The organism is Amycolatopsis sp. (assembly GCF_035546795.1).
In the GTDB taxonomy this organism is placed as follows: domain Bacteria; phylum Actinomycetota; class Actinomycetes; order Mycobacteriales; family Pseudonocardiaceae; genus Amycolatopsis_E.
On record NZ_DASZWC010000002.1, the window covers coordinates 223,358 to 278,575 of the forward strand.

A 55,218-nucleotide genomic window follows, 5' to 3' on the forward strand; every position below is an offset into this window, starting at 1 on the left:
GACCAGGTACATCGGAAGCGGCGCGCGTGCCTCGAAAGCCGCGCGGACGAACGAGTTGTAGTTCTGCGATTCGTTCGCGAACCGGCGCCCGTCGCGGCCGACGGTGATCGTCCCCGGTCCCTGCCGCTCCACCCGGATCAGGATGCCCTTGGCCACGCCGCCGGGCACGGCTTCGGGCGAAGTGACCATCGGCGCCCACCACGCCTCGCCGAGATCACCCAGCGCCGCGCCGAGCCCGGTGGCGAGCCGGTGCCCGTCGCCGGTGTTGGCCCCGGGCGGGCTGCACGTGGCCGCCAGCCGGTCGCCGAAATGTTCCGCGCGCAGCCCGGGATCCCATTCGAACCCGCCGCTGGCCAGGATCAGGCCGGACCGGGCGTGCAGAGTGAAATCGTTGCCGGACAAGGAAAATCCCTCGCCGGTGCGCGCGATGCCGGTCACGGCCGCGTCGGTGACGAGCGTGACGCCGAGATCCCGGCATCCACCGAGCAAGGGCGCGATCAGCGCGCCGCCGCGTGCGACGATCCCGCGTTCGCGCCGCTCCTCCAGCTCGGTCCACGGGAATCGCTCCCAGGAACCCCATTCCTTGAACTCGCGCATGGTGTAAGGCGGAAGGGCGTCCGGACGCAACGCGGCGCGCAGCTCGCCGAGCACCGATGCGTCGAACAGCCGTGGCTGCAGGGAACGCCCGCCCGCCGCGGCACCCGGCACGTCCTGGCGGTAGTCCGGGTAGTCGGGCACCGCGTCGAACACGAGACCACAACGCGCCGCGACGAACGCGAGCATGTCCCGGCCCCGCCCGACGAGGGTGTCCAACATCGGCTCCCCCGGCGGGCTGCCGGTCTGGCGGGCGAGATAGTCGCGCGCCACCACGGGATCGTCCCCGGCGAGCCCGTTGTCCGGGACCCACACCGTGCCGGCCGAGATGGACGAGGTTCCGCCGAGGAACCCGGTCTTCTCCAGCACCGCCACGCGCAGCCCGCGCGCCGCCGCGGCCGCGGCGGCGACCAGCCCGGCCGCGCCCGAGCCGACCACCACGACGTCGTACCCGGGCTCGCCCGGATCGCCGGTCCACCACTTCATCGCGCCTCCCCGGCCAGGGCCTGCCGCAGCACGGCCACTTCCTCGGCCAGCTCCCGCCGCGACACCGCCGCCGACCGGGCGACGACGGCGGAGCAGTGGAACGTGCCGGGGAACAGATGCAGTTCCGCGGGCACCCCCGCGGCTCGAAGCCTTCCCGCGTAAGCGATCGCCTCATCCCGCAACGGATCGAACTCCGCGGCCGCGAGGTAGGCGGGCGCCACTCCGGCGAGGTCGGGCACGTGCGCGGCCGAGACCGTCGCGAGCGGCGGGGCAGGCCGGCCATTGTCCGGGCCCAGGTAATGACGCCACGCGGTGCGGACGGTCTCCGCCGTGAGGAACGCCGTGTCGTGGAAATCCGTCATGCTCGCCCCGTCGGCGACCGGATCGAGCTGCGGGCAGTTCAGGTACTGGAAGGCAACGGGAATCCCGCGATCGCGCGCTTCGACAGCGGTCCGTGCGGCGAGTCCGCCACCGGCGCTGCGGCCGTGCACCGCGACCCGCGCCGGGTCGGCACCCAGCGCGCCCGCCTCGCGGTGCACCCAGGCCAGCGCGGTCATTCCGTCGTCGAACGCGTGCGGAAACGGATATTCCGGAGCCAGCCGGTACTCCACCGACACCACCACGGCGCCGACCTCCGCGCTCAACCACGCGCAGTGGGCGTGACTCCCCTCGACCGAGCCCGTGACGTAGCCCCCGGCGTGGAAATGCAGCACGACGGGCCAGGGCCCCGCGCCGGGCGGCTGATACACCCGCACCGGCACGCCGTCGGCGTGGGCGTCGCGCCAGCGGACGTCCGGTGACACCCCGGCCGGTGGACGCGACACGGCCCGTGCCCGGGCGGGATCGGTGAGATCCAGGGCCGGGACGGCCGCGGCGACCGCGGCCAGCTCGGGATCGTAGGCGTGGCGCGGCACGGTCACCACATCCGGAACCGGCTCGGGTCCGGTGCGCGCGTCTGCTCCCAGAACTCCAAAGTGGACAGTGGCCAGTTCTGGGTGACCCGGCCCGAGGAGGACTTGTACCAGCTCGACACGCCGGCCACCCCGAACGCCATCCGCTCGCTCGCGGCGTCCACGCGGGCGTAGAACTCGGCCAGCGCCTCCTCGGTCGGCTCCAGCGCGCGCAGCCCTTGCTCGAACAGGTGCCGCAGGCACGAAAGCACGAACTCCACCTCGGCTTCGGAGAAGAAGACGATGCTGCCGTTGACCACGAGGTTGGTGTTGGGGCCGTAGAGCAGGAACAGATTGGGGAAGTTGGGCACGGTGATCCCGCCGAGCGCCCGCGCGTCCTGGCCCCACTGCTCGTGCAGATCCGCGCCGCCCCGCCCGCGGACCCGGATGCCGTCGAGGAAGTCCGAGGCCGTGAACCCGGTGCCGAAGATGATCACGTCGGCCGGGTACTCGGTGCCGTCCGCCGTGCGCAGCCCGCCCGGATAGGCCTCGGTCACCTTCTCGGTGACGACTTCGACGTTGTCCTGTTTGAGCGCCGACGCCCAGGCGCCGTCGTCACGCAGCATCCGCTTGGCGTAGGGCGGATAGTCCGGGGTCATCTTCGCCAGCAGGTCGGGCCGGCCGGCGTAGGTCTCCGCCAGCCGTTCGAGCAACGCGTCCCGCAGCTCGCCGTTGTGCGGCGAGACCGAGCCTGGCCGCTGCCAGTCCGGGTCGACGAGCGCGAACCGGCGGCGCCCCTCCACGTTCGCCCAGAACTGGTTGAACCGGTACCACTGCTGGTAAAGCGGGAGCGCGCGGAACAGCCAGCGCAGCCCGGGTTTGAGCTTGCGGGTGTAGGTCGGGGTCGGCATCACCCACGGCGGGGTGCGCTGGAAGATGGTCAGCCGCTCCACCTCGGGCGCGATCTGCCCGATCACCTGGAAGGCGCTCGCCCCGGTGCCGATCACCGCGACGCGTTTGCCCGCCAGCGGCACGTCGTGGTTCCAGCGCGCGGTGTGCCAGGACTGGCCGGCGAACGAGGCAAGCCCGGCGAGATCCGGATAGCGGGGATTGTTCAGCTGTCCCACCGCGCTGATCACCACGTTGGCCCGCAGTGTGGTGCTTTCGCCGTCGCGGCCGGTCGTTTCGACGAGCCAGGACGAGTCGGTCTCGTCGAAGGTGAGCGAGTCCACCGTGGTGCCGAACCGGATGTCGTCGTACAGCCCGTGCTCGCGGGCCACGTCGCGCAGGTAGTGGTGCACGGCCAGGCCCGGCGAGTAGTAGTCGTCCCAGCCCTCGCCCTGGGCGTAGGAGTAGCTGTAACAGAAGTTGCTGGTGTCGAGCCGCACGCCGGGGTAGGTGTTCTCCAGCCAGACCCCGCCGACGTCGTCGTTGCGCTCGAACACGATGAACGGCACACCCGCCTGCCGCAGGTGGTGTGCGGCGATGAGGCCGGACATCCCGGCGCCGACGATCACGGCGAGGAACCCGTCCGGCACCTCCACCGGCACCGTGGGCTCGAACTCCTCACGGAGGCCGAGCTGGTGGTAGAGCAGCGGAAGCTGCTCGGCGCCCACCGGCCCGGCGACGAACCGCATGATCTCCAGCAGCTGTTCGGGCGTGGGCCGCGCCGGAGGCGGGCAGCCCGCGTCGGCCCAGCGGGTGATGACCACCTCGGCCAGCCGCCGCGCCCGGTCCTGCTCCTCCGGCCCGAGGCCGCCTTGGGGCGCCTGGCCGATGACCTGTGAGACGTCACCGGGCCGCAGCGACGGCTCGAGGATCGACAGGTTGCCGGTCAGGTGCGCGAGCGCCGGCAGCAGCGGCGCCAGTTCCGCGTCGGCGAGGGCGCGACGGAGCCCTTCCCCGCGCAGGGCATAGTCCTCAGCCATCGGCGGCCAGTTCTATTTTTGAGATTATATAGAGCTTTCGGGCCATGTCTCCGAGCCTAGATCGCCGAACGTTTCAGGTGGGTGTCGAAGCGGATCAGCCCGCGGAGGCCAGTCCGGTGGCGCTGGGGTAGAGCGTGCCCAGCAGGTATCCCGCCGCCTCCAGCAGCAGGCAGTGCGCGGGGGTGAAAGCGCTGTCCGCGCGGCGGCCGCAGCCGAACTGGCCCCACGCCCCGGCCTGGCCGACCAGCGGGACTCCGAGCACGACCGGCAGCCCGGCCAGGCGCATCAGCCGCGCGGTGTTGTCGTAGCGGTGTGCGCTCTTGCCGATGTCGACGCAGGCGCGGGTCTGCTGGGTCCGCAGCGTGTCGGTGGACAGGAACCCCGGCACCGGCGGAATTCCGCCCGCCACCGCCGCCTGCCACTCCCGCGACATCCCGGCCTGGGCGACCAGGTGCAGCCGGTCGTCCCGCGGCCAGCGGGACAACACCGCAGCGCCGTCGCAGAGCCCCTCCCCGACGACGAGGTCCACCAGTATCGCGCAGGCGCGGTCTCGGTCACCCGCCGCCAGCAGTTCCCGGCGCAGCCGGGAAAGGTGCCCGTCCAGCAGCACGTCCGTGCCCTCGTCGCCCCGGCCCGCGGACCGGTCGTCGGCGAACTCCGAGACCGGCTGGACGAAGGAGTAACCGGTGCCTCGCTGCGACCGGATGAACCGCGGCTCGTCCGCGGGATCGCCGAGCTTGCGCCGCAGCCGGTTGACCTGGATCCGCAACGCGTTGCGTTCGTCGGCGTACTTCCAGCTCCACACCGCCTTGATGATCGCGTAGTGCCGGACGACGAGCGGGGCCTGCGCCATGAGGTAGTGCAGCACGTCGAACTCCGTCGGCGAGAGCTCGACCGGTTTACCGTCGACGTGCACGCTGCGCGCCCACAGGTCCAGCCGCAGCCCGGCGGCCTCCAGGTAGCGCAACGTCGGGCCACGGGCCGGCGCGCGGCGGATGAGCGCCCGCACCGCGGCGCAGAGCAGCCCGTCTTCGGTCAGCGGGCTCAGCACCATGTCCGCGCCCAGGTCCAGCAGCCTGGACTGGGCGTCGGCGTGCCCGGAGAGCACGAGTACCGGGGACGGGGTCGCCGGCCGGATCACGCCGAGCGCCCTGGCGAGCCAGCCACGCGACTCCCCCGTCACCACGATCAGCCGGAAGTTCCGCACCGAGGCGAGCCATTTCGCGCGTTCGAGCGTCGGAGCGATCAGGCTCTCCCACCCGCCCGCGGCGAGCACGGCGGCGAGCGCCGGGGTGTCACCCGGCGACTCCCCGCAGACGAGAACCGTCCCACCTGCCTTCTCCGGCAGCATGGGTCCAGATCTACATACGGTGTCAGATTTCTCGGTGTGACTGACGCTCACTCGGTTACCTCCGACGTCTTTGACGGCAGGTACAGCTGTTTTCGAGCAGACTTGGAAGATAAGAAAAGGTGACACGATAGTCAAGATCGACACAGAGCAGTCGCTCGGACACGGATTCGTTGCCGACCAGTTGAGCTTATTTATCTAACTGAACTGGGCCGAAGCCGGCGCGGGTAGCCCTGCACCCGATGTGACATAATCGTCAACTACTTTGGACAGTGCTCTCCCAGGCCGTCATAATGTGCAGGTGAACAAGGAAAACGCACCTTGTCGAAACTGTCATCTCCGGCGGGGAGGCGGCCCGCTGAGTACACCTGGGAGCGGACGATCAACAAGCCAGCGGTGACCGCGCGACCCGAGCCCAGGGGTGACAGCGAACTCGGCGCGCGGGCGGCGCGGACGCGTGCCGCGATCCTGGAGGCCTCGAAACAGCTGTTCCTCGAGCGCGGTTACGACGGCACGCGGATCACCAACATCACCGACGCCTGCGGTATCTCCCGCGCGGGTTTCTACACCTACTTCAAGGACAAGCGCGAGATCTTCAACGCACTCGGCGAGACCACCTACCGCGAGGTCCTCGAGGTGACCGGCGAGTGGGACGACCTGCCCCGACCGTGCACGCGCGACGACGTCCTCGCCTGGGTGCGGCGCTACTTCGCCTTCCTCGACAGGCACGGCGCGTTCATCCTGTCCGCGCAGACGGCGCCGGCCGAGGAGGACGTGCGGGCGGCGAGCAGCCGGATGCAGATGCGGGTGTGCTGGCAGCTCGGCGTCAGCCTGCGCAGTCGCCAGGAGCACCCGGTGGACGCGCCCGAAGCGCTCGGGCTGGCGGTGCAGGCGATGCTCGACCGGGCGTGGTACCGCTGCAAGGTCGAGCGGCTGGGCCTGGATCACGAAGACGTGCTCACCACCGTCGCCACGATGATCGTCAGCACCCTGCGGGCGTGACGCGAGCGCGCTCGGGCACGGAGAGATTCTTGCCGGGCGAATGCCGGCTTGACATACTCGTCAGGCCACCGCGTCACGAGCCCGATGGAGTCGCCCGTGCCCTGTTTCAGGACTTGCCCGCCGGATTTCGCGGCACTGGCCTCGGTCCTCGAGCCCCGGGGCCATCAGCTCACCGGTGACGCCGCCCGCCGCGTCTCCCGTCTGTTCGACCGGGACGACGACTGGGAAGCGGAAGGCATCGAGGAAGTCGAGTCCTACGAAGCGAACGGGCTCGCCACGGGCGCGGTCCGGACTTCGGCCGGGCTGCTGGTGATCGTCCGGCATTTCACGCACACCGCCCGGCAGCTGCGCACCGCCGCCGGACTCCAGCCCGACGGCGGTCACGACGAGCTGCCGGTCGAAAACCTTGTCGGGGTCGGGGAAATCGCCCGCACCATCGCGGTGTACGACGGGTATCCCGACGAGGACTCCGCCGTGCAGGACGCCCGCCGGCTGCTGTTGCGCGCGGTCGTCGCGGCGGAGGCACAGCTCGCGTCATCCGGCCGGCACGGGATCGGCGCCGTGCTCGCCCGCGGGGCCGACTACTTCCTGATCTTCCGCACCCACCCGGACGGCACCGTCGACGTCGAGCTGGCCGAGCAGGCGCTCGACGCCTACGCCTGGTACACCGCGAGCCTGGAAACGCCCGGCCGCTCATGACAGGACGGCCGGTCAGCGGCCGTCCTCAGGCATCCGCGAGGATCATGCGCGCGGCCTTCGTGGCCATGGCCATCAGGGGTGCGTTGAGGTTGCCGGCGACCATGACCGGCAGCACCGACGCGTCCATGATGCGCAGCCCGTCGATCCCCCGCACGCGCAGCCGGGGATCGGTGACCGCGTCCTCGCCGGGTCCCATCTTGCAAGCGCCGGAGGCGTGGAAGCTGGTTCCGCCGTTGAGCAGCACGTGGTTGACGATCGATTCCTCGTCCTGGACGGCCCAGCCCGGTTCGGTCTCGGCCTTGATCAGGCCGGCGAACGGGTGCTGGGCGGCGATGTCCCGCATCCGCCGGAACAGGTCCACGAACTTCTTGCGGTCCGTGTCGTCGAAGGTGTAGTTGGTGGTGATCTTCGGATGCGCGGCCGGATCAGCGGACGCCACGTGCAGCCGGCCGAGGCTGGTCGGCCGCAGCGGGTAGCCGATGATCGACGCCCCGGGCCTGTTCTCCAGCGTCAGGTCCAGCGGCTTGATGCCCTGGGTGAACGGGGTCATCAGGATCTGCGCGTCGACCCGCGGCAGGGCCGGATCGGTCTTGAGGAAACCGACCAGGTCATAGGCGGCCGAAGCGACCGGGCCACGGCGGGTGAACAGGTACTTCAGGCCCGAGGCCGCCTGCCCCAGGTTGCTGCTCAACCGGGCGTTGTAGCCCAGCTTCGGATCGTTGAGCCGGAGCTGCAGCGTGACGTACCGGTGCTCGACCATCTCCTCGCCGACCATCGGGCGATCGAGGACGACGTCGATCCCGGCCGCCTTCAGCACCTCGCTACCCCCGATGCCGGACAGCTCGAGCAGCTTGGGCGTCTCCATGTTGCCGAGCGACAGGATGACTTCCTTGCCCGCCCGGATCTCCTCGGTCCCGATCGCGACGCCGACCGCCCGGTCGTTCTCGATGATCACGCGAGTGACCTGCGCACCGGTGCGCACGGTCAGGTTCGGGCGCTTTTCCGCGGGCTTCAGGAAAACCTTGCCCGCGCTCTGCCGCAGGCCGTCCTTGATGTTCGCCGCCGCGTAGCCGACCCGCTCCTCGTCGGAAGAGTTCAGATCATCCACCCGCTTGAGCCCGATGTTGCCCGCGGCATCGAGCATGGCCTCGTCGACGGGCTCGCCGCTCTGCTGGACGCTGATGTGCAACGGGCCACCGGCCCCGCGCAGGTCGGACGCACCGAGCTGGTGATCCTCGATCTCCTTGTACACGGGCAGGATATCGTCCCAGCCCCAGCCGGGATTTCCCCGCTCCACAAGGGAGTCCCAGTCGGCCTGCGCGCCCCGGTTGTAAACCATCCCGTTGATCGCGCTCGAACCGCCGAGAACGCGGCCCCGCGACCACTTCTCCGTCTGGCCCAGCGGCCCGAACGGCTCGGTCTCGTAGACGAAGGAGTGCTTGGGGTTCTCGATGGTGAACGCGAACCCCTTGGGGATGTGGAAGATCGGGCTGCGGTCGCGCTTGCCCGCCTCCAGCAGCAGCACCCGCGCGCCCGGATCCTTGCTCAGCTCGCCGGCGAGGACACAACCAGACGTACCGCCCCCCACGACGATGTAGTCGTATGACGCCATCGGTATCCCTTCTCGGCTGGCTTGACAAATTCGTCAAATCACGCTTGGCGCGAGCACCCTACTAAGGACCCGGGCAAAAGGGAAGCGAGAACCCCGACCACTTTGACGGAGTGGTCAACCGGCGGCCCGGCAGGCCGTTCCTAACGGACCTGCTCCGAAAGGCAGCCTCGGCCCGCGCGGCGGCCGGCGGCGACGACTTCGGCTTCGGTGAAACAGCGGTCGGTGACACCGGCCGTCGCGGAGAACAGGCCGGGAACCGGCCAGCCGCCGGCACTGAACACGGCGCCGGTCGCGGCATCCACGCGCAATGCCGGCACAGCCGTCGGATGCGTCCGGGCACCTGGCGACATCGGGATGGACGCTGATCCCGCGTGCCCTTCGGCCGCCAGCGCCGGGGTGAGCGAGGAGTCGGCGAACTCCCAGCCGGACGGCGGCGTCGCCACCACGACGGCGGCGCATTCGACTGTGCCGAGCACGAAGGACTCTTCCCACAACCGCTCCGCGGCCTCGGTGAAAACCTCCCGGACGATCGCGGAACTACCCCGCGCGTGCAAGCTCATCCGGTACAGGCGGCGATGCCACGCGGCTTCCGCGGTGTCCGGCCCGATCGCGCTGTATCCGGCGCCGACGACCCGGCGGCCCTCCACCAGAAGCTCATGCACTGTCGCTTGTGGACGGACCCGGACTCCGCGCTCGACAGCGAGGTCCCGCAGCAGGCCCCGCAGGCCGGCACCGGAACCCCGGCGGCGCCGGGCCGGGCGCCGCGACGACCACCACGCGATCTCTTCCGGCAAGGTGTCCGGCGCGGTTTCACCACGATCCGGGCGGGCCGCTTCGCGATGCCCCGGCCGCACGGCCCGGGGAGGTTCGAGGGGGAGCTTGTCCAGGACGAGCACGTCGGCTCCGGCTTCCGCGGCTCCGATCGCCGCGGCGGCTCCGGCCAGCCCGAAACCGACCACCAGCACATCCGCACGATCCGTCAGCGCCATGGTCCAGCCTCCTTGCTGAGCGCACCGAAAATGCTCTGACCTGCGCGGACCTATTTATAGCAGCCTGTGTCAAAATACGGAAGTCAGCCTGCCGAAGCCGCGTTCTCCAGCTCGCGCAGGGCTTCGTCGACCGCGTCGTGCGGCTCGACCGAGCCCTGCGTGCTCGACCACAGCAGCGCCCGCAGGATCGTGGCCTGCGTGCCCGACGCGATCACGAGCGGCGCGAGATCGTCGGGTTTGGCCCCGAGCCGGCCGGCGAGCCAGTCGCGGACGATCGTGTGCCACACCTGGAACGGCTCGGGCATACTGTGCTGGAGTTCCGGGGTGCGGCTGATGACCCGCAGCCGGAGCCGGTCGATCGGCTTGTCCTCGGCCGAGGCGAGCAGCTGCGTGACGGCGATCCGGATCCGGCTCAGCAGGCTTTCCTCCGGCGGCGAGGCTTCGAGGTAATCCCGCATCCGGTTGATGTCGGTGACGAACCCGCCCCAGACGATCTCGCTCTTCGAGGGGAAATACCGGAAGATGGTCCGGGACGTGACACCCGCGGCGGCCGCCACCTCGGCGAGTGGCACCGCGTCGTATCCCCTTTCGTCCCACAACGTCAGGGCGACGCGCTCCAGCTCTTCGCGCGTGACCTTCGGCGGCCGGCCCCGGCCCGGAGAATCCCCCGCTGGCCCCGGATCCATTTGTGTCATAGTGTGACTTTATCAAGCCGAAGGGCTTTCCCAACACGATGCACAGGAGCATTGCCGTGGATTCTCAACCTGACTACGACGTGGTAGTGGTGGGATACGGTGCGGCCGGCGCGGCCGCGGCCATCCAAGCCGCTGAAGATGGCGCCCGGGTACTCGTGCTCGACCGCGGTTACGGCGGCGGCGCCAGTGATCTGTCGGGCGGGGTGGTGTACGCCGGCGGCGGCACGCGGCATCAGCGGGCGGCCGGGCTCGACGACAGCCCGGACAACATGTTCGAGTATCTGCGCCTGGAGACCAAAGGCGTCGTCTCGGAGAAAACGCTGCGCCGTTTCTGCGAAACCAGCCCCGAGATGATCGAGTGGCTGGAGCGGCAGGGAGTCGAGTACCGCGGCACCCTGTGCCCGTACAAGACGTCCTATCCGACGGACGCGCACTATCTTTACTTTTCCGGCAACGAAAAGGCCTGGCCGTACGCGCTCAGTGCGAAACCGGCGGCGCGCGGCCACCGTCAGGTCGCCAAGGGCATGGGTTCCGGGCACGCCTTCTTCGAAGTACTGCGCCGCTCGGCGATGGCGAAGGGGGTGGCTTTCCGCCCGCTGAGCCGGGTACACGAGCTGATCATCGAGGACGGCGCCGTCGCCGGGGTGCGGTTCCGGGCGATGGACCACGAAAGCGAGGCGGGCCCGCGGCACCGCAAGCTGGCCCGGCTCGGTGTCAAACTGTCGAACTGGGTGCCCCCGGCAGGCGCGTACTTCACCGGACGTGCGGAAGCGTTGTGGCAGGCGAACATCACCGAAAACGAGGTGCGCGCGAAGGCCGTCATCCTGGCCGCGGGCGGGTTCGTCTTCAATCCGGAGATGAAGGCGCAGTACGCGGGCGGGTACGCGGATATTTCGCCGCTGGGCACGGTGGGTGACGACGGCACCGGTATCCGGCTCGGCGTTTCCGCCGGTGGCAGCACGGATCTGCTGGAGCGGATGACGGCGTGGCGGTTCCTGTCTCCGCCGAGCGCGTTCCTGGAAGGTGTGACGGTCGGGCCGCGAGGGACCCGGATCGCCAACGAGGACCTTTACGGCGCAACCCATTCCGACGTCATGATCCACGAGCACGAAGGCCGTGGTTTCCTGGTGCTCGACGCCCGCCAGTGGAAGAAGGCACGCCGGCAGGTGCGCACGCAGACCCAGCCGTTCCAGCTGGCGATGGCCGCTTATGTGTTCACCGCGGGGCATGTCAAGGCACCCAGCGTCGAGGCACTGGCGAAGAAGATCGGCGTCCCCGCCGCGGCGCTGGCCGAAACCGTGTCGGCCTACAACACCGGGATCACCTCGGGTGCGGGCGATCCGGCCCACAAGGCCCCGGACCTGTGCTCACCGGTGACCGAAGGCCCGTTCTACGCCGTCGACATCTCGATCAAGAACTCCCCGGCCTTCCCGGCGCCAGGACTGACCCTCGGCGGCCTCCGGGTCGACGAGGAGACCGGCGAGGTGCTCACCGCCCAGGACAGCGCCGTGTCCGGGCTCTACGCGGCAGGCCGCAACGCGGTCGGGATCTGCTCGAACAGCTACATCAGCGGGCTCTCCCTGGCGGACTGCATCTTCTCCGGGCGCCGGGCCGGCGCGCACGCGGCGAGCCGCGGCTCCACGGGGGCGGCCGCCTGAGTTCCCGCGGGGGCGGGCATCCGGCCCGCCCCCGCCGGTCCGCATCACATCGGAGCAGGCCACCAGGCTGTTATGCTTCGATTCACCTGATGAGGACCACACCGGAGCGGAGCCCATGAACGACGAGGAGGCGCAGTCCTTCCGCGCCCTCGGCGATCCGGTCCGGTGGGTCATTCTGCGGCATCTCGCCGCCACGCCGGGTGAGGTGGGCGCGAGCGAGTTCGCCGACGTGGTCTCGGTGGGACAGCCGACGCTCTCCTACCACCTCGCCGTGCTCCGCGAAGCCGGGCTGATCGAGCAGCGCAAGGAAGGCCGCCAGCACTTCCACCGCATCCGTCCGGAAGCGGTGGCCCACGTTGCGGAATTCCTCGAAGCGGGCCTGCTGAAGGGGTCCGGAGTGGACGAACAGACCACGGCCTGAAAGTCCGACCCGGGAAAACCGGCGTCAGCGGGCCGGCCGCAAACCCTTCAGCGGCGCCGGTCGTCCGCGACGATCCGCGGGCGCCAGTGCGTGCAGCTGCCCGACCAGTTCACGCACCAGCTCCTTGCGCAGCGCGTAAAAGTAGTTACGCCCCTGCTTGCGCACGGTCAGCAGACCGGCCTGGGTGAGGATGCGCGCGTGATAGGACACCGCGGACTTCGACAGCGGCAGCAGCTCCTCCAGGGTCTTGAAACCCAGCTCATCCCTCTTGGCCAGCTCCCGCACGATGCTCCAGCGGACCGGGTCGCTGAGCGCTTTGAACGCTTCGGTGACCTGAGGATCGAGATCGGTCATGGCCGCACTCCTCACCTGCCACCGGAAAAAGGTGCCCGTCGCCCGCGCCGGCGGCTCTCCCCCAGTTTGTATCACCCGGCGCGGGCGACGGACAGCTCAGCCGAGTTCGCCGACCACGGTGCCGACCCCGTAGGTCGCACCGGGTTCCGCCTTGATCCGCAGCACGCCGTCGACCGGGGCCTCGATCTCGGTCTCGGTCTTGTCCGTCGCCAGCAGGTAGACCGGGTCGCCGGCGCGGACACTGCCCCCGTCCGCGACCAGCCATTCGACGAGTTCGCCCTCGGTCATCGAAACACCCAGCTGCGGAATGCTCAGCTCGAACGCCATTCGCGCCCCTCTTCCGGAGTAATGGTGACAGGTCAGCCGAAGAGGCCGCGGACGGCCTTTTCGATCCCGGGCCGCGAGGGCAGGTACGCCGCTTCCAGCGAGGACGCGTACGGAACCGGCGTGTTCGCGGCCGCCACCCGGCGCACCGGGCCGTGCAGCTGACCGAACAGCTCCTCGCTGATGGTCGCGGCCAGCTCGGCGCCGAAACCGTTGCGGCGCACGGCTTCGTGCACGATGACAGCGCGCCCGGTGCGGGCGACGGAGCCCAGGATGGCGTCGAGGTCCAGCGGGACGAGCGAGCGGACGTCGAGGACCTCGGCGTCGATCCCGTCCGCGGCCAGGGTTTCCGCCACCGCGAGACAGTCGTGCACCTGCTTGCCCCAGCTGATGAGCGTGACGTCGGAACCGGGGCGGGCGACGCGGGCCTGGCCGAGTGGCACCCGGTGGTCGCCCTCGGGCACCGGTCCCTTGGCCGCGAAGTACAGGTGGTGCATCTCGATGAACACGACCGGGTCGTCGTCGAAGATCGACGACAGCAGCAGGCCCTTCGCGTCGGCGGGCGTCGACGGGACGACGACCTTCAGCCCTGGCGTGTGCACGAGCGGGCCTTCGAGCATGTCCGAATGCTGCGCGCCGAACCCGCCGCCAGCGCCGGTGACGGTGCGGACCGTCAGCGGCACGTTGGTCTGGCCACCGGACATGTACCGCAGCTTGGCGGCGTGGTTGAACAGCTGGTCCCCGCATACGGAGAGGAAGTTCATCAGCATGATCTCCGCGACCGGGCGCATGCCGGTGATCGCCGCGCCGACCGCGGCGCCCATGATGGCCTGCTCCGAGATCGGCGTCGGCCGCACCCGCTCCAGACCGTACTTCGTGGACAGTCCCTTGTGGAGGCCGAACCCGCCGCCCTTGGGATCGTGGATGTCCTCGCCCAGCTGGAACACCGTGTCGTCGAGGCCGAGCGCGATGTCCAGTGCCTCGTTGATCGCCTGGATCAGCATAATCTCGCGGGTGGCGGGGGTCCGCACGTCGTCGCGCACGTCGCTTTGCACTGTCATCGGGTCGCACCTTCGGCGTAGACGTCGGTCGTGAGTTCTTCGGGCTCGGCCATCGGCTGGGACATCGCGTACTCGAACGCGTCCTCGATCTCGGCGCGCAGGCCGTCCTCGACGCGGGTCAGCTCGGCCTCGGACCGATGTCCCGCCGCGATCAGGTTCTCCCGCATCCGCACCACCGGATCGGCCTCCATCGCCGCGCGCAGTTCCTCCTCCGGCATGTACTCCATGCCGTCGCCCATGACGTGCCCGAAGAACCGGTAGGTCATGGCCTCGACGAGAGTCGGCCCGTCGCCGGCGCGCGCCGCGTCGATCGCGGTACGGGCGGCGCCGTACATCGCCTCCGGGTCGTTGCCGTCGACGTGGATCGAGCGCATCGAGTAGGCGGCGCCGCGGTCGGAGATCCGCTCGACCGAGGTGCCGTCGGCCAGCGTGGTGTACTCGGCATAGTGGTTGTTCTGGCACACGAACACAACCGGCAGGTTCCACACCGACGCGAGGTTGAGCGCCTCGTGGAACGCGCCGATGTTGGAGGCACCGTCGCCGAAGTTCACCACGGTCACCTGACCGGTGCCGCGCAACTTGGCCGAGAGCGCGACGCCCGCCCCGATGGGCAGGCCGGAGCCGACGACGCCGGTGGTGACGATGAGCCCCGAGGACGGGTCGGTGATGTGCATCGGGCCGCCCTTGCCCTTGCAGCTTCCCGTGGCGCGCCCGAAGAACTCGGCGGTCAGCGTGCGCAACGGGACACCTTTGGCGATCTGGTCGTGCACGCCACGGTAGATGGTCAGGACGTAGTCCTCGGGCGCGAGCACCGCGCTGATGGCCGAGGGGATGATCTCCTGCCCGCGCGGGGAGTAGTACATCCCGCCGATCTTCCCGGCGCGCATGGTCGCCCGGTACCTCTCGTCGTACAGCTTGATCTTGACCGCGGTGGTGTAGATGCCGGCGAGCACGTCGCCGTCCACCCCGGCCACCGCGGTGGCCTCGGGGGCACTGGTCATTGTCCGCTCCGTTCTGCTGTCTGGTTTTCCGCGATCCGCACCCCGGGTTTGCGGACCTCGACGTCGCCGCTGATCCGGACCTGGCACGCCAGCCGGACGCGGCGGGGGTCGATCCGCCGCCGCCGGCGGGTGAGGTCGCCGAGCATCGCGTTCTCGGCCTCGGTCTTGTCCGACACGTTGTCCAGGCCGTCGAGGACCTCGCACTGGCAGGCCGTGCAGGTGCCCATGCCGAAGCAGAGCGTCGGCCACTCGTAGCCCTCGCGCCAGGCCGCCTGGATCAGCGACTCCCCCGGTCGCACCTCGATGAGGTGGCCGCCCGGTTCCACCCGGGCCGCGCCGCCCCGATCACGGCCGGCCGGGTGGCGGAAACCGTTACCGCGCAATGTATTTGTCGATCTCGTTGTGCATGGTGTAGATCATCGTCTCGTAGCGCGGGGACATCGTCGCCTCGCGGAACGCCCGGCTCCGGTAACCCTCCTGCTGGCGCTGGATGTTCTCGAAGTCCTGACGGAGCACGAACGGCCAGTCGTCCGGCGCGATCGGCCCTTCCGGCCGTGCGGGCGCCTGCTCCTCGCCGGCGATGGGGACCTGCATCGCGAACACCTCGAACAGGCACGAGTTCGGGTCGGTGCCGTTCGGGCGGACGCGGTAGTACAGGAGGTTCCCCGGCATCCCGAGCATCACGAAGTTCGGGAACAGGAACGCGTAGGACGACGCCTTCGGATCCGGTGGCGGCAAAGGGATCCCCGCGTCCTGGGCGTAGGCGTAGTACTCCTGGAAGAACGCCGGCAACAGTTCCTCGTCGGGCAGGTTCTTACCCCGCACGCGATCGGCGATCAGCTCGTCCCGCACGGTGTTCGTCGCGTCGGTGCCCTCGAACAGGATCTGGTTCTGCGCCAGGAACCACTCGCCGAAACCCATGCCCTCGACCGGCGACTCGGTGAGTACGAACGCCGAATCCGGCAGCGCCGGCGCGGTGGTGTCCACGTGGCCCATCCCGCGCGGGAAATACGGCACCGCGTCGGCGTTGTAGGCCTCCCCCGTCGCGCCGAGCGCGAGTTCGGGATGTGCCTGCATGACGTGGTAGGCCTCCATGAAGGCCTCGAGCGCGACCTTCCAGTTCGCCGGCAGCACCGTGTACTTCCACCAGCGGAACCGCATCCGCTCCATGGCCACCGGCGCGAGGTATTCGTCCATCTCGCCGAAGAACTCGTCCAGGGACGGGGCGTCGTCGTCGAACGTGATCCAGATGAAGCCGTAGCGGACCTCGTGGCGCACCTCCTTCAGCGCCATCTTGGCCGGGTCGACCGAGTCGGGGACGAACCCGCGGCGTCCGTAGAGCATCGACTGCGAGCCGTCGAGGTTCCAGCGCCAGCCGTGGAACGGGCAGACGATCTGACCGCCGCCGAACGAGCCACAGTCCTGCGCCAGCCGCGTGGCCCGGTGCGGGCAGACGTTCTGGTAGACCTTGACCGTGTCCTCGCCGACCCGGACCACCATGACGGACTCGCCGACGACGCTGTACTCGATGTAGTCGCCGACCCGCGGGATGTCCTCCAGCCGCGCGGCCCATTGCCAGGTGCGCAGCCACATTTTTTCGTTCTCCAGGTCGGCGAACCCCTGGTCGTAGTAGCGCTCGGCGGGAATGTGCACGCCGTCGGCCATCCGGAACGGCACGCCCGAGGTGTCGACCCCGGGATCGGGAAGACACCGCTGTACCTCGGGCTCCGTCAGAGTGTTCGCCTCGGCCGGGCGTTCGATCTGGGCGGTCATGGCCACTCCTTTGTCGCGGATCCGCACTCGTCGATTCATCGATCAATACAAACTCATCGATACGTTAGGCCGGATGGGCGGACCTCGTCAACGAAGCGGGAGCCCGGACGCCGAAAGCCCGGCGGACCATCACTCGATCAGGCTAATCATCTAGTTGTTTCAACGATATTCCGGCACGCCGGCCTTGGTGTCAAAGCAGAATCGTCACCGCATCGGCCGGGAAAGGACAGTCCGGCACGGCAGACGACCGGCGCCGTTCCCCGCCGGATCATCGGGCCCGTTCCCAGCGCCCCCGGGTCGATTAGACTGATCGCCATGCCTGCGCCGGCGCCACGGCGTTCCCCAGGGAACCTGCCAGTCGAGATCACCACCTTCGTCGGGCGCCGGGGAGAACGCACCGAGATCAAGCGGTTGCTCTCCGACAGCAGGCTGCTCACCCTGACCGGGTTCGGCGGGGTCGGGAAGACCCGGCTGGCCCTGCGCGCCGCCGACGATCTCCAGCGCGCGTTCTCCGACGGTGCCTGGCTCGTCGAGCTGGCCACCCTGACCGACCCGGCCCTGCTGGCGGACATCATGACCAAGAGCCTTGGCCTGCGCACGCGTGGCAAGGACTCCGCGACCGAGGCCCTGGTCGGCCATCTCGCCGGCCGGGAGCTCCTCCTGGTCCTGGACAACTGCGAGCACCTGCTCGACGCCTGTGCCCTGCTGGTCGGCACCCTGCTGCGCGCGTGCCCGCGCCTGCGGGTACTGGCCACCAGCCGCGAACCCCTTCGCTGCCAAGGAGAAACAGTCCTGCCGGTCGCACCGCTGACGGTGCCGGCCGAAGGGGCCGGCGGACCGGCGGGCTACGACGCGATCAGCCTCTTCACCGAGCGTGCCCGCGCGGCCGATCCCCGGTTCGAAGTCACCGAGGCCAACCGGGACGACGTGGCGGCGATCTGCCGCCGGCTCGACGGCATCCCGCTGGCACTGGAACTGGCCGCGGTGCGGCTGCGCGGACTTTCGCCCGGCGAGCTGCTCGAAAGGTTGTCGGACTATTTCGAACCGGCCGGCCCCAGCAGGCGCGGCGCTCCCGAGCGGCAGCAGACCTTGCGCGGGTGCGTCGAGTGGAGTTACGAGCTGTGCTCCCCGGCCGAGCGGCGGCTGTGGACGCAGGCGTCGGTGTTCGCGGGTGGCTTCGAGATCGATGCGGCCGAGGCGGTGTGCGAGACCGGGGCGGACGCGGAACCCGTGGTGCGGACTTTGTCGGCGCTGGTCGAAAAGTCCATCCTGACCCGCGAAGAACACGACGGGCGGACCCGGTTCCGGATGCTCGAGGTGATCCGCCGGTACGGCACGGGACGGCTGGACGCCGCGGACCGGACGAGTACGCGGCGCCGTCATCGCGATTTCTACAGCCGGCTCATCACCCGTGCCGAGCCGGAGTGGTTCGGCACCCAGCAGCGGCAGTGGATGTATCGCATCGCGGTGGAACATCCGAACCTCCGCGCCGCGATGGAGTTCTGCCTGACCGACCCCGCGGAAACGGAGGCCGGCCTGGAAATCGCGGGCCGGCTGCGCGACGCGTGGATCGCGCTCGGCGCGCTGAACGAGGGCACGCACTGGCTGGAACGCCTGCTCACCGCGGGCCCGGTGGCGCCGCTGTCGCAGGCACGGGCGCTGTGGACCGCGGCGTGGCTGGCCGTGATGAAGGGCGATCTGGCGACCGCGAAACCGCTGGTCATCGCGGGGACCCGGCTCGCGGGCAGTCTGGACGACGAGCACACCCGGGGACTGATGACCCAGGTGTCGGCGTTCTACGCGATGTTCGCCGGGGATCTGCCGCGGGCCATCGCCCGCGCCGAGCAGGCGCTGGCGGTGTTCCGCGCGACCGGTGACCGCTACCAGGAGATCAGCACGCTCATCATGGCGCAGATGGCCTATGGCTACGCCGGCGAACCCGGCCAGGCGCTGGCACGGTACGCCGCCTGCCTCGAACTGGCCGAGGAAGTGGGCGACACCTGGTTCCGCTCGTACGCGACCTGGAACGCGGGCGCGGTGCACTGGAAGTGCGGGGACGTGGCGGAAGCGCTGCGCCTGTTGCGGAACGCGATCCGGGTCAAGCGCGAGATCACCGACGAGCTCGGGCTGGCGCTCTGCCTGGAAACGCTGGCGTGCGCGACGGCGGATTCCGACCCGCGCCGGGCGGCGAAGATCTTCGGCGTGGCACAGGCGCGCTGGGCCAGGATGGGCGCCACGGTCACCACGATCCCCTGGACGGGCCAGGCGCATGCCGAAGTCGAAGCACGGTTGCGAGCCGAACTGGGCGACCGCCAGTTCGAACTCGCGCAGCGGCAGGGCTGCGCGCTCGATCCCGAGGAAGGCCTCGACCTCGCCGAGGCGAAGGACACGCCCACGGCGGCGTCCCGGGCGAAAAGCACTCCGTTGACGCCACGGGAGCAGGAAGTCGCGAGTCTGGTCCGGCGCGGGCTGACGAACAAGGAGATCGCCGGCAAGCTGGTCATCGCCCAGCGCACCGCCGAGACGCACGTCGAGCACATCCTGAACAAGCTGGGGTTCACCTCGCGCGCGCAGATCGCCAGCTGGATGCTCGACCAGCAGTCCTGAGCGGCCGGCGGGCCCGCCCGGTGGGCTCGTGCTCGTCCTTCGGCAAGGGCCCTGCGAACAGCCGTCTGATGGGAACCCACCGCGGGGGACGACTACTTACGTAGGTACGTAAGTGTCGATCCCGACGGCACCGCGGGCGGCACCGGGGCACGATCGACCGACGAACCCGGAATCCAGCGTCGGAGGCCGCCGTGAATCTCGATCTTCGCCCGCAGCCAGGCCCGCCCCTCGAACTCCCGGCCGGGGTCGAGCGTTTTCCCGTCACCGCGTGCGGCTCTTCGGGGCCGTGCCCGGTCTGCCACGACTGCGCCTCGGACTGCGCCGCCTGTGTCCTGTGCGAGCAGGACGCGTGCCCGCGCTGCCGGGTCCCGGATCTCACGCCGCGCACGGCCACGATGCTCGTGGTGGCCGGGCTGACCCTCGCCAGCGATCTGCGGACCTCCATGCTGGCCAGTCCGCGCCCGGTGTTCCGGCACCACCTGGCTCGCGCGTTCGATGGCCTGACCGAAGCGCTGGAGCGGGGCGACCGGCCGCGCCCGGGTTCACTCACCGAGCAGTTGTGCCTGCACCTGATGATCCGCTACGCGACCGACCTGGCCTGCGATGTCGGCGAAACGCTGTGCGCCAACCTGCCCTACAGCGACTACGACTACTACTTCTACCGGCTCTACGACACCCTGCTGGCCGACGACCGGCACGAGCCGTACGTCGAGGAGACCGTGCGTATCCGCGGCGGTGAGCGCGTCTTCGATTTCGACCACCTCGCGGAGGTCGTCGACCGCAGTGGCTCCTCGGGACTGCTGTTCGCGCCGTTCGAGGAGTCCACAGTGGACATACAATCAGTTTGACGATTTTGTCTTTTGTCAACTAGATTTCGCCGTCATGACCTCAGGGAGCACCGCGGTGGACACCGGTCTGCTGCTGATCCGCGTCGCCGCGGGCCTGACCATGGCCGCGCACGGGTACCAGAAGTTCTTTTCCGGCGGCCGCATCGCCGGAACCGGGGCCTGGTTCGACAGCATGGGCATGCGGCCCGGCAGGCTGCACGCGCTGGCCGCCGCCACGACCGAGGCCGGCGCCGGGCTCCTGCTCGCGCTCGGCCTGCTCACCTCGCTCGCCGGGGCGGGGTTCGTCGCGCTGATGCTGGTGGCCGGGTACACCGTGCACCGCGCCAACGGGTTCTTCAGCGTGAAATCCGGCTGGGAGTACAACTTCATCCTCGCCGTGATCGGCGCGGCCGTCGGGACGACCGGGGCGGGCCGGTTCTCGCTGGACCATCTGGCCGGCCTGGACAGCGTGTTCTCCGGCGTGCCGGGCGCCGTCATCGCCATCGCCGGCGGACTGCTCGCCGGGATCGGGCAGCTGCTGGCCTTCTACCGGCCACCAGCGCCCGAAACCCCCTGAGCGCTCAGATCTTCGGCTCGCGGGGCAGGCCGAGTACCTGCTCCGCGAGGATGGTCCGCTGCACCTCCGAGGTCCCCGCGTAGATCGTGCCGGCGCGGGCGTTCAGCGAGACCTGCCACCAGCTGTTCGATGACGCCGGATCCGCGCCCGGGTCGTCGGCGCGCATATGCCTCGACGGGGCCTTGCCGGTGAGCGCGAGGCCGTCGAGCCCCAGCAGGTCCAGCGCCAGCTGCGTGACGACCCGGTGGTACTCGCTCCAGTACAACTTGGACACCGACGCCGCGTGCCCGATCTCCTCGCCGGACAGCACGCCGGTGAGGATCCGGTACCCGAGGTACCGCATGACCTCGACCCGCGCGTAGCACCACGCGATCCGTTGCCGCATCACCGGATCGCCGGCCCGGCCGGTCAGCCGCGCGAGTTCGGTCAGCCGGTCCAGCTCGGCCCGGAACAGGATCGGGTTGGTCGCCGCCTCCTCCCCGCGTTCGAACGTCAGCAGCGTCTTCGCCACCTGCCAGCCCTGCCCGGGTTCGCCCACCACCAGGTCGCGACGGGTACGGGCGCCGGTGAAGAAGACCTCGCAGAACTCGCGGCCACCCGCCATGTGCCGGATGGGCCGCACCTCGACGCCGGGCTGGTCCATCGGCACCAGCAGGAACGACAGGCCCCGGTGCTTCGGCGCCGCCGGATCGGTGCGGGCGAGCACGAAGATGCCGGTGCAGGTGTCGGCACCGGAAGTCCAGATCTTCTGCCCGTCGACGACCCATTCGTCGCCCTCGAGACGCGCCCGGGTCGACACCGAGGCGAGGTCGGATCCGGCGCCGGGTTCGGAGAAGCCCTGGCACCAGCGCTGCTCACCGGAGAGCAGCCCGGGCAGGAACTCGGCCTGTTGCGCCTCGGTTCCCCAGCGCAGCAGGGTGTTGCCGAGCATCTTCAGCCCGGTGGAGTCCTGCGGCTGCTCACCGAACGGCAGCCCGGCCAGCGTCAGTTCCTCCACGAGCACGACCTGGTGCAGGGTCGAAAGGCCGCGGCCGCCGTACCGCTGCGGCCAGGCCACCCCGAGCAGCCCCCGCCGGTAGAGGGTGCGCCGCCAGCTCCGGACGAACTCCTTGGTGGCCCGCGCGTCCGGGATGGCACCGATCCCCCGCCACCCCGGCGGCAGCTCCTCGGCGAGCACCGCCCGCACCTCGGCGCGGAATTCCTCCGCCCCCGCAGGGTAGGTCGTGTCCACTGGCACCTCCGCACCGTTGATTCCTTAATAGCACAATAAGGTATACGATCTAGCTACAACAGCTTGCAGTGACGAACGTTCCGGAGGCCTGCGTGGAGTTCCGTTTCACCCCTGAACACCTCGAACTCCAGCGCACGGTCCGCCGTTTTCTCAGCGAGGTCTCCCCCGAAGCCCGGGTGCGCGCCGACGCGGAGACGGCCGCGGGCTGGGATCCCGGCATCTGGCGGCGGCTGTGCGCCGAGCTCGGACTGCCGGCGCTGGCGGTCCCGGAACAGTACGGCGGGCACGGTTTCGGGCTCACCGAACTCGGCATCGCCTTCACCGAGGCCGGGGCGGGCCTGGTGTGCGCTCCGCTGCTGTCGACCTCCCTGGCCATCCGCGCGATCCTCGAATCCGGTGACAAGGAGGCCGCGTCCACCCAGCTGCCGGCGCTGGCCGCGGGCACGGTCACCGGCACCCTCGCCGCGCACGAACCCGGCCGCGGCTGGGAAAATCCGGCCACGCGGGCGGTCCGGACCGACGACGGCTGGTCCCTGACCGGCCACAAGAACTGGGTGCTCGACGGGCACACCGCCGGTTTGCTGGTGGTCTCGGCCGTCACCGAGCAGGGCCCCGCGCTGTTCCTGGTCGGCGCCGCCGCTCCCGGGCTCCGGACAGTCCCCATCGACACCGTCGATCTCACCCGGACGGCCGCGGACCTGGAACTGACCGCCGTGCCGGCGACACTGCTGGGTGCGGACGGCGGGGCGCTCCGGCGCACCCTCGACGCCGGCCTCGTCCTGCTCGCCGCCGAGCAGACCGGGGTCGCGCAACACTGTCTCGACATGGCGGGCGAGTACGCCAGGCAGCGCGAACAGTTCGGCCGCCCGATCGGGATGTTCCAGGCGGTCAAACACAAACTGGCCAACGTTCTGCTCGAGGTCGAGGCCGCGACTTCGGCGATGATGTACGCCCTGTGGGCGGCCGACCACCGTCCGGCCGAACTGCCGGCCGCGGCGGCCATCGCGGCGGCCACGTGTGCCGAGGCGGCGCTGCTGGCCGCGGGCGAGAACATCCAGGTGCACGGCGGGATGGGCGCCACCTGGGAGCACCCGGCCCACCTCTACCTCAAGCGAGCCACCACCAGCAGGCTGCTGCTGGGCGACCCGCAGCAGCATCTGGAACGACTCGCCGTCCACATCGGACTCGGTGCCCCGCCCGCCGGGCAGGCACCGAACGGAACGTCTCCGCACCCTGAGCGTCAGGAGGACGCATGGCAGGACGGCTGGAAGGCAAAGTCGCCTTCGTGACCGGGATCGCGCGTGGCCAGGGCCGCTCGCACGCGCTGGCGCTGGCCGGCGAAGGCGCCGACGTGATCGGCATCGACCGCGCAGAACCCGTGGCGAGCATGGGTTATCCCCTGGGTACGGAGGAAGAGCTCGCCGAGACCGTCCGCCTGGTCGAGAAGACCGGCCGCCGGATCGTGGCCCGCAAGGGCGACGTCCGCGACCGGCAGGCCGTCGTCGACCTGCTGGCCGAAGGCGTCGCCGAACTGGGGCGGCTCGACATCGTCGTCGCCAGCGCGGGGATTTCCCCGCCGCCGCACCGGCTTTGGGAGATTCCGCCGGAGCAGTGGGACGACGTGATCGGCACCAACCTCACCGGCGTGTTCCACACCCTGGCCGCGTCCGTTCCGCACATCCTCGCCGGGCGGGAGGGCGGCTCGGTGATCGTGATCAGCTCCGGCGCGGCGCTGAACAACGTGCCGAACATCTCGGACTACGTCGCCACCAAGAACGCCGTCATCGGGCTCGCCAAGTCGCTGGCCAACGAGGTCGCGCACCGGCAGATCCGGGTGAACGTCATCGCCCCCGGCACCGTCGACACGCCGATGGTCACCGCCAACGAGCCGCAGTTCAAACTGTTCCGCCCGGACCTGCCCGCGCCCACGCTCGACGACTGCGCCGACGCGTTCCGGCGCATGATGCCGATGGGCAGGCCGTGGCTCGACCCGGCCGACATCTCCGCGGCGGTGGTGTACCTGGCTTCCGAGGAGGCCCGCTGGATCTCCGGTGTGGTGCTGCCGGTCGACCAGGGCAACGTCAACCGCCCGTTCTGACGCGGTTCCTGGCGAGGACAGCGCCGAGCGTTGAAACAGTCTTGAGGAGGGGTTCGTGAAGGACTGCGAATATGTCCGGGTCGACGTGAGCGACGGGGTCGCGACGGTGACGCTGGACCGGCCGCCGGTCAACGCGCTCAACGCGCCGATGATGCGGGAGATCGGCCAGGTGTTCACCGAACTGGGGACCGGGACCGAGGCGGTGGTCGCGGTACTCACCGCCGATGGGGACCGGATTTTCTGTGCCGGCGCGGACATCTCCGAGTCCGAGCGCCGCTACCGGCGGCGCGAGCTGATCGCCGGGGAGACGGTCGCCGACCTGGCCGACCCCGGCGCCGTGGTGCGCGGCTGCTTCGGCGGTATCCGCGACGGCGGCCTGCCGGTCATCGCCGCGGTCAACGGCGGGGCGGTCGGCGCGGGCGCCGCGCTGATCGCCAGCTGTGATCTGGTCGTGTTGTCCGAGAACGCGTGGCTGTCGCTGCCGGAGATCAACGTCGGTGTACTCGGCGGGGCCCGGCACGTGCAGCGGCTGGTGGGCGCGTTCAAGGCCCGCGAGATGGCCTACACCGGGCGGCGGGTTCCGGCGGCCGAGATCCACCGGCTCGGTGCCTCGGTCGATGTCGTGCCACCGGCCGAACTCGCTGCCAGGGCAAGGGAACTCGCACTGGAGCTGGCCACGAAGAGCCCGCTCGCGTTGCGGATGGCCAAGGAGTCGATGAACCGGGTCGAGGACCTTCCGCTGGAGGAGGGCTACCGGCTGGAGCAGGATTACACCGCACGGGTCAGCCGGCTCGACGACGCCCAGGAGGCACGCGTGTCCTACCGGGAAAAGCGCACACCGGAATGGAGCTGGCGGTGATGCCGGTGAGCCCGGTGCTCTGCGAGGTCGGGGACGACGGCGTCGCCGTGATCACCCTGAACCGGCCGGAACGGCGCAATGGCTGGAATCCGGAGCTGGAAGCGCGCTACTTCGAGATCCTCGAAGTAGCCGACGCCGATCCGCGGGTCCGCGCCGCGGTGCTCACCGGCGCCGGTAAGGCGTTCTGCCCCGGCGTCGACAGCGCACGGCTGGACAAGCTCGCCGGCCAGGGCCTGGACGTGTCCGGGCGGCGTTCGCCGGTGCGGCCGTGGGCCTTCCGGAAGCCGCTGATCGCCGCGATCAACGGCGCTTGCGCCGGCATGGGGCTGGTGCAGGCCCTGCTGTGCGACGTGCGGTTCGCCGCCCGTGGTGCCCGGTTCACCACCGCGTTCGCCCGCCGGGGACTGGCGGGCGAGTTCGGCATCACGTGGCTGCTCCCCCGGCTCGTCGGCCTGGAGCGCGCCTCCGACCTGCTGCTGTCCGCGCGGGTCTTCGACGCGGACGAGGCGCGCGAGCTGGGGATGGTCAGCCGGGTCACCGAGCCCGGCGACCTGCTACCCGCCGCCAGGGCCTATGCCGCCGACATCGCCGCGAACTGTTCGCCGGTCTCGCTCGCGCTCATCCGCCACCAGCTGCGCGCGGACCTGCGGAACGACTTCGCCGAGGCGCTCGGCGCGGCCTACCGGGCGATGGACGTGGCGGCGTCGGGACCGGACTTCCGCGAGGGCATGGACAGTTTCCTGGCGAAGCGGCCGCCGCGGTTTCCCGCGCTGGCACCGGATTTCGACCCCACGAAGGTCACCGGCGACACGCTGCCGGAGGTCGGTCTGCGCCCGGAGGAGCAGCTGGGCTGAGCCCGGGCGGTCAGGCGACGTGCCAGCCGGTGTCCGCCGCGATGCGGGTCGCGTTGATCAGCACCGCGGCGTCCGAACACAGCCACACGACCAGCTCGGCGATCTCCTCCGGGCGGCCGAGCCGCCCGATCGGCTGGGCGGTCTCCATGGCGTGCACGGCGTCGGGCGTCAGGTACTGCCGCGCCCGTTCGACGATGCCGGTCTCGATGTTGCCGGGCGCGATCGCGTTGACGCGGATCCCGCGCTTGACGTACCGGAGGCCGGCGGAGGTGGTCAGCCCGTAGACACCGTGCTTGCTGGCGGTGTAGGCCGCGTCACCGACGTTGCCCTTGTACGTCGTCTCCGAGGCGACGTTGACGATGGCACCGCCGCCACGTGCCAGCATGCACGGGATTTCGTATTTGAGGCAAAGGAAAACGCTGGTCAGGTTGGTCCGCAGCACCCGGTCCCACTGCTCTTCGGAGTACCCGGTGATCGACTCCGGCGCCTCGATGATCCCCGCGTTGTTGTGCGCGTAGTCCAACCCGCCGAAGGCGCCGACGGTGAACTCGACCATCTCCCGCACCCCGGCCGAATCCGACACGTCCACCTCGGCGAACTCCGCCTTGCCGCCGGCCGCCCTGATCAGCTCGACCGTTTCCGGGCCGGTGGCGGCATCGATGTCGGCCACCACCACGCTCGCCCCGCATTCGGCGAACCGGCGCGCCGAGGCCCGGCCCATCCCGTACCCGCCGCCGGTCACGAGCGCGACCTTGCCCCGCATGTCGATGTGCACCCCGCGCTCGCCCTCCGCACGCACCGGCCCCACTCCTTCCACCGAATCGGGCTAAACAGTAAGCTTATTTGACTTTTTCGTCAATCAGCGTTGTGATTGGCGGCGTATCGCGTTGTCCACTCCGGCTCGACGTGGGGAACGTCGTTCTTGACGTCGGAGTCAGCTGGACGCGCATCAGGACGAACAGGAGGGGTCGATGTCGAACCCGTTTGCGCCGGAGCTGCTCATCGAGGACAGGGGCGCGGTCCGGATCGTCACGCTGAACCGGCCGGAAGCGCTCAACGCGACGAACGAAGCGCTGCACGACGCGCTCATCGCGGTGTGGCGGCACCTCGCCGACGATCCGGCCGTGCGGGCCGTCGTGCTCACCGGTGCCGGGCGGGCCTTCAGCGCAGGTGGCGACATGGAGCATTTCGTCGAGGTCTGGGCAGACCGCGCGCTGCGCCGCAAGGAGATCGACGGCGCCCGGCGGCTGCTGACCGAGATGATCGACTTCCCGCTGCCGGTGGTCGCGGCCGTCAACGGTGCCGCGGTGGGCCTCGGCTGCAACCTGGCCGTGTGCAGTGACATCGTGCTCATGGCCGAGAGCGCGTTCATCGCCGACCCGCACGTCGGGGTCGGGCTGACCGCGGCCGACGGCGGCGCGCCGACCTGGCCGCTGCTGATGGGCATGTTGCGGGCCAAGGAATATCTGCTCACCAGCGAGCGCATCCCGGCCGATCAGGCGGTCGCGCTCGGCCTGGCCAACCGCGTCGTGCCCGACGGCGAGCTGATGGACCAGGCGATCGCACTGGCCGAAAAGCTCGCCAAGCAGCCCCCGCAGGCGGTGCAGAGCACCAAGCGGGCGCTGAACATGCACCTGAAACGGGCCGTCGCGGGTGTGCTCGAATACGCGCTGGGCGAGGAGTTCGCCTCCTTCGACACGCCCGAGCACCAGGAGATCGTGCGGCGGTTCCTGGCCCGCTCCAAGGCCAGGGAAGCGGAACGGTCGAGCTCGTGACGGACACGGTCACCGCGCCGCTCGCCACGGACATCGGCGCCTACCGCTCGTCGCTGCGGGCCTACCTCGCCAACGGGGACGCCCTCGATCGCTGGCGTGGCAAGCACTATGCGAGTACCGAGGACCGGATCGGCGAACACGCCGCGCTGATGGCGCACCTGTACGAGGACGGGTGGAACCGCTACGGCTGGCCCGCGTCCGCCGGTGGACTCGGCGGCGACGAACGGCACCGGGGCGTGCTCTACGACGAGCTGTCCGCGGCCGGGCTGCCGGTGCCCGACCCGCAGCTGATGCTGGAAACCCTCGGCCCGCCGGTCGTCCACTTCGCACCGGAGCTGGCCGCGCGCTACCTGCCGGAGTATCTGCGCGGCGAGAACTGGTGGGGCCAGGGCTTTTCCGAGCCCGAGGCGGGAAGCGACCTGGCCGGGCTGCGCTGCCGCGCGCGCCGCGAAGGCGACCACTACGTGCTGTCCGGCCAGAAGCTGTGGACCAGCCACGGGGCGACGGCGAGCCGGTTCGTCTGCCTGGTGCGCACCGGAACGACGGAAAGCCGGCACCGCGGCCTGTCGATGATCATGGTCGACCGTGACACGCCGGGCGTCTCCGTCCGGCCGATCGCACTGGCCAGCGGGTACCAGGAACTGGCCGAGGTGTTCTTCGACGACGTGATCGTGCCGGCGGACCGGCTCGTCGGCGAAGAGGGCCAGGGCTGGGCCGTGGCGATGTACCTCCTGCAGTGGGAACGAGCGATGTACGCGTGGCAGAGCGCCGCGGTGGCGCTACGCCGCTTCCGCGAGTTGCTCGGCCAGGTGGCGGGCGGAGACCTGCCCGACGGCGCCGCGACCCGCATCGGCGAGTGCTACGGCGACATCGTCGCGCTCCGCGCGCGGAGCGTCCAGACGGTGCGGCGGCTGGCGGCAGGCCAGACCGTGGGCCCGGAAGCCAGCGTGGACAAGGTGTTGCTCGCGACAGCGGAGCTGAGCCTGCACGATCTCGCCCGCGACCTGCTCGGCGCCGGCTTCGTGTTCGGGACGGACGCGGACACCGGCGACTGGCGTGCCGACTGGTGGTTCAGCCGGTCGGCCACCATCCTCGGCGGTTCCGCCGAAGTGCAGCGCACGATCCTGGCCGACCACGTGCTCGGCCTGCCGAAGGAGCCCCGGGTATGACGAGTACGACCATGGACGCGGCGACCGCCGAACTGCTCACCGGCTCGCTGCGCGAACTGTTCGCCGGCTCGGCGGGCCGCGAGATCGGCCCGGCGCTGGCGGCACTCGGCTGGGCGGAGGTGGTGGCCGAGGACCCCGCGGGCGCGACCACGTTGCTGTTCACCGAGCAGGGGCGGGCGCTGGCTTCTTCGCCCGCGCTCGACGCCGTGCTGCTCGCCGAGCTCGACCGGGTCCTGCCCGCCGGGCACGGCACTCGCGCGGTGCTCTACCCGCATCCCGCCGACGGCGATCGACCCTCCACTGTGGACGGCCCGGTGCGCGGAATCCTGCTGGCCGGACTGGATTCGGTCGACGAACTGGTGGTGCCGGTCCGGGTGGACGGCGCGGTCGCGCTGCTCACCGCGGATCCCGGCGGCGTCACGACCGAGCCCGTGGCCGGGTTCGACGGCGGCTCGGGCTGGTTCACCGTGACCGGCCGGCAACCGTCCGGGACTCCGGTGCCCGCGGCCAGGGAGTGGGAGCGGGCGGTGGCCGCCGGGCGCCGGGCGCTGGCCGCGGAGATCGCCGGGGTGTGCCAGGCCGCGCTGGATCTCGCCGTCGCGCACACCTCCGCGCGGGTGCAGTACGGCCGTCCCATCGCGTCGTTCCAGGCCGTGCGGCACCGCCTCGCGGAGGCCCACGTCGCGATCAACGACATCGCGTCGATGCTCGACGCCGCCTGGCCTGTCGCGGGAAACGCGGATGGTGGCGCCTGGGCGGCCGCGTTGACCAAGCTGCGGGCCGGGCGGGCGCAGGCCGAGGTGATGCGGCACGGCGTCCAGGTGCTCGGCGCGATGGGCCTGACGAGCGAAAGCGCGATGCACAGCTACGTCACGCGTGCGGGCGCGCTCGACGCCCTGCTCGGCGGTCACCGGCTGCTGAGCGAAACGACCGGCCGGGCTTTGCTGGCCGGAGCGCCCGCGGATCCCGTCGTCGAGGTCTGACCCGAAGAGAACCGGGCCGGGCGAAACCGCCCGGCCCGGTTTTTTCGGGTCCGCTCAGCGGGGTTCCAGCGGCCGGCGGACCTCCGAACGCGGCCGCTCGACCAGCTCGACGACCGCCCCGTCCGGATCGGCGAGGAACAGCACCGTGAACCCGCCGGTCGGGGTGTCCGGCATCGGGATGAAGAGCGGTTCCGGCACCGGGACGCCCGACTCCCGCACGAGCGCCGCGTGCGCCTCGCGCACGTCCTCCACGGCGAGCGCGATCCGGTACAGCCCTTGGGTGTTGGCCCGCCGCGGTGCGCCGTCCCCGGACCCGGCGCGCTCCTCGAGTTCCAGTGAGAAGGTCGGATCTTCCGGGAGCACGAGCGACGCCCAGGGCACCCCGTCGTCGATCCCGCGCGCCCGTTCGGTCCAGCCGATCGAGCCGTACCACGCCAGCGACCGCGCGAGATCGCTGCAGCGCACCCGCTCATGGGAGATGAGGCCACCGGCCGGATCGGTTCCGGCGGGCGGGATCTCGACGACTTCGATCGTGACACCGTCGGGGTCGGTGATCGTCAGGCCGGGCCGGGCCGCGCCGCGTACCCGCAGCCCGCCGGCAGCCGGCTCCCCGGTGAGGCCCAGCGTCGTGAGCCGATCCTCCAGGCGGGACAGCGACGCGACGCGATAGCCCAGCGCCACGAACGCCGACGGGCGCATGCCCGCCTCGGCGGGCTGGGTCACCGGCCGCCGCCAGTCGACGAACTCGACGGCGGGCACGGCGCGGGGACCGCGCCGGTCGTAGCAGAACGTGGTGACGCTGGCGGTGGATTTCCCCATGCCCATGCTCGTGGAATCGTCGTCGGTGCTCACCGACCGCATCCTCGGGTCGAGGCCGAAGAGGGCCATCACGAACCCGGCCGCCCTGGCCCCGTCCACCGTGTTCAGATTGCAGTGCATCACGGAATGGGCGTGCTGCGGGGCCGAGGCGCTCATTTCGTGATCTCCGGCAGGAAGAAGCTCAGCTGGAGGTCGGACTCCTGGCCATCGAGGCGGTACCGGGAGAAGTCCGTGACCCCTTCGGACCGCAGGACTTCCTCGTCGGTGACCAGCCTGCCGGTGAACGACCGCGGGTCCCGGCTGACGATCGCGAGCGCGGCGTCGGCCATGACGGCCGGCGTGCGGGACCGTTTGCCGGCGATCTCCTCGCCGAGGATCATCCGGATCCCCTCGGTGCCGACGGAAGTCCGGGGCCACAGCGAGTTGGCCGCGATGCCGCTGTCGGCGAGTTCGGCGGCGAGGCCGAGTGTGTTCAGGCTCGCCGCGTACTTCGACGCGGTGTAGGCCAGGTGCGGGCCCAGCCACTGTCCGGAAAGGACGATCGGTGGCGAGATGGTCAGGATGTGCCCGGCGGCGGACTTCTCCAGGTGCGGCAGGGCGGTCCGGCTGACCAGGAAACTGCCGCGCGCGTTGATCGCGTGCACCAGGTCGTACTTCTTCATCGCGATCGCCGACGTGGCCGTCGTGTCGAACGCGGCGGCGTTGTTGACCACGATGTCCAGCCCGCCGAACGCTTCGACGGTGCGCGCGACGGCGGCCTCGACGTCGTCGTCCTTGCGGATGTCGCCGACGACCGCCAGCGCGTTCCCGCCGGCTTCGGTGACCTGCTCGGCCACCGAATACACGGTGCCGGGCAACCGGTTGGGGCGCGGCCGGCCCGACGTGGCGAGCAAGCTGACGTTCGCGCCCGCTTCGGCGAAGCGCAGCGCGATGGCGGCGCCGATCCCCCGGCTGCCGCCGGTGATCAGCGCCGTGCGCCCGGCCAGCGCCTTGTTCTCCGCAGTACTCACGCGGACCGGCCCCCCTCGGTCCCGGAGTGGGTCTTCGCTTCGGCCGCGAAGGCCTCCCAGGCCGCGCCGAGCTGGTCGACGGTCAGGACCCGGCCCAGCATCTTGAAGGTGTGGCGCAGCATCTGTTCGCCGTACTCGGCCGGCGTCGCGGTGACCGCGTCCCGGACCACGACGACCTCGAAACCCTCGTGCGCGGCCTCCCCCGCGGCCAGCACGAGCGCCACGTTGAGGGAGACCCCGGCGAACACGAGCGTGCGCAGACCGCGCCCCCGCAGCACCGGCAGCAGCTCGGTGCCCCAGGTGGGCGAGAGACCGTGGTGGCGCGGCAGCACCAGGTCCTCCTCGGCGTAGAGCTCGGGCATGACCTGGGTGGCGGGATGCCCTGGTGCCCATTCCTCGGTGGGGGCCGCGATGGATCGCCACAAGGGGGCGGTTCCCGGGTTCACCGCGCCGAGCCTGCCTTCGAACGTCGCGTGCACCACGGTCACGCCGGCCGCCCTGGCCGAGCGCACGAGCTTCTCGATGCCGGGCAGCACCGCGCGGGCGTCGGCCGCGAGCGCGGGCAGCACGGAGTTCTCGCCGAGGACGCCGGCCTGACACTCCACACAAACCACCGCGGTGCTTTCGGGAGCCATGGGGAGCACGTTACTTGACGACATCGTCAAACCGTAGCATTCGAGGCGCCCGGGGTCATCCGGCAAATCCGCCCGCCGTCGCGGGCCGCCGGCACTTCGGGATGCCGCCGCGGCACCTGCGCCAGATAACAGCTACGGCACAACGCCCCGCCCGGCACGATTACGTAGCGGGCGTCTGGCAACACCAGGCCCGGTTCCGCGTCGACCCGGCAGATCCCGTAATGCCCGGCCGCCGAACACAGGCAGGCGCACTCGTGGGACACCGTCCTCACCCCCGGTTCACTATTCCGATGAATGATCTAACTTGATAGTCTCACAATCCCGCCCACAGCGACGCTTGTTGACATTATCGTCAACGTCTTAGTGCCCGGAGCCCAACGGAGTAGCCCGTGCCGACGCCCCGTACTGATCACTGTCTTGCCGATATCCCCCGCCGCAACGCGATCCGCTTCGCGGACGTGCCGTCCTACGTGGCGGACGGCCGCCAGCTGACCCACGGCGAGCTGTACGAGCGCGCGGCCACGACCGCGGCCGCGCTGGCGCAGGCGGGATTGCGCCGTCAGGACCGGATCGCCCTGTTCGGCCGGAACAGCATCGCCTTCGGCGAAGTGCTGGCGGCGGGTCAGCTGGCCGGCCTCATCGTCGCCACCGTCAACTTCCGCCTCGCCGCACCCGAGATCGGCCGGATCCTCGCCGACGCGGACCCACGAGTGCTCTTCGTCGACGCGGAGTACCTGCCGGTCATCGACCTCGTGCGCGCGGAGCTGGATCTCGAACTGATCGTCTGCCTCGACCACACCGACCGCACCGATGTGGTGCCGTACGAGGATTTCCTCACCTCCGCGGCGGGCAAGGACCTTCCGTTCGCCGCGCGTGGAGACGACATCGCCTGCCTGATCTACACCAGCGGCACCACCGGCAAGCCCAAAGGCTGCATCCTCGGACAGCGGGAGCTGTTCCACGGCGCGCACCTGATGAACGTCGAGATGCGCACGGGCAGCGACGACCGGGTACTGCTGACGATGCCGCTGTTCCACATCGGCGCGATGGCGATCGGCCTCGGGCTGCACGCCCGCGGCGGAACCTCGGTGCTGCACCGGCAGTTCGACCCCGCCGCCGTACTCGACACCGTGGTGGCGGAGGACATCACCGTGCTGCATCTGGCGCCGACGATGCTGCGGGCGGTACTGGCTGAGGCGGCCGGGCGACCGGGTGCGCTGGCCGGGGTGCGGACCGTCGTCTACTCCGCGGCGCCGATCACCGCGCCGGTCCTGCAAGCGGCGATGACCGCCATGCCCGGCGCGGGATTCCTCAACCTCTACGGGCAGACCGAGGTGATGACCTCCGGGCTGCCGCGCGAGCTGCACCACGGCGAAGGCGCCGCGCGCGACCGCCGGCTGACCTCGGTCGGGCACCCGTTCCCGGACAACGCCGTACGCATCGTCGCCGAGGACGGCACCGAATGCCCGGCAGGCACGCCGGGCGAGATCACTGTCGCCTCCCCCGCGATGTTCCGCGGTTACTGGAACAACTCGGCGGCGACCGCCGCGACGCTGCGGGACGGCTGGTGCCACACCGGCGATGTCGGCGTGCTCGACGAAGAAGGTCTGCTGCATCTGGTCGACCGGAAGAAGGACGTCATCATCTCCGGCGGCGAGAACGTCTACTCGCTCGAGGTGGAGGAAGCACTCCTCACCCATCCCGGAGTGGCCCAGTGCGCCGTCGTCGGCATCCCGGACGAGCGCTGGGGCGAAACGGTGTGCGCGGTCGTCGTGCCGAACGACGGCGCGGCCATCGACGCGACGGACCTGCGCGAGCACGTCTCGGCGCGGATCGCGCGATACAAGGCACCGCGCTCGGTGGTCACCGTCGCGGAGCTTCCCGTGCTGCCGACCGGAAAGGTCGACAAGAAAGCTCTCCGGGAGCGCTACGCGGCCGGCTGATTCCAGGCTCTCAGGACACCTGGCCGACCCCGAACCCGGCCAGCAGCCTGCGGACCGCGTTCGCCAAGCGGTCGACGGTGGCGTCGGCCGGACTCCCGATCCCCGCGGCGTCGAGGGCCGGATGCGCCTCGGCGCGGTCGCGCAACACCAGCCAGCCCGTCAGCAGGAACTGTGACGCGGCAACGACTTCGGCCGCCTCGGCCCGTTCGAGCCCGCCGTCGCGCAGTATCGACAGCGCGCTGTCCGCGATGCGCCGCGCGGCGGGCGAACTGCCGGTGGCCGCCAGTGCGCGCGCGGCGACACCCGGGTACCGGCTCAGTGTCCGGTCCATGTTCAGCACCAGTTCGACGTACCGGTCGGCGCAGGGCGCACCGGGATCCACCGCCGACTCGATCCGGGCGGACACCGCCTCACACACGCGGTCGAGCAGATCGTCCTTGCCGCGCAAGTGATAGTGCACCGCGGCCGGGGTCACCCGCAGCTCTTCGGCGACCAGCCGGACGGTGAGCCGGTCGAGACCGGCGCGCTCGGTCACCGACACCGCGGCGCCGACCACGTCGTCGATCGACAGCGGCGGGTCCTGGACACCTCCGCGGCGGCGGCTCACGGTCGCCTGTTCCTTCCCTCTGGTCATCGAGCGGTCATTATGCCAGAGTGAATGAGCATTAACCGCCTATTAATGGAGGCGTCGAGGATGACCAGGGAAGTGACGGCACGCTCGGTCGACGCCGTGATCATCGGCGGCGGGGTGGCGGGATGCGCCGCCGCCGCACGACTGGCGCGGGCGGGGTTCGAGGTCCTGGTGCTCGAGCGCGAGACGGCCTATCGCGACCAGGTGCGTGGCGAGGGCCTGGTGAACTGGGGTTACCGCGAGGCCGCCGACATGGGCCTGGGCCAGGCGATACTCGGCGCCGAGGACGCCTCCCCCATCACCAGGCTGGTCAACTACGACGAAACGTGGTCCGCCGAGGCCGCACGAGAGCGCGCCACGGACCTGTCGGCCGCACTACCCGGGACCCCCGGCATCATCGGCGTCGGCCATGCCGGCCTGCGCGAGTCGCTCGCGACGGAAGCCGTCACCGCGGGCGCCGCCGTGCTGCGCGGCATCCACGTCGACGCCATCACCACCGGATCCGCGCCATCGGTCACCTACACCTCGGCTGGGCACAGCCACACGGTCACCGCGAGGCTGGTCATCGCCGCCGACGGCAAGAACTCCGCGACCCGGCGGCTGCTGGACATCCCGATGTACGTCACGCGGCCGCGAGTGATGCTGTCCGGCCTCGCCGTGCACGACGGCGGGGCGTGGGATCGCGCCGAAACCGTCATCGGCGTCGAGGGGCGCACGCTGTTCTACGTCATCCCCCGCGGCCTCGGCCGGGTCCGGCTCTACGTCGGGCGCGTCATCGATGACCCGGAACGCTTCACCGGCTCCGGGCGTGAACAGCGGCTGCTGGACTGCTTCCGACTGAAGTCGCTGCCGAACGCCGACGTGCTCGCCGACGCGCGCCCGGCGGGTCCGTGCGCCTCGTTCCCCATGACCGACAGCTGGACGGAGGCACCGCTGCTCCCCGGAGTCGCGCTGCTCGGCGACGCGGCGGGATGGAGCAATCCGGTCACCGGCCAGGGACTCGCGGTGGCGCTGCGCGACGCCCGTGTCCTCACCGACCTGCTGCTCGAAGTGACCGACTGGTCGGTCACCAGACTGTCCGGCTACGCGGCCGAACGCGCCACGCGCATGGCGCGGCTGAGGTTCACGAGCGCGATCACGGACCTCTTGACCGCGTTCGGCGCACCGGACCGGGCGGCACGCCGGAGCCGCATGGGGCGCATGCTCGCCAAGGCCCCCGAACTCGGCGCCGCGTTCGCCGCGGTGCACGCGGGGCCGTGGGCCGTCCCGGCCGGCGGCTTCTCCCCGGACATCCTGACCACGCTCGCACTCGCCTGAGAACCCGGGCCACCCAAACGGAGCACGTAGTCAGATTGTGCGGATCACGAATATCGTTTGTGCTTCTTGACCGGAATATCACGTGCACTTACTGTCAGATTTGCTGTGTCACACGCCACGACGAAGTGGGGAAGATGAGCCAGCCGGATCCCGTCCCATCGCCGTCCCTTGTCCGCCGTGCCGCCATCGCGGGCCTGCTGGGCACCCTGATCGAGTCCTACGACTTCGCGGTCTACACCTATCTCGTCGTCTACACGGCACCGTTGTTCTTTCCCGCGGGCACCTCGGGAACAGCGGTGCTGTCGTCCCTTCTGGTGTTCGCGGCCGGGTTCGTCGCCCGCCCGCTCGGCGGACTTTTCTTCGGCCGCCTCGGCGACCGGATCGGCCGGCGGCGCACGCTCCTGCTGACGGTGACGTTGATGGGCGCCGGCACCTTTGCCATGGGCGTCCTGCCAGGGCGCGGCACGATCGGGCTGGCCGCACCGCTGCTGCTGGTGCTGGCGCGCGTGGTTCAGGGCTTCTCCGCCGGCGGTGAGCTGATGGGGTCCGCGACGTTCGTCGCGGAGTACGCCTCGGACAAGCGCCGGGGGTTGTTCAACGCGATCACGCCGCTCGGGTTCTCCATGGGCGTCGCGCTCGCCCCGGCTGTCGTGGGCCTCACGACGGTGCTGACGTTCGGCCACATGGCCGCGTGGGGCTGGCGCATCCCTTTCCTGGTGTCGCTGCCGCTCACGATCGCGTGCCTGGTCTACCGCGTGAAGGTGGAGGACTCCCCCGAGTTCAAGGAACTGGTGGCGCGCCGGGAAATCCCGGGCTCCCCGGTACTGGAGGTGCTGCGCGGCCACTGGCGCGCGGTGCTGCGCGTGGCGGGTCTGTCACTCACCGTCGGGCTCATCGGCTACACCACGTCGGCCTATGTCCCGATCTACCTGCAGACCGAGGCCGGGCTGGCCAAGGGCACGGTCTCCCTCGTCGCCGCGCTCGCCCTGTTCCTGGCACTGCCGTTCGCGCTGGCGAGCGGTTTCGCCGTGGACCGGTTCGGCCGGCGTGCGGTCCTGGTCACCGTGCTGGCGGTCACGACGGTCGTCGTGTTTCCCGGCATGTTCCTCATGGGCGCCGCCGGGATCCCGCTTTTCGTTGTGGGGGCGGTGTTCTGGCTCCTCGCGGGTCTTGCCGGGGCGGCCCCGCCACCCGCGTACGCCGCCTTCACCGGGTTCTTCCCGACGCGCGTCCGCTACACCGGCGCCGCCATCGGCTTCAACGCCGGTTCGATACTCGGCGCGGGCTTCGCGCCGTACGCCGCCGCACGGCTGACAGCCGCGACCGGAAGTCCTTATGCCCCAGCGCTTCTCATCGCCGCAGCGGCGGCACTCGGCATCACGGTCATCCTGACCGCACCGCGGCTGGGCGCCGGGGAAACGCGAACTCCGCGCAAGACGGACGAGGGAGCGCACGAAGGTGTTCGCTGAAACGTTCTGGGGCCTGGTGGATCAGCGCGCCGAGACCACGCCGGACGCCGTCGCGCTGCTCGACGAGCACGGCGTCAAGCTGACCTTCGCCGAGCTTCGCGAGCAGGCGCTGTCCACCGCCGCGCGGCTGGCCGAACTCGGAGTCGGTCCCGGCACCGCGGTGGCATGGCAGCTGCCGACGCGGATCAGCACGGTCCTCACGCTGTGCGCGCTCGCCCGGCTCGGTGCCTTGCAGATGCCGTTGCTGATGATGTACCGCGAACGCGAACTGGGCGCTCTCCTTGCCGCGGGCAGGCCCCAGCTGGTTCTCGTGCCCGGTCAGTGGCGGGGTACCGACTACACGGCACTCGTGCGCGACACCTCGGCCCGGGTGGGTCTGCGGACCGAGATCGTCACGGCCGGGCCGGGCGGGCCGGCACCACACGATCCCACCGCGATCCTGCCGGAGCCGCCCGCCGAGGCGCAGCAGCCGCGCTGGGCCTACGCGACTTCGGGCTCCAGTGGTGTCCCCAAAGCCGCGCTGCACAACGACCGCGGTGTCCTCGCGGCCGCCGCGAGCGTCGTGGCCAGGACCGGCGCGGGCACCCGGGCCGGTGACGTCGGCTGCATCGCTTTTCCCATCGGGCATCTCGGCGGCACCCAGTACCTCACGATCACCCTGCTGACCGGCACGCCGACGTTGCTCGTCGAGGCCTTCGACCCCGCTCGCACACTGGCGACGTTCGAACAGCACGGGGTGACGATCATCGGCGGCAGTACCGCGCTTTATCAAACCGTGCTCGCCGAACGGCGCCGGACGGGGCGGCACCCGGTACCGGCTCTGCGCCTGCTCACCGGCGGCGGCGCGCCCTTGTCGGCGGCGTTGTACCACGAGCTGCGCGCGGAACTCGGTGTCGAAGTCGCACACTGCTACGGCATGACCGAGGCGCTGATGGTGGCCGTCGCCGACCCGGCCGACGGAGACGAACTGCTCGCCACCACCGACGGGAAGCTGATCGACGGCCTGCACGGGCGCGTGGTCGCGCCCGGCGGCGACGCCGTGCTCGGGCCGGGCGAGGAGGGCGAGATGCAGGTGCGCGGCGTCGTCGTCACCACCGGCTACACCGACCCCGCCCACGACGCGGCCGCGTTCACCGCCGACGGCTGGCTGCGCACCGGTGACCTGGTCCGGATGTCGGCCACCGGCCATGTGGCCGTCACCGGGCGGATCAAGGACGTGATCATCCGCAAGGGCGAGAACATCTCGGCGCTCGAGATCGAGGAGCTGCTTCTCGCGGAGCCGGAGATCGCCGAGGCCGCGGTGATCGGGCTGCCCGACGCGGAGCGCGGTGAGCTGGTCTGCGCGGTCGTCCGGCCCGCAGATCCGGGGGCCCGGCTGACGCTCGGCGAACTCACCGGGCGGCTGCGGGCGGCCGGCCTCATCACGCGGAAACTCCCGGAGCGCCTGGAAATCGTCGACGCGATGCCGATGACCGGACTCGGGAAGATCGCGAAAAACGAGCTGGGCGCCCGTTTCGGGGCATCGGCCGCCGAGAGACGCCCATGAGCCACGGCCCGTATGCACGCCCCGCGCCGCTGCCCGGACATTGGGAGGAAGTCACCGCGAGCTGGCTCAGCTCGCTGCTGGAACAGCAGTATCCGGGGACCGCCGTCGAGCACCTGGAGGTCGTCGAACTCCGCAACACCCATACCTCGAAGATCCGCGTCGCCGTGGGCTACAACGACACCGGGCTGTCCGCCGGGCTGCCGGAACGCCTGTGTATCAAGGGAAACTTCACCGGCAGGCACAACCCGTTCGAGATCTGCCGGATGGAGGCCCGCTTCTACCACGACCTCGCCGAAGGCCACGCTCTCCCGGCCCCGGTCTCCTACTGCTCGGACTGGGACGAGGGCGCGGGCAACCAGGGGGTGGTCGTGCTGGAGGACCTTGTCGAGGCCGGCGGCGAGTTCGGCAGCACCTACCAGCGCATCGGCACCGAAGGCGTCGCGCGCGCACTGACGGATCTGGCCGCGCTGCACGGACATTTCTGGAACAGCCCGCGGCTCGCGGCGGCGGACTGGCTGCCCAGATCCATGGACACCCCCGGCGACTGCGACCAGCCGCGCATCATCTGGTGGCTGGTGGAGGAAAACCTGTCCCGTGACGTCTACATCGAACGGCTGCCCGGCTGGATGGTCGCGGACCCACGGCGTTTCCTGCGCGCCTACGACCTGCTCAACCACTGGGCGCGGGAACAGCGCGGACCGGAAACGATCGTGCACGGGGATTCCTACCTCGGCAACACGTATCTGCGCCCGGACGGGCACCGGATCTGGCTCGACTGGCAGATGGTGCGCAGGGGCAGTGGCCTGCGCGACGTCAGTTACTTCCTGGTCGGCGCGCTGACCATCGAAGAGCGGCGAGCCGCCGAGCGCGACCTGCTCGCCCACTACCGGGACGCGCTTCGGGCGACCGGCGCGCGCGACGTGCCCGCACTCGGCACGATGTGGGAGCACTACCGGCACTGGGCGATGTACGGGCTGATGTCGTGGATGGGCACCCGCGACCACTGGGGCCAGGACAACCACTCGGCCATCCACCGGTTCTCGGTCGCCACGGACGACCTCGGCACGCTCGGCCTGCTGGAAGCCCTTGCCTAGCAACGGTTTCGAGGCGGCGATGGGGTCGTCGTCACCGGGGGCTCCCGGTACGCGCCGTCCAGCGGCCGTACGGGATGTGCTCGGGGATCTCCCAGAAGCTGCGGACCGCGCTCGAACCGCCCGGCTCGACCCGCCAGACGTCGACGCTCGGGATCACCAGCGCCTCACCACGGAAGGTGCCTTCGTTACTGCACACGACCACGGCCTCCTCCGCACCAGTGATGAGCTGCGTGATGCGCACCAGCGGATGGTCTGGACCAGTCCGGTCCCACAGCTGCGAGGCCAGCTCCCAGCCATGCTTGACCGGAGTGCCGACCGGGTCCTCCAGCGTCGGCTCACCCGGCGACATCGCCGCCCAGTGCCGGAGCCAGCCCTCCTTGTCCTGTGCGTTCCACAGGTCGTACCAGCGCCGGATGAACAATTCGAGATCTCGGCTGCCGATCGTCATCTGACATCCTTCCCCGCGCGCCGCCACGATGCGTGTCCGAAAAGATTCCAACAGCCCTTGACGAAATCGTCAACTACGTATTCCCTGAAATTCCCACCCGCCACCCCCGAAAGGCAGGACGATGGATTTCGGAATCACCGGCAGGACCGCGCTGGTCACCGGCGGCAGCAAGGGTATGGGACGCGATGCGGCGCACCTGCTGGCCGCCGAAGGATGCCGGGTGGCCGTCGTGGCCCGGACGAAGCCGGACATCGACGACGCGGTCGCCTCGATCCGCGAACAGGGCGGTACCGCAGTCGGCGTCGTCGCCGACATGACCGACGGCGAGCAGGTTCGCCAGGCCGTGGCCGAGGTGCGGGACGCGTTCGGCCCCCCGTTGATCGTGATCGGCCAGACGAAGTTCACCGTGCCCGGCGACTTCGCCGACATCGAGGACGTGACCACCTACGCGGATTCGTTCCACACCTACACGATCAGCCAGATCCACCTGCTGCACGCGGTGCTGCCCGCGATGCGCGAGGCGGGCTGGGGGCGGTTCGTGCACATCGGATCGGCGACGGCGAAAGAGCCGGTGGGCAACATCCACCACGTGGTGGCCAACGCGACCCGCCCGTCGACCACCGGCCTGCTGAAGACCGTTTCCGACGAGTACGCCCAGTACGGCATCACCGTCAACACGGTCGCGCCGGGCTGGATCGAAACGCAGAACGCGATCGACTACCTGCGCACCAACGCCGGGCTGAAGACCGAGGAGGAGCGGCGTGCCTGGATGCTCGACAACGCGCGAGTGCCCGCCGCCAGGATGGGGCGTTCCGCCGAGATCGCCTCGCTCATCGTCTACCTCTGCTCGGAGCAGGCCGGCTACCTCAGCGGCAACTGGATCGAGGTCGACGGCGGGCACCACCGCTCAGCGTTCTGAGCGGGCCCCGGGCACGAAGGTCTGCACGATCTCGTCGCGCACTGTCGCATAGGGACGGTTCAGCCGTGCCCGGGCCCGCATCTCCAGGCAACGCAGCGCGACGGCGTGCATGGCGAAGGCGTCCCGCTCGGGAACCGCCCCCGGCAGCGTGCCGTCCTGGCGGGCGCGACGAAACGTGTCCGCCAGGAGCTGCCGGTGACAGGCGTGGATGTCCTCGAGCGCGTCGGCGATCCCGGCGACCAGGCCGACCTCAGGGGTGAGGAAGGTCCTGCCTTCCCTGGCCCGGTGCTCGTGCCAGCCGATGGCGAGGAACTCCTCGATCCAGGCGATCACCGCGGCGCGGCCGTCCGGAGCGCCGTCGACGGCCGCGCGCAAACGATCGCGGACGAGGTCGCCCGCCTCACGCTGCATGGCCAGCACCAGCGCGTCCTTGGACGGGAAATGGCGGTAGAAGGTCCGCCGGTTCACACCGGCGGCCCGCAGGATGTCCTCGATCGCGGTCGGCCCGCCGCCGCGGCCGATCAGCCGGTGGGCGGCCCGGATGATGCCGGCCCGCTCCCGTTCGGTGCGCTCCCGCCGCCCGGCCGCCCCCTGCGCCGACACATTCATTCGTCACCCTTTCCGCCCGGCTCATGATCGCACAATCCACAGGCACGAGTCCGGCCATCCTGGGAATGCCATTCCCAGGATGGCCGGATGCTGTTAAGCTGATCGGGAATAGCATTCCCCAAAATACCCCGGGAGGTCGCCGTCGTGCGCTTGCATGGGCTGGATCTGGAGCTGACCGGATGGTTCCAGGTGGCGTGGTCGGGTGACATCGGGCCGGAACAGGTGGTGCCGCTCGAGTACTTCGGCCGGCAGCTGGTGGCCTATCGCGGCAAGGACGGCGTGGTCCGCGTGCACGATCGCCACTGCCGGCACCTGGGGGCGAGCCTGGCGCACGGCGGCTGCGTCGTCGACGAGGGCATCCGGTGTCCGTTCCACGGCTGGGTCTGGGCCCCCGACGGGCACAACGTGTCCATCCCCTACCAGGACCGCCCCAACAAGGCCCGCAAGCTCGGCAGCTGGCCGGTCGTCGAGCGCAACGAGTCGGTCTACGTCTGGTTCGACCATGCCGGGCGGGAGCCCTACTGGGAGGTGCCCGACGCGCTCCGCGACACTCCACACGCCGCGGCCCGCGAGTTCCACCCCGCCTGGCCGGACGGCCGCGAACGCTTTCCGGATCTGCGGGTGCATCCGCAGATGGTCGCGGAGAACGCGGTCGATCCGCACCACTTCCGGTTCGTGCACCACACCCCGCTCAGCCCGGTCGTGCTCGAAGAAATTGTCGAGGGCCCGCGGTGGTGGGCGCGGGTCGGCTTCGGCAAGGGCTGGCGGGACCACGCCCGCAACGAGGACGGCACCCTGCGCACCGACACGGCGAACACCATCGAGATCCTGTGGTCCGGCATGGGGGTCAGCGTCAACGTCGAGCATATGCGCGAAGGCGTGCGGGTGATCACCATCAACACCACTCCGGTCAGGGACGGCAGGACCGAGATCTTCGCGACGTACTGGATCGACCGCACCGGCGACGAGGAGACCTACCGGCGGCGCCTCGCGGAGGCCAAACTCGCCCTGCCCGACGACATCAGGATCTGGAACCACCAGATCTTCCTGGACCCGCCGGCACTGGCCACCGAAGAGGCCCGCGGGTTCCGCCGGATGCGGCGCTGGGCGCGCCAGTTCTATCCGGGCGACGTCGGCGAGAACGGCCCCACGGGCACCGGCGACACTCGCGCGCCGGGAACCGAGAAGCTCGAAGCCGGCGCCCCCTGACGGGACCGTTCAGTCCGATGTGGACGGTGCGAGTGCCTTGCCGAACAATGCGATCTCGTGCAGGCAGTCGTCGATGCTGCGCGCGTGCGAGTCGATCGACAGGTAGGTGACACCCGCCCGCTCGTACCCGGGCAGGACCGCCGCGAGCTGTTCGGCGGCGCGTTCCGGGTCACGGTCGGGTGCCGGGGTGAAGCACACGTCGAACTCCGGCGGCCGCCCGGCCGCGGACCGCATCTCCCGCAGCCGCCCGATCCGCTCACCGAGCTCGCCGGCCGTGAGTTCGGGCGTGCCGGTGACAGCGGCCATGGCGGCGGGTTGTTCGAAGGGCAGCCAGCCGTCGGCGGTCTCGGCCACCCGGCGCATCGCGGCCTTGCTGTTGCCCCCGATCCAGACCGGCGGGCCGGGCCGCTGCGCGGGACGGGGCAGCATGACATGGCCGTGCGCCGGGAAGAACTCGTCGTCGCGTTCGACGGCCTCGCCCGACCACGCCGCCCGCATCGCGCCGATCGCGGCGTCGAACCGGGGACCGCGATCGGCGAAGGACGCGTCCAGCACCTCGAACTCCGCCTGCTGGTAGCCCGCGCCCATGCCGACCACGAGCCGCCCGCCGGACAACCGGTCGAGGCTGGCCGCCGACTTCGCCGCCAGGTACGGATTGCGGTAACCGGCGACCAGGACGAAGGTCAGCAGCCGCACGCGCCTGGTCGCCGCCGCCATGAACGACAGCGCGACGAACGGATCGAAGGCGTGGTGACCACCGTTGGCGAGCCAGTCCCGCGCGGGGAACGGGTGGTCGGTCGTGGAGATCAGGTCGAACCCGCTCTCCTCGGCGGCGACGGCGATGTCGGCCAGATCGCGGTCGCCGATCCAGGTGTCCCAGTGTTTCACCGCGCGCATCGGGAACTGGTAGTTGAGCTTCATCCGAAGTCCTTCCCCATCCCCAGATCCTCGCCCAGCTTGAGCACGGTGTCCTCGGCCGCGCCGGGATCGTCCCCGCAGACGACGAGCACCACGCGCCCGACGCCGCGCTCGGCCAGTTCCGCCACGTCGTCCTGCAGCCGCGCCGTGTCCCAGCCTCGCCGGACGTCGTGCATCGGCCAGTTGCCGCTGACCACGACCTCGACGGCGTCTTCCGCACGCCCCTGTTCGACGGTCAGCGTCCGCAGTTCCTCGATGTGCCGGGACAGCTCGTCCAGCCCGTCGATGGGCGCGGTCCGCATCGTTCTGGCGAGCTGGCCGGTGGCGAGGATCGCCACCCAGCCTTCGGCGTCGCGGGCCGCCCGCAGCCGGCCCCACCGGCTGTTGCCGTGCACCCACAGCGGCGGGCCCGGCCGCCGGTGCGGACTGGGCTGCGAGATCGTCGCGCGAGCGTGGAAACCGTTGCCCTCGTGGGTGATCTCCGCACCCGACCACGCGGCGCGCAGCACCTCCACGGCTTCGTCGAACTTCTCGCGCCGCGTCTCGAAATCCACGCCGAGCGCCCGGAACTCACCACGCAGGTAGCCGGTACCGACACCGACGATCAGCCGCCCGGCGCTGAGGACGTCCAGGCTGGCCGTCTGGTGCGCGGTGAGGAACGGATTGCGGTACGGCAGCACCAATACCCACGTCAGCAGCCGGATCCGCGAGGTCACGGCGGCGCAGAAGCCCAGCGCGGAGAACGGGTCCACGCTGCCCTCTCCCCCGTTGTGCACCCATTTCGCCGAGGGCGCGGGGTGATCGGTGAACCCGATCGAGCAGTACCCGGAGTCCTCGGCGGCACGGGCGAAGCGGGTCACCGCCGAGGGCGCGAGGATCCCGGGCGTCCAGGCGGGGTCGGCGGTCGCGTGCTGCAGGTCGAATTTCATGCCCGCACGGCCACCCAGCCGCCGCCCTCGGCGCTGCGGTGGGCGGCGTCGATGATCTCCAGGCTGAGCAGCCCGTCGGCGAACGTCGGGATCGGCGTGGGTTCGCCGTCGAAAGCCGGGAGCCAGTCCTCGAGCATGAGGGCCATCGCCCGGCTCGCGTGGCCGGCGAGGCCGCGCGGCAACTGCTCCGGTGCCGCCGGTGCCCGCTGCGCGGGCGCCAGGGACGCGAGACCCTCGTCGGTGGCCGCGCCCGCCTGGTAAACGGTCTCCCGCAGGGTGCCGTCGCCGATCACCGTGCCGTCGGCGCCGAAGAGCTCCAGCCGGAAATGGTCGGCGTGGGCGCCGATCGTCGAGACGCTCAGCACGGCCAGTGCCCCGGAGTCCATCCGCATCAGCAGCGCCGAGGTGTCGTCGGCGGTGACTTCCAGTGTCCCGCCGTCAGGCAGCGGGCGGACCGGAATGCTGCTGCGCACCTCCGCGCACACCGAGACCGGCCTGCCGAGCAACGTGCAGAGGTAGTCGAGGTCGTGCACCAGCATCCCGGCGAGGTAGCCACCGCCCTGCGCGCGGTCGTACATCCAGGTGGCCTGCAAGGGCCGTTCCGGACGCCAGTAGGACGCGCTGCGGCTGACCCGGGCGAAGTACGGCGTGCCGAGCAGGCCCGCGCCGACCTGTTCGGTGATGGCGAGCCACTCCGGGTTCCAGCGGTTCTCGAAGCAGCATCCCGTCGGGCGCCCGGCGGACTGGGCCGCCTTGACCATCTCGCGGGCCTGGGCCGGGTCGGCCGCCAGCGGTTTTTCGCACAGCACCGCCTTGCCCGCGGCGAGGGCGGCCACGGTGATCTCGTGGTGCAGCCCCGTGGGCGTGGCCACGGAGATCACGTCGAGATCGTCGCGGGCGACGAAGGAACGCCAGTCGGTGGAGGTGTCCTCGATGCCCAGCCGGTTCGCGACCTTGCCGAGCCGTTCGGGCGTTCGGGCGCACAAGGCCACGGGGTCGAAGCCCCCGGCCGCGCGGTAGGCGGGGACCTGCACGTGTGCTCCCCAGCCGACGCCGACGATTCCGACCCGCAGTGTCATGGAATTCTCCCGGTTCGCCCGAAAACCATTGACCAGCATGGGGACAGCACTGGACCCATGGCCGTTAATTAGGTAGATCTTATAGCTGAGAATACTGATTCACAACGCCGGGAGGGCGAGTGGGAACAACGGGACCCCTGAGCGGACTGCGGGTGCTGGAGCTGGCGGGCCTCGGTTCGGTCGCCATGGCCGCGATGACCCTGGCCGACCTCGGCGCCGACGTGGTGCGGCTCGACCGCCCCGGCGGGCCCTACCCGGCGTCCGACGACGATCCGGTCCTGCGGGGACGGCGCCACGTGCGGGTCGACCTCAAGACCGCCGAAGGGCGTGCCGCGGCGCTCGATCTCGCCGCGTCCGCCGACGTCCTGCTCGAATCGCTGCGCCCCGGCGTGGCCGAACGGCTCGGCGTCGGGCCGGAAGACTGCCTCGCCCGCAACCCGCGCCTCGTCTATGCCCGGGTCACCGGCTGGGGCCAGGACGGCCCGCTGGCCCACCTCGGCGGGCACGACCTCAACTACGTCGCGCTGACCGGTGTGCTGCGCGCGATCGGGCGCGCCGACGAGCGGCCCGCACCGCCGCTGAACGTGCTCGGCTTCGCCGGTGGCGCGATCTTCGGCGTCGTCGGCGTACTCGCGGCACTGCGGGAGGCCGAACGCTCGGGACGTGGTCAGGTCGTCGACGCGGCGATCGTCGACGGGGTCGGGCTGCTCGCACAGATGGTCTGGTCCTTTCGCGAGCGCGGGCAGTGGACCGAGGAGCGCGAAAGCAATCTCTTCGACGGCCACGCCCCGTTCTACGACACCTACCGTTGTGCCGATGGCGAGTTCATCGCGGTCGGCGCCATGGAACCGGTCTTCTACGCCAACCTCCTCGACGGGCTGGGCCTGGCCGCCGAAGACCTGCCGGCACAGCTCGACGAGAAGGGCTGGCCGGTGCTGCGCGCCCGGTTCACCGAGGTCTTCGCCCAACGCACCCGTGACGAGTGGGCCGCGGCGTTCGACGGCCGCGACGCGTGCGTGACGCCCGTGCTGACGTTCAGCGAGGCCGCCGGCCACCCGCACGTGGCCGCCCGATCGGGCATCGTGACCCGCGACGGCGTCCAGCAGGCGGCGCCCGCGCCCCGGTTCTCCCGGACCACGACAAGCGCTGCGCCGGCCCGGGCTCAGGGTTCGCTCGCCGACGTGCTCGCGGACTGGCGGGATCGCTGAGGAGACCGCGCCCGGCCGAGCGCCGCGCCGCGATCTCCTAGACTGTCCGCACCATGAACAAGCGGGCAGAACCGGCGCTCGGCACGAGCGACGCCATCGACGACAAGCTCGGCCCACGGGCGGCGCGCACGCGCGACGCCATCCTGCAGGCGTCGAAGCAGCTGTTCCTGGAGCGCGGTTACGCCGGCACCCGGATCACCAACATCACCGACGCGTGCGGCATCTCACGAGCCGGGTTCTACACCTATTTTCGCGACAAGCGGGAAATCTTCAACACTCTCGGCGAAGTGACCTACCACGAGCTGCTCGAGGTGGTCGGCGTCCTGGAGCGCCTGCCGAAGCCCGCCTCCCGCGCCGCGCTCGAGGACTGGATCCGGCAGTACTTCGCCTTCATGGACGAGCACGGCGCGTTCATCCTGTCCGCGCAGTCGGGCCCGGCCGACGAGGACGTCCGGGTCGCGAGCAACCGGATGCAGATGCGGGTGGCGTTCCTGCTCGGGGTGGACCTGCGCGGCCGGCAGAAACACCCCACCACCGCGCCGGAGGCGCTCGGCCTCGCCGCGCAGGCGATGCTGGACCGGTCCTGGTATCACTGCCGCGCGCAGCGGCTGCCCATCGACGAGGACGACGTCATCGGCGTCATCGCCGACTTCTTCGTGGCCACACTGGAAAACTGAACCGCCTCAGCGGGTGCTCAGCAGCATCGCGCCGCCGACCGGGCCGCCGCCGACGCCGACGACCGCGACGTCCGGATCACCCGCGACCTGCCGCTCGCCACCGTCACCCCAGAGCTGGACGCACGCCTCGTGCAGGAAACCCATGCCGTGCAAGCGCCCGCCGGAGAGCTGGCCGCCACTGGTGTTGACCGGCAGCGGACCGTCGATCGCGATCCGCGCACCGCCATCGAGGAACTCGCCGACCTTGCCGTGCTCGCAGAACCCGAGCGCCTCCAGCCACATCACGGTCAGGAAGCTGAACCCGTCGTAGAGCTGCGCGACGTCCACGTCGGCGGGCCGCAGGGCGGTCCGCTCCCACAGGGTCGCCGCGGCGTCGTGCGCGGCCATGGTGGTCACGTCCGCGCGCTGATCCCACGTGGCGCGCTCGAACATGCCGGTGCCGACCGACTCGACCGTCAGCGGATGGCGAGGCAGGCCCTTCGCCGCGTCCCGCCGGGACACGATCACCGCGGTGGCGCCGTCACACGGGACATCGCAGTCGTAGAGGCACAGCGGTTCCGAAATCATCCGCGCGGCCAGGTAGTCCTCCATCGTCATCGGGTCGCGGTAGATCGCGTCGGGATTGAGCCCGGCGTTGCTGCGCGCGTTGAGCGCGATCGCGCCGAGATGCTCGCGGGTGAGCCCGAAGTCGTGCATGTACCGCTGGGCCGGCATGGCCAGCCAGTTCGCCGCCGACAGCGCACCGAACGGGCCGGTGTACTCCAGATGCGGCGGCAGCTGTCCCCCGCCGAACAGCACCGAGGCCCGGCCCCGGTCGGCCTGCGCGGTGGACTCCCACACCGACCGGAACACGACCACGTGGTCGGCGAGGCCGAGGGTGACCGCCATGCACGCCTCGATGGCCGGGCCGATCTGCCCCGCCGTCTCGGTCGAGGAGATGTACCAGCGGCTGCGCAGCCCGAGCGCGTTGCGCACCTCGTGCACGCTCGCGCCGGAGAACCCGGCATCCGGCACGCCGGGGCCGGGATAGCTGGCGATCCCGTCGACGTCCTCGGGCCGCAGCCCGGCGTCGGCGATCGCGCGCAGGACCGCCTCGACGGTCAGCTCCAGCCCGGTGCGTCCGAGCCTCCGGCCGACCTGGGACTTGCCGGCCCCGGTCAGTACCGCCTTGCCCGCGAACGGCCCGCCGCTCATCGTTTCCCTCCCACCGGCCGGAAGAGCGGAATCGCCACTTTTCCGTCCGTGCCTTCCCATTCCTCGAAGAACACTTCGACCTCGAGCCCGGTCCGGACGTCCTCCGGCGCGATCTCGACGATGTTGGTGATGAGCCGGACATCCGGTTCGTCGGCCAGCTCGACCATCGCCACGACGTAGGGCGGCGGGAACCCGGGCAGCCAGGGCTGCCGGTTGATCGTGAAGGCGGCGACGGTGGCCCGGCCGGACGCCGGCTCCGGGCCGACCTCCCAGCTGTGACACCGCCAGCAGACCGGACCCGGGGGATGGAAGAAATGGCGGCAGGTCCGGCAGCGGTGGATCAGCAGCTGCCCGTCAAGGCCCCCTGTCCACAGTTTCGCCGACTCCGGGGTGGGACTGGGCAGCAACCGCTGCTCGGGACGGACGTAGCTGGTCACGTGCCGACCCTAGAAGAACTTGACATTTTCGTCAATTAAAGATCTGATGCGGAAAAGTCGAGCAGTTCGGGAGGCGCCCCCATGGGTTATCGCTACATCGGTTACGAAACCCTTGGGGGAGGCCGGATCGCCCGGATCACGCTCAACCGGCCGCAAGCCCGCAACGCGCAGAACCGTGGCCTGCTGGTCGAACTGGGCGAGGCGTTCGAACAAGCCGAAGCCGATGACACGGTGCGTGTGGTGATCCTGCGTGGCGCGGGAGCCTCGTTCTCGGCCGGGCACGATCTCGGCACCGCGGAAAGCGTCGCCGAGCGGGAACCAGGGCCCGGACAGCATCCGACGTACCAGTGCAACGGCAGCACGCTCGGCGGCGCCGAAGGCCGGGTGCGGCAGGAATGGCACTACTACTACGAAAACACGAAGCGCTGGCGGAACCTGCGCAAGATCACCATCGCGCAGGTGCACGGCAATGTGCTCTCCGCCGGGCTGATGCTCATGTGGTGCTGCGATCTGATCGTCGCCGCGGAGGGCACGGTCTTCGCCGACGTCGTCGGTACGCGGCTGGGCATGTGCGGCGTCGAATACTTCGCGCACCCGTGGGAGTTCGGCCCGCGCAAGGCGAAAGAACTGCTCCTCACCGGCGATTCGCTGGGCGCGGCGGAGGCGCACGCCCTGGGCATGGTGAGCAAGGTGTTCGGAGCGGACGAAATCTCCGAGCGCACGCTGGAGTTCGCGACCCGGGTGGCGAAAGTGCCCTCGATGGCGGCACTGCTGATCAAGGAGTCCGTCAACCAGTCCCAGGACGCGATGGGCTTCACCAGCGCGCTCGACTCGTGCTTCACCCTGCACCAGCTCAACCACGCGCACTGGAGCGAGGTGTCCGGGGGCGAGGTGTACGTCGGCACCGCCGACTACGGCCTCGACGACTGGCGGGCCGCGCCCGCGATCCTGCCGGCGCGCCGCGACACCCCGTGAAAGATCGAATCGCGCGTAGGATCCCGGTTCCAGCCCAACTCTCTCCCGAGGAGCATCGCCCGTGCCGAGTCTCTTGCGCCTGGACTCTTCCGCCGATTCACGGTCTTCCACGTCCCGGGCACTGACCGGGACGTTCAGCGAAGCCTGGCTGGCACTGGGCCCGGAACACCGGATCGTCGAACGGGATCTGCACCGGACGCCGCCGCCCCACCTGCCGGACGCCGCGTTGCACTACGCCCCGCGGCTGCGCGTCGAAGGCGAACGGCCCGGCCCGGCGGCGGAGGAGCTGCAAACCGCGCTGCTGAGCGAACTCGCGGCGGCGGACGTCGTGGTGATCGGCGCGCCGATGTACAACTGGTCGATTCCCTCGACCCTCAAGGCCTGGCTGGACCACGTGCACGTGCTCGGCACGACCGTGCCGTTCGACACGAAGGACCAGCCGCTGGCCGGCAAGCCCGTGGTGGTGATCTCCAGCCGGGGAGCCGCCTACGCGGGCACACCGGACGCCGGCAAGGACCACACGGTCCCGCCGATCGTGCAGATTCTCGGCGACTCGATGGGGATGGACGTGACCGTGGTGACCGCGGACCTGACGCTGGCCGCCCGGATTCCCGCCATGGCACCGCTCGCGGACACCGCCAGGGAGAACCTCGAAGCGGCCCGGACGCGGGTCCGGGATCTGGCCACCGAACTGGGCGCGTGAACCTCGGTGGGCGCGCCGCCCACCGAGGTTCACCGGCTCAGGCCGGGACCGCTTCGGGAGCGACGTCGCCGGCGGGGTTGCGGACCGGGATGCCGATGAAGCGCCGTGCGTTGTCACCCATGAAGTCACGGGTGCGCTTCTCGTCCATGCCCTCGGCGTAGCGGTAGTAGCCGCGAGGCTCGGTCAGGCCCTCCGGGTGCGGGTAGTCCGAGCCGAACAGCACCCGGTCCCAGCCCACGGTCTGGACGACGTCGGCGACCGAGCCCTCCCAGAACGGGCTGACCCAGATGTTGCGGCGGAACACGTCGAGCGGGTGCTCGGGGAAGGCCTGCGGCATCTTCGCGTAGGTGGCCTCGAAGTCGTCGAACAGCGGCTTGATCCAGGCACTGCCGTTCTCCACGCTGCCGATCCGCAGGTTCGGGAACCGGGTCAGGGTGCCGTGGCAGATCATGCTGGCCAGCATGTCGGAGATCTCTCGGTGGCCCAGCACCAGCCAGCGGAACGCGCTCATCTCCATGAAGTTGTTGGTCTCCGGCGGTTCCCACCGGTTGATGTAGCCGTCCAGCGGCGGCTGGCTCGCGTGGAACACCACCGGGATACCGGCCTGCTGCACGTCACTCCAGAACGGGTCGAACTCCGGCAGCGCGGGCGAGCGCCACCCCTTGAAGCCCTTCACCGGAGCGGGTTTCATCAGCACCGCCTTGGCGCCGTTCTCGATGACGTACTCGAGTTCGCGCCGGGCGTCGTCGACGAGCGCGGCGCTGATCACCGGCGTCATGTAGAGCCGGTTCTGGTGCGTGTAGCCCCAGGTGTCGAGCATCCACCGGTTCAGCGCGTGGATCATCGCGACCACCAGCTCGGGGTCCTCGGCCGCGGAATGCTCGACCAGGTTGGCCAGCGTCGGATAGACCAGCGCCTCGTCCACGCCCTGCTCGTCCATCATGGCGATGCGCGGCTCCGGCCCGCGGAACGCCGGCAGCGCCTCGATCGGCTCACCGGTCAGCTCGCGAAGCGTCTTGCCTTCCTTGTTCTGCCCCGAATAGAACTTCTCGTGGGCGCCGGGCGCGGCCACCCGCTCGAAGGTCGGGTTCGGGATGAACTCGGTGATCTTGCCGAGGATCGCGATCCGCGTCCGCTTGCCGACCTGGACGAACTGGACCGATCGGCGGAACTTCTCCGGCAGGTACCGGGTCAGCGCCTCCGGCGTCTCGTACATGTGCTGGTCCGCATCGAAAATCGGTGCGTCGGTGAATTGAGCCACGGTGTCTTCCCCTTCGGCGGCCTTCCGTACGTCCCCTCGAACGCTAGAACTTGTTGACGAAAGTGTCAAATTTCGTGGACCTGCCGATATTGCGCACGAAGCGAACAGAGACGACCCTGAGTGACGACAACGTCAACTCAGCCGAAGCAGTAGCGTGACAACCCAAAGCGGCTCAGTGAAAGGAAATGCAGCACAGTGCACAACGACGAGCACCCCCGCTCCCCCGCCGGCGACTGGCTCGGCACGCCGTACCTCACCTTCACCCGGGGCAAGGTTTTCGCAACCTGCACCGTCGACCGTCCGCAGGCGCGCAACGCGCTGACCCCGGCCATGTACTTCGGCCTCCGCTACGCCATCGCCCGGGTCGAGCAGGACCCGGAGCTCGCCGGGCTGCTGCTGACCGGGACCGGTGACGTGTTCGTGCCGGGCGGCGACCTCAGCCAGCACGGCGAGGACGACTGGATGGACTTCACGTCGGGCCTGGGCATGGACGTGACACCGTTCGACGCGCTGCGCAAGTCCACGAAGCCGGTGGTGTGCGCGGTCAACGGGCTGTGCCAGGGCGGCGGCCTGATGATCGCGCTGTGCAGCGACCTCGCGGTGGTCAGCGAACGCGCCACCTTCCGTGTACCCGAGTTGCTCCGCGGCATCGCCGACACCTACTACAGCCAGGTGCTCGCCCGGGTGATCGGCGCGGTCCGCACGCGGGACCTCATGCTCACCGGCCGTACACTCACCGCACAGGAGGCCCTGGACTGGGGCATGATCTCCCGCGTGGTGCCGCACGAGGACCTGCGGGACGCCGCGGACGAGGCGCTGCGCCAGATCTGCCAGACGGCGCCCGGCGCGCGCGCCACGATCAAGTCCAGTTTGGACGCTCAGCTGGGTCTCTTCGACCGGATCGGAATGCAGGTCAGCATGCAGGGTCCCGAAACAAGGGAAGGATTCCGCGCCTTCAAGGAAAAGCGTGCCCCGGAATGGGTGCACCCCGAGCTACGGCGGGACGGCCGGCTCTGAGGTGCCCAGGTAGCTAAATCATTATACTGACCCGGTCGGACACTCGCGGCGAAGGACAACGATGACCGAGATCCGCAAGGAGAACGTGTACTTCCTGGGCCAGGCCGGGCGCCTGGCCGGGGACTGCTGGACGCCCGGGGCACCGGGCCGGGGCACGGTGCTCCTGCTGCACGGGGGCGGGCAGACCCGGCATTCCTGGGGCGCGGCCGGAGCCACCCTGGCCGGCGCGGGCTGGACGACCGTCGCGATCGACTCCCGCGGCCACGGCGACAGCGATTGGGCGGTCGACGGCCGCTACGGCCTGGACGCCATCGTGGAGGACGTGACCGAGGTCGTGCACGCGCTTCCCGAACCTCCGGTCGTCATCGGCGCTTCGCTCGGCGGGCTCACCGGGCTGGTGCTCGCCGGCGAACAGTCCGCCGTCATCCGCGCGCTCGTGCTCGTCGACGCGGTGCCCCGGATCGAACCGGCGGGCGCCCACCGCATCGCCGCGTTCATGAGCAGCGCTCCCGACGGGTTCGGCTCGCTGGAAGAGGTCGCCGACGCGATCCGCGAGTACCAGCCACAGCGCAGCCGGCCGGTGAACCTGCAGGGCCTGCGCAAGAACGTGCGCCAGGGGCCCGACGGCCGGTGGCGGTGGCACTGGGATCCGGCATTCCTGCGGCCGCCGGAGGCACCCGAGGCGGCGCGGATGTCCGCGCGTATCCGGGCGGCCGCGGCACAGGTGCGGGTGCCGACCCTCCTCGTCCGGGGCGCACTGTCCGATGTGGTCTCCGAGGACGGTGCGACCGATCTGCTGCGGATGATTCCGCAGGCCCGGTTCGCCGACGTCGCGGGCACCGGGCACATGGTGGCCGGGGACGACAACTCCGTGTTCCTCACCGAGGTTTCCGGTTTCCTGGACGAGGTGGACAAGCCATGACGGAACGACCCGCGAAAGGCACGACCGCCGTCGAAGACCCGCCGGTGCCGGAGGAGCCCACGCCGGAACGGGACGCTCCCTCGCGGCTGTGGAAGGTCTGCGCCGCCGCACTTGTCCTGCTCGTGCTCGGCTTCGCCGCGCTGGGAATCCTTTCCTGGCAACGCGTGCGGCACGCCGACGAAGCGGCGCAGCGTGACCAGGACGTCCTGGCCGCGGCCCGCTCCGAGCTGGAGCTGATGGCGAACCTGCGGCACGACAGCGCGCGAAACTCCCTCGACCAGCTGCGCGCCGGGGCCACCGGGGCGTTCCTCGCGCAGTTCGCGACGGCGGACACCGCGTTCTTCGCCCTGCTGGACCAGGGCCAGGTGGACTCCACCGGCCGGGTCGCCGCCGCCGCCGTGCAACGCGCCGACGACAAGAGTGCCGACGTGCTG

The 55,218-nt window shown here is 70.4% G+C and carries 56 protein-coding genes (2 of these 56 only partly in view); 28 read left to right on the forward strand and 28 right to left on the reverse strand.

Annotated elements, in window-relative coordinates:
• The 4 genes from VHD82_RS02680 to VHD82_RS02695 form a co-directional block, all read right to left on the reverse strand.
• A protein-coding gene (locus tag VHD82_RS02680; protein WP_325696575.1) for an FAD-dependent oxidoreductase crosses the window boundary here: on the reverse strand, window positions 1-1,080 show its 5' portion. 522 nt of this gene lie to the left of the window's left edge; the window shows 1,080 of its 1,602 coding nt (coding positions 1-1,080); it begins with the start codon at window positions 1,078-1,080; the stop codon falls past the left edge of the window.
• Window positions 1,077-2,000 carry an alpha/beta hydrolase gene (locus VHD82_RS02685; RefSeq protein WP_325696577.1) on the reverse strand — a complete coding sequence of 308 codons (924 nt, stop codon included), beginning with the start codon at window positions 1,998-2,000 and terminating at the stop codon, window positions 1,077-1,079. The genes VHD82_RS02680 and VHD82_RS02685 overlap by 4 nt, the downstream gene beginning before the upstream one ends.
• On the reverse strand, window positions 1,997-3,898 hold the full coding sequence (locus VHD82_RS02690; protein ID WP_325696579.1) for an NAD(P)/FAD-dependent oxidoreductase: 1,902 nt from the start codon (window positions 3,896-3,898) through the stop codon (window positions 1,997-1,999). Before VHD82_RS02690 ends, VHD82_RS02685 begins: the two co-directional genes overlap by 4 nt.
• A gap of 94 nt (window positions 3,899-3,992) precedes the next feature.
• Window positions 3,993-5,249 carry a response regulator transcription factor gene (locus VHD82_RS02695; RefSeq protein ID WP_325696581.1) on the reverse strand — a complete coding sequence of 419 codons (1,257 nt, stop codon included), beginning with the start codon at window positions 5,247-5,249 and terminating at the stop codon, window positions 3,993-3,995.
• A 393-nt stretch (window positions 5,250-5,642) separates the two neighbouring features.
• Here VHD82_RS02695 and VHD82_RS02700 point away from each other — a divergent pair, with 393 nt between their 5' ends.
• Together VHD82_RS02700 and VHD82_RS02705 are read left to right on the forward strand one after the other, a co-directional pair.
• Window positions 5,643-6,248, forward strand: coding sequence for a TetR/AcrR family transcriptional regulator (locus VHD82_RS02700; RefSeq protein ID WP_325696583.1), 606 nt, complete (start codon window positions 5,643-5,645; stop codon window positions 6,246-6,248).
• 96 nt (window positions 6,249-6,344) lie between these two features.
• Window positions 6,345-6,947: a hypothetical protein gene (locus VHD82_RS02705; protein ID WP_325696585.1), complete on the forward strand. Its 603-nt coding sequence runs from the start codon at window positions 6,345-6,347 to the stop codon at window positions 6,945-6,947.
• Between the two features lie 25 nt (window positions 6,948-6,972).
• On the opposite strand, the gene VHD82_RS02710 is transcribed toward VHD82_RS02705, so the two are convergent.
• From VHD82_RS02710 to VHD82_RS02720, 3 genes are all read right to left on the reverse strand, one after another.
• Window positions 6,973-8,559 (reverse strand): GMC family oxidoreductase, encoded by a 1,587-nt coding sequence (locus VHD82_RS02710; RefSeq protein ID WP_325696587.1) that lies wholly within the window; start codon window positions 8,557-8,559, stop codon window positions 6,973-6,975.
• 140 nt (window positions 8,560-8,699) lie between these two features.
• Window positions 8,700-9,548, reverse strand: a complete 849-nt coding sequence (locus VHD82_RS02715; protein ID WP_325696589.1) for an FAD-binding protein — start codon at window positions 9,546-9,548, stop codon at window positions 8,700-8,702.
• 83 nt (window positions 9,549-9,631) lie between these two features.
• A complete protein-coding gene (locus VHD82_RS02720; protein WP_325696591.1) occupies window positions 9,632-10,243 on the reverse strand; it encodes a TetR family transcriptional regulator in 612 nt (203 codons plus the stop codon).
• 38 nt (window positions 10,244-10,281) lie between these two features.
• Here VHD82_RS02720 and VHD82_RS02725 point away from each other — a divergent pair, with 38 nt between their 5' ends.
• Window positions 10,282-11,901, forward strand: coding sequence for an FAD-binding protein (locus tag VHD82_RS02725; protein ID WP_325696593.1), 1,620 nt, complete (start codon window positions 10,282-10,284; stop codon window positions 11,899-11,901).
• Between the two features lie 115 nt (window positions 11,902-12,016).
• Window positions 12,017-12,322, forward strand: a complete 306-nt coding sequence (locus tag VHD82_RS02730) for a metalloregulator ArsR/SmtB family transcription factor (protein ID WP_325696595.1) — start codon at window positions 12,017-12,019, stop codon at window positions 12,320-12,322.
• A gap of 24 nt (window positions 12,323-12,346) precedes the next feature.
• On the opposite strand, the gene VHD82_RS02735 is transcribed toward VHD82_RS02730, so the two are convergent.
• From VHD82_RS02735 to VHD82_RS02760, 6 genes are all read right to left on the reverse strand, one after another.
• Window positions 12,347-12,676, reverse strand: a complete 330-nt coding sequence (locus VHD82_RS02735; protein ID WP_325696597.1) for a metalloregulator ArsR/SmtB family transcription factor — start codon at window positions 12,674-12,676, stop codon at window positions 12,347-12,349.
• A 96-nt stretch (window positions 12,677-12,772) separates the two neighbouring features.
• Complete coding sequence (locus VHD82_RS02740; protein WP_325696599.1) at window positions 12,773-13,003, reverse strand: lipoyl domain-containing protein; 231 nt, start codon at window positions 13,001-13,003, stop codon at window positions 12,773-12,775.
• Between the two features lie 32 nt (window positions 13,004-13,035).
• The gene (locus VHD82_RS02745) at window positions 13,036-14,061 is read right to left on the reverse strand and encodes an alpha-ketoacid dehydrogenase subunit beta (protein ID WP_325696601.1); all 1,026 of its coding nucleotides are present in this window, start codon (window positions 14,059-14,061) and stop codon (window positions 13,036-13,038) included.
• Window positions 14,058-15,062, reverse strand: a complete 1,005-nt coding sequence (locus VHD82_RS02750; RefSeq protein ID WP_325696603.1) for a thiamine pyrophosphate-dependent dehydrogenase E1 component subunit alpha — start codon at window positions 15,060-15,062, stop codon at window positions 14,058-14,060. Before VHD82_RS02750 ends, VHD82_RS02745 begins: the two co-directional genes overlap by 4 nt.
• Entirely contained in the window at window positions 15,059-15,388 is a 330-nt protein-coding gene (locus VHD82_RS02755) for a 2Fe-2S iron-sulfur cluster-binding protein (RefSeq protein ID WP_325696605.1), read from the reverse strand. Before VHD82_RS02755 ends, VHD82_RS02750 begins: the two co-directional genes overlap by 4 nt.
• Before the next feature lie 46 nt (window positions 15,389-15,434).
• Window positions 15,435-16,835: an aromatic ring-hydroxylating oxygenase subunit alpha gene (locus VHD82_RS02760; protein ID WP_325696607.1), complete on the reverse strand. Its 1,401-nt coding sequence runs from the start codon at window positions 16,833-16,835 to the stop codon at window positions 15,435-15,437.
• 315 nt (window positions 16,836-17,150) lie between these two features.
• On the opposite strand from VHD82_RS02760, the gene VHD82_RS02765 reads away from it, so the two are divergent.
• The 3 genes from VHD82_RS02765 to VHD82_RS02775 all read left to right on the forward strand — a co-directional run bounded on the left by VHD82_RS02765 (window position 17,151) and on the right by VHD82_RS02775 (window position 20,846).
• On the forward strand, window positions 17,151-19,442 hold the full coding sequence (locus VHD82_RS02765; protein ID WP_325696609.1) for a LuxR C-terminal-related transcriptional regulator: 2,292 nt from the start codon (window positions 17,151-17,153) through the stop codon (window positions 19,440-19,442).
• A 191-nt stretch (window positions 19,443-19,633) separates the two neighbouring features.
• Entirely contained in the window at window positions 19,634-20,290 is a 657-nt protein-coding gene (locus VHD82_RS02770) for a hypothetical protein (RefSeq protein ID WP_325696611.1), read from the forward strand.
• A 34-nt stretch (window positions 20,291-20,324) separates the two neighbouring features.
• Complete coding sequence (locus VHD82_RS02775; RefSeq protein WP_325696613.1) at window positions 20,325-20,846, forward strand: DoxX family protein; 522 nt, start codon at window positions 20,325-20,327, stop codon at window positions 20,844-20,846.
• 4 nt (window positions 20,847-20,850) lie between these two features.
• Here the strand turns inward: VHD82_RS02775 and VHD82_RS02780 are convergent, their stop codons facing one another.
• Entirely contained in the window at window positions 20,851-22,077 is a 1,227-nt protein-coding gene (locus VHD82_RS02780) for an acyl-CoA dehydrogenase family protein (protein WP_325696615.1), read from the reverse strand.
• Between the two features lie 68 nt (window positions 22,078-22,145).
• Here VHD82_RS02780 and VHD82_RS02785 point away from each other — a divergent pair, with 68 nt between their 5' ends.
• Genes VHD82_RS02785 through VHD82_RS02800 form a run of 4 tightly spaced genes read left to right on the forward strand, consistent with a single transcriptional unit; the run spans window position 22,146 to window position 25,888 of the window.
• Window positions 22,146-23,366, forward strand: coding sequence for an acyl-CoA dehydrogenase family protein (locus VHD82_RS02785; protein WP_325696617.1), 1,221 nt, complete (start codon window positions 22,146-22,148; stop codon window positions 23,364-23,366).
• Window positions 23,330-24,175 (forward strand): mycofactocin-coupled SDR family oxidoreductase, encoded by an 846-nt coding sequence (locus tag VHD82_RS02790; protein WP_325696619.1) that lies wholly within the window; start codon window positions 23,330-23,332, stop codon window positions 24,173-24,175. The genes VHD82_RS02785 and VHD82_RS02790 overlap by 37 nt, the downstream gene beginning before the upstream one ends.
• A 55-nt stretch (window positions 24,176-24,230) precedes the next feature.
• On the forward strand, window positions 24,231-25,034 hold the full coding sequence (locus VHD82_RS02795; RefSeq protein ID WP_325696621.1) for an enoyl-CoA hydratase-related protein: 804 nt from the start codon (window positions 24,231-24,233) through the stop codon (window positions 25,032-25,034).
• A complete protein-coding gene (locus tag VHD82_RS02800; RefSeq protein ID WP_325696891.1) occupies window positions 25,034-25,888 on the forward strand; it encodes an enoyl-CoA hydratase-related protein in 855 nt (284 codons plus the stop codon). Before VHD82_RS02795 ends, VHD82_RS02800 begins: the two co-directional genes overlap by 1 nt.
• A gap of 10 nt (window positions 25,889-25,898) precedes the next feature.
• On the opposite strand, the gene VHD82_RS02805 is transcribed toward VHD82_RS02800, so the two are convergent.
• Window positions 25,899-26,687: an SDR family NAD(P)-dependent oxidoreductase gene (locus VHD82_RS02805; RefSeq protein ID WP_325696623.1), complete on the reverse strand. Its 789-nt coding sequence runs from the start codon at window positions 26,685-26,687 to the stop codon at window positions 25,899-25,901.
• 172 nt (window positions 26,688-26,859) lie between these two features.
• On the opposite strand from VHD82_RS02805, the gene VHD82_RS02810 reads away from it, so the two are divergent.
• Genes VHD82_RS02810 through VHD82_RS02820 form a run of 3 tightly spaced genes read left to right on the forward strand, consistent with a single transcriptional unit; the run spans window position 26,860 to window position 29,815 of the window.
• Complete coding sequence (locus VHD82_RS02810; RefSeq protein ID WP_325696625.1) at window positions 26,860-27,663, forward strand: enoyl-CoA hydratase/isomerase family protein; 804 nt, start codon at window positions 26,860-26,862, stop codon at window positions 27,661-27,663.
• Window positions 27,660-28,832, forward strand: coding sequence for an acyl-CoA dehydrogenase family protein (locus tag VHD82_RS02815; protein ID WP_325696627.1), 1,173 nt, complete (start codon window positions 27,660-27,662; stop codon window positions 28,830-28,832). The genes VHD82_RS02810 and VHD82_RS02815 overlap by 4 nt, the downstream gene beginning before the upstream one ends.
• The gene (locus VHD82_RS02820) at window positions 28,829-29,815 is read left to right on the forward strand and encodes an acyl-CoA dehydrogenase family protein (protein WP_325696629.1); all 987 of its coding nucleotides are present in this window, start codon (window positions 28,829-28,831) and stop codon (window positions 29,813-29,815) included. The genes VHD82_RS02815 and VHD82_RS02820 overlap by 4 nt, the downstream gene beginning before the upstream one ends.
• 54 nt (window positions 29,816-29,869) lie before the next feature.
• Here the strand turns inward: VHD82_RS02820 and VHD82_RS02825 are convergent, their stop codons facing one another.
• Genes VHD82_RS02825 through VHD82_RS02840 form a run of 4 tightly spaced genes read right to left on the reverse strand, consistent with a single transcriptional unit; the run spans window position 29,870 to window position 32,542 of the window.
• The gene (locus VHD82_RS02825) at window positions 29,870-30,790 is read right to left on the reverse strand and encodes a VOC family protein (protein ID WP_325696631.1); all 921 of its coding nucleotides are present in this window, start codon (window positions 30,788-30,790) and stop codon (window positions 29,870-29,872) included.
• Window positions 30,787-31,644, reverse strand: coding sequence for an SDR family oxidoreductase (locus VHD82_RS02830; protein ID WP_325696633.1), 858 nt, complete (start codon window positions 31,642-31,644; stop codon window positions 30,787-30,789). The genes VHD82_RS02825 and VHD82_RS02830 overlap by 4 nt, the downstream gene beginning before the upstream one ends.
• On the reverse strand, window positions 31,641-32,279 hold the full coding sequence (locus tag VHD82_RS02835; protein ID WP_325696635.1) for a cysteine hydrolase: 639 nt from the start codon (window positions 32,277-32,279) through the stop codon (window positions 31,641-31,643). Before VHD82_RS02835 ends, VHD82_RS02830 begins: the two co-directional genes overlap by 4 nt.
• Window positions 32,280-32,305: 26 nt before the next feature.
• Window positions 32,306-32,542, reverse strand: a complete 237-nt coding sequence (locus VHD82_RS02840; RefSeq protein ID WP_325696637.1) for a hypothetical protein — start codon at window positions 32,540-32,542, stop codon at window positions 32,306-32,308.
• Between the two features lie 126 nt (window positions 32,543-32,668).
• Here VHD82_RS02840 and VHD82_RS02845 point away from each other — a divergent pair, with 126 nt between their 5' ends.
• Window positions 32,669-34,222, forward strand: coding sequence for a class I adenylate-forming enzyme family protein (locus tag VHD82_RS02845; RefSeq protein ID WP_325696639.1), 1,554 nt, complete (start codon window positions 32,669-32,671; stop codon window positions 34,220-34,222).
• Between the two features lie 10 nt (window positions 34,223-34,232).
• Here the strand turns inward: VHD82_RS02845 and VHD82_RS02850 are convergent, their stop codons facing one another.
• A complete protein-coding gene (locus VHD82_RS02850) occupies window positions 34,233-34,856 on the reverse strand; it encodes a helix-turn-helix domain-containing protein (RefSeq protein WP_325696641.1) in 624 nt (207 codons plus the stop codon).
• Between the two features lie 60 nt (window positions 34,857-34,916).
• On the opposite strand from VHD82_RS02850, the gene VHD82_RS02855 reads away from it, so the two are divergent.
• The 4 genes from VHD82_RS02855 to VHD82_RS02870 all read left to right on the forward strand — a co-directional run bounded on the left by VHD82_RS02855 (window position 34,917) and on the right by VHD82_RS02870 (window position 40,279).
• Complete coding sequence (locus tag VHD82_RS02855) at window positions 34,917-36,170, forward strand: FAD-dependent oxidoreductase (RefSeq protein WP_325696643.1); 1,254 nt, start codon at window positions 34,917-34,919, stop codon at window positions 36,168-36,170.
• A gap of 134 nt (window positions 36,171-36,304) precedes the next feature.
• Window positions 36,305-37,639 carry an MFS transporter gene (locus tag VHD82_RS02860; protein ID WP_325696645.1) on the forward strand — a complete coding sequence of 445 codons (1,335 nt, stop codon included), beginning with the start codon at window positions 36,305-36,307 and terminating at the stop codon, window positions 37,637-37,639.
• The gene (locus VHD82_RS02865) at window positions 37,629-39,185 is read left to right on the forward strand and encodes a class I adenylate-forming enzyme family protein (RefSeq protein WP_325696647.1); all 1,557 of its coding nucleotides are present in this window, start codon (window positions 37,629-37,631) and stop codon (window positions 39,183-39,185) included. The genes VHD82_RS02860 and VHD82_RS02865 overlap by 11 nt, the downstream gene beginning before the upstream one ends.
• A complete protein-coding gene (locus tag VHD82_RS02870; RefSeq protein ID WP_325696649.1) occupies window positions 39,182-40,279 on the forward strand; it encodes an aminoglycoside phosphotransferase family protein in 1,098 nt (365 codons plus the stop codon). Before VHD82_RS02865 ends, VHD82_RS02870 begins: the two co-directional genes overlap by 4 nt.
• Before the next feature lie 31 nt (window positions 40,280-40,310).
• Here the strand turns inward: VHD82_RS02870 and VHD82_RS02875 are convergent, their stop codons facing one another.
• The gene (locus VHD82_RS02875) at window positions 40,311-40,727 is read right to left on the reverse strand and encodes a nuclear transport factor 2 family protein (protein ID WP_325696651.1); all 417 of its coding nucleotides are present in this window, start codon (window positions 40,725-40,727) and stop codon (window positions 40,311-40,313) included.
• A gap of 121 nt (window positions 40,728-40,848) precedes the next feature.
• On the opposite strand from VHD82_RS02875, the gene VHD82_RS02880 reads away from it, so the two are divergent.
• Complete coding sequence (locus VHD82_RS02880; protein WP_325696653.1) at window positions 40,849-41,646, forward strand: SDR family oxidoreductase; 798 nt, start codon at window positions 40,849-40,851, stop codon at window positions 41,644-41,646.
• Here VHD82_RS02880 and VHD82_RS02885 read toward each other — a convergent pair.
• Window positions 41,635-42,255 carry a helix-turn-helix domain-containing protein gene (locus VHD82_RS02885; RefSeq protein WP_325696655.1) on the reverse strand — a complete coding sequence of 207 codons (621 nt, stop codon included), beginning with the start codon at window positions 42,253-42,255 and terminating at the stop codon, window positions 41,635-41,637. The genes VHD82_RS02880 and VHD82_RS02885 overlap by 12 nt on opposite strands.
• 144 nt (window positions 42,256-42,399) lie before the next feature.
• Between VHD82_RS02885 and VHD82_RS02890 the strand changes: the two genes are divergently transcribed.
• A complete protein-coding gene (locus VHD82_RS02890) occupies window positions 42,400-43,464 on the forward strand; it encodes a Rieske 2Fe-2S domain-containing protein (RefSeq protein WP_325696657.1) in 1,065 nt (354 codons plus the stop codon).
• 9 nt (window positions 43,465-43,473) lie between these two features.
• Here VHD82_RS02890 and VHD82_RS02895 read toward each other — a convergent pair whose 3' ends face one another.
• The 3 genes from VHD82_RS02895 to VHD82_RS02905 are packed head-to-tail and all read right to left on the reverse strand — an operon-like array spanning window position 43,474 to window position 46,390.
• The gene (locus VHD82_RS02895) at window positions 43,474-44,385 is read right to left on the reverse strand and encodes an LLM class F420-dependent oxidoreductase (protein WP_325696659.1); all 912 of its coding nucleotides are present in this window, start codon (window positions 44,383-44,385) and stop codon (window positions 43,474-43,476) included.
• Entirely contained in the window at window positions 44,382-45,311 is a 930-nt protein-coding gene (locus tag VHD82_RS02900; protein ID WP_325696661.1) for an LLM class F420-dependent oxidoreductase, read from the reverse strand. Before VHD82_RS02900 ends, VHD82_RS02895 begins: the two co-directional genes overlap by 4 nt.
• Window positions 45,308-46,390 (reverse strand): Gfo/Idh/MocA family oxidoreductase, encoded by a 1,083-nt coding sequence (locus VHD82_RS02905; protein WP_325696663.1) that lies wholly within the window; start codon window positions 46,388-46,390, stop codon window positions 45,308-45,310. The genes VHD82_RS02900 and VHD82_RS02905 overlap by 4 nt, the downstream gene beginning before the upstream one ends.
• A 119-nt stretch (window positions 46,391-46,509) precedes the next feature.
• Here VHD82_RS02905 and VHD82_RS02910 point away from each other — a divergent pair, with 119 nt between their 5' ends.
• Window positions 46,510-47,598 carry a CaiB/BaiF CoA-transferase family protein gene (locus tag VHD82_RS02910; RefSeq protein ID WP_325696665.1) on the forward strand — a complete coding sequence of 363 codons (1,089 nt, stop codon included), beginning with the start codon at window positions 46,510-46,512 and terminating at the stop codon, window positions 47,596-47,598.
• A gap of 53 nt (window positions 47,599-47,651) precedes the next feature.
• Window positions 47,652-48,275, forward strand: coding sequence for a TetR/AcrR family transcriptional regulator (locus VHD82_RS02915; protein ID WP_325696668.1), 624 nt, complete (start codon window positions 47,652-47,654; stop codon window positions 48,273-48,275).
• 6 nt (window positions 48,276-48,281) lie between these two features.
• On the opposite strand, the gene VHD82_RS02920 is transcribed toward VHD82_RS02915, so the two are convergent.
• Both VHD82_RS02920 and VHD82_RS02925 read right to left on the reverse strand, forming a co-directional pair.
• Entirely contained in the window at window positions 48,282-49,469 is a 1,188-nt protein-coding gene (locus VHD82_RS02920) for a thiolase family protein (RefSeq protein WP_325696670.1), read from the reverse strand.
• Window positions 49,466-49,906 carry a Zn-ribbon domain-containing OB-fold protein gene (locus tag VHD82_RS02925; protein WP_325696672.1) on the reverse strand — a complete coding sequence of 147 codons (441 nt, stop codon included), beginning with the start codon at window positions 49,904-49,906 and terminating at the stop codon, window positions 49,466-49,468. Before VHD82_RS02925 ends, VHD82_RS02920 begins: the two co-directional genes overlap by 4 nt.
• An 81-nt stretch (window positions 49,907-49,987) precedes the next feature.
• Between VHD82_RS02925 and VHD82_RS02930 the strand changes: the two genes are divergently transcribed.
• Both VHD82_RS02930 and VHD82_RS02935 read left to right on the forward strand, forming a co-directional pair.
• The gene (locus VHD82_RS02930) at window positions 49,988-50,881 is read left to right on the forward strand and encodes an enoyl-CoA hydratase (protein WP_325696674.1); all 894 of its coding nucleotides are present in this window, start codon (window positions 49,988-49,990) and stop codon (window positions 50,879-50,881) included.
• A 61-nt stretch (window positions 50,882-50,942) separates the two neighbouring features.
• Entirely contained in the window at window positions 50,943-51,584 is a 642-nt protein-coding gene (locus VHD82_RS02935; protein ID WP_325696676.1) for an FMN-dependent NADH-azoreductase, read from the forward strand.
• A 37-nt stretch (window positions 51,585-51,621) separates the two neighbouring features.
• On the opposite strand, the gene VHD82_RS02940 is transcribed toward VHD82_RS02935, so the two are convergent.
• Window positions 51,622-52,845, reverse strand: a complete 1,224-nt coding sequence (locus tag VHD82_RS02940) for an amidohydrolase family protein (protein ID WP_325696678.1) — start codon at window positions 52,843-52,845, stop codon at window positions 51,622-51,624.
• A gap of 195 nt (window positions 52,846-53,040) precedes the next feature.
• Here VHD82_RS02940 and VHD82_RS02945 point away from each other — a divergent pair, with 195 nt between their 5' ends.
• The 3 genes from VHD82_RS02945 to VHD82_RS02955 all read left to right on the forward strand — a co-directional run.
• Window positions 53,041-53,862, forward strand: coding sequence for an enoyl-CoA hydratase/isomerase family protein (locus tag VHD82_RS02945; protein WP_325696680.1), 822 nt, complete (start codon window positions 53,041-53,043; stop codon window positions 53,860-53,862).
• A gap of 61 nt (window positions 53,863-53,923) precedes the next feature.
• Complete coding sequence (locus VHD82_RS02950) at window positions 53,924-54,784, forward strand: alpha/beta hydrolase (protein ID WP_325696682.1); 861 nt, start codon at window positions 53,924-53,926, stop codon at window positions 54,782-54,784.
• Window positions 54,781-55,218, forward strand: the 5' portion of a protein-coding gene (locus VHD82_RS02955) for a hypothetical protein (RefSeq protein ID WP_325696686.1). 129 nt of this gene lie beyond the right edge of the window; only the first 438 of its 567 coding nucleotides appear in the window; it begins with the start codon at window positions 54,781-54,783; the stop codon falls past the right edge of the window. The genes VHD82_RS02950 and VHD82_RS02955 overlap by 4 nt, the downstream gene beginning before the upstream one ends.

Bases quoted from the DNA above. Each gene is read 5' to 3' on its own strand.
- VHD82_RS02690 (WP_325696579.1), bottom strand. From the start codon at position 3,898: ATGGCTGAGGACTATGCCCTGCGCGGGGAAGGGCTCCGTCGCGCCCTC.
- VHD82_RS02695 (WP_325696581.1), bottom strand. From the start codon at position 5,249: ATGCTGCCGGAGAAGGCAGGTGGGACGGTTCTCGTCTGCGGGGAGTCG.
- VHD82_RS02710 (WP_325696587.1), bottom strand. From the start codon at position 8,559: ATGGCGTCATACGACTACATCGTCGTGGGGGGCGGTACGTCTGGTTGT.
- VHD82_RS02715 (WP_325696589.1), bottom strand. From the start codon at position 9,548: ATGGCGCTGACGGATCGTGCGGATGTGCTGGTGGTCGGTTTCGGGCTG.
- VHD82_RS02720 (WP_325696591.1), bottom strand. From the start codon at position 10,243: ATGACACAAATGGATCCGGGGCCAGCGGGGGATTCTCCGGGCCGGGGC.
- VHD82_RS02725 (WP_325696593.1), top strand. From the start codon at position 10,282: ATGCACAGGAGCATTGCCGTGGATTCTCAACCTGACTACGACGTGGTA.
- VHD82_RS02730 (WP_325696595.1), top strand. From the start codon at position 12,017: ATGAACGACGAGGAGGCGCAGTCCTTCCGCGCCCTCGGCGATCCGGTC.
- VHD82_RS02735 (WP_325696597.1), bottom strand. From the start codon at position 12,676: ATGACCGATCTCGATCCTCAGGTCACCGAAGCGTTCAAAGCGCTCAGC.
- VHD82_RS02740 (WP_325696599.1), bottom strand. From the start codon at position 13,003: ATGGCGTTCGAGCTGAGCATTCCGCAGCTGGGTGTTTCGATGACCGAG.
- VHD82_RS02745 (WP_325696601.1), bottom strand. From the start codon at position 14,061: ATGACAGTGCAAAGCGACGTGCGCGACGACGTGCGGACCCCCGCCACC.
- VHD82_RS02750 (WP_325696603.1), bottom strand. From the start codon at position 15,062: ATGACCAGTGCCCCCGAGGCCACCGCGGTGGCCGGGGTGGACGGCGAC.
- VHD82_RS02760 (WP_325696607.1), bottom strand. From the start codon at position 16,835: ATGACCGCCCAGATCGAACGCCCGGCCGAGGCGAACACTCTGACGGAG.
- VHD82_RS02765 (WP_325696609.1), top strand. From the start codon at position 17,151: ATGCCTGCGCCGGCGCCACGGCGTTCCCCAGGGAACCTGCCAGTCGAG.
- VHD82_RS02775 (WP_325696613.1), top strand. From the start codon at position 20,325: ATGACCTCAGGGAGCACCGCGGTGGACACCGGTCTGCTGCTGATCCGC.
- VHD82_RS02790 (WP_325696619.1), top strand. From the start codon at position 23,330: ATGGCAGGACGGCTGGAAGGCAAAGTCGCCTTCGTGACCGGGATCGCG.
- VHD82_RS02800 (WP_325696891.1), top strand. From the start codon at position 25,034: ATGCCGGTGAGCCCGGTGCTCTGCGAGGTCGGGGACGACGGCGTCGCC.
- VHD82_RS02810 (WP_325696625.1), top strand. From the start codon at position 26,860: ATGTCGAACCCGTTTGCGCCGGAGCTGCTCATCGAGGACAGGGGCGCG.
- VHD82_RS02820 (WP_325696629.1), top strand. From the start codon at position 28,829: ATGACGAGTACGACCATGGACGCGGCGACCGCCGAACTGCTCACCGGC.
- VHD82_RS02825 (WP_325696631.1), bottom strand. From the start codon at position 30,790: ATGAGCGCCTCGGCCCCGCAGCACGCCCATTCCGTGATGCACTGCAAT.
- VHD82_RS02835 (WP_325696635.1), bottom strand. From the start codon at position 32,279: ATGGCTCCCGAAAGCACCGCGGTGGTTTGTGTGGAGTGTCAGGCCGGC.
- VHD82_RS02850 (WP_325696641.1), bottom strand. From the start codon at position 34,856: ATGACCAGAGGGAAGGAACAGGCGACCGTGAGCCGCCGCCGCGGAGGT.
- VHD82_RS02855 (WP_325696643.1), top strand. From the start codon at position 34,917: ATGACCAGGGAAGTGACGGCACGCTCGGTCGACGCCGTGATCATCGGC.
- VHD82_RS02860 (WP_325696645.1), top strand. From the start codon at position 36,305: ATGAGCCAGCCGGATCCCGTCCCATCGCCGTCCCTTGTCCGCCGTGCC.
- VHD82_RS02870 (WP_325696649.1), top strand. From the start codon at position 39,182: ATGAGCCACGGCCCGTATGCACGCCCCGCGCCGCTGCCCGGACATTGG.
- VHD82_RS02875 (WP_325696651.1), bottom strand. From the start codon at position 40,727: ATGACGATCGGCAGCCGAGATCTCGAATTGTTCATCCGGCGCTGGTAC.
- VHD82_RS02880 (WP_325696653.1), top strand. From the start codon at position 40,849: ATGGATTTCGGAATCACCGGCAGGACCGCGCTGGTCACCGGCGGCAGC.
- VHD82_RS02885 (WP_325696655.1), bottom strand. From the start codon at position 42,255: ATGAATGTGTCGGCGCAGGGGGCGGCCGGGCGGCGGGAGCGCACCGAA.
- VHD82_RS02895 (WP_325696659.1), bottom strand. From the start codon at position 44,385: ATGAAGCTCAACTACCAGTTCCCGATGCGCGCGGTGAAACACTGGGAC.
- VHD82_RS02900 (WP_325696661.1), bottom strand. From the start codon at position 45,311: ATGAAATTCGACCTGCAGCACGCGACCGCCGACCCCGCCTGGACGCCC.
- VHD82_RS02905 (WP_325696663.1), bottom strand. From the start codon at position 46,390: ATGACACTGCGGGTCGGAATCGTCGGCGTCGGCTGGGGAGCACACGTG.
- VHD82_RS02915 (WP_325696668.1), top strand. From the start codon at position 47,652: ATGAACAAGCGGGCAGAACCGGCGCTCGGCACGAGCGACGCCATCGAC.
- VHD82_RS02920 (WP_325696670.1), bottom strand. From the start codon at position 49,469: ATGAGCGGCGGGCCGTTCGCGGGCAAGGCGGTACTGACCGGGGCCGGC.
- VHD82_RS02930 (WP_325696674.1), top strand. From the start codon at position 49,988: ATGGGTTATCGCTACATCGGTTACGAAACCCTTGGGGGAGGCCGGATC.
- VHD82_RS02950 (WP_325696682.1), top strand. From the start codon at position 53,924: ATGACCGAGATCCGCAAGGAGAACGTGTACTTCCTGGGCCAGGCCGGG.